Genomic DNA, 56,265 nt, shown 5'->3' with positions numbered 1-56,265 from the left:
ATCTCCGGGTCGTTCACGAGCCGCTCCAGCTCGCGCTGGTACACGGCGACGTCGTCCGGGCCGATCAGCTGGTCCATGGCGAGGAAGCCGTCGCGGTCCAGGGCCCGCAGATCAGTGGCCGAGACCGGGCCGGGCGTGTCCGCGGAACCCCAGACGACGGGGTCCTGCCGCGGGGTCGCCACCTCGGTGGCACCGCGGGTCGGGTAGAGATCGGTGACGTGCGTGGTCGTGGTCACGGTGACTCACACCTCCTCGGTGAGCAGCGGGTAGACGCCGTTCTCGTCGTGGTCCTCCCGTCCGGTCACGGGCGGGTTGAACACGCAGATGCAGTGGAAGTCCTCCTTGACCTCGAGCGTGTGCCGCTCGTGGCCGTTGAGGAGGTACATGGTGCCGGGCGTGATGTGGTACCGCTTCCCGGTCTCGCGGTCGGTCAGCTCGGCATCGCCCTTGGTGCAGACCACGGCCTCGATGTGGTTGGCGTACCACATGTCGGTCGTCGTCCCCGCGTACAGGATCGTCTCGTGCACGGAGAAGCCGACCCCCTCCTTGGCGAGGACGATGCGCTTGCTCTCCCAGGTGCCGGACGCCGATTTCACGTGGCGGTCGGTGCCTTCGATCTCCTTGAACGAACGGACGATCACGGTGTTGCGATGCCTCCTAGGTGGTGGTGTTCCCTGCCGGGTACCGGTCAGGCGGTCTCGCGGACGGCGCGGGCGAGGACGCTGAGTCCCTCGTCCAGCTCGTCCGGGGTGATGGTCAGAGCGGGCAGCAGCTTCACGACCTCGCTCTCGGGCCCGGACGTCTCGATGAGCAGCCCGAGCTCGAAGGCCCGGTGGGCGACCCGGCCGGCGCGCTCCTTGTCGTGGAACTCCAAGCCCCACACCAGGCCGCGCCCGCGGTACTCCTTGACGTCGGGCAGGTTCTCCTCGCAGATCGCGATCAAACCCTGCTCGACCTGCTCGCCGCGGGTGCGGGTCTGCTTCTCCATCGCCGAGCCGTCGGCCCAGTACGACTCCAGCGCCGCCGTCGCCGTGACGAAGGCGGGGTTGTTGCCGCGGAAGGTGCCGTTGTGCTCGCCCGGCTCCCAGATGTCCAGCTCGGGCTTGAACAGGCACAGCGACATGGGCAGGCCGTAACCGCTGATGGACTTGGACACGGTGACGATGTCCGGGGTGATGCCCGCCTCCTCGAACGAGAAGAACGCGCCGGTGCGTCCGCAGCCCATCTGGATGTCGTCGACGATGAGCAGCATGTCCTGGCGCTCGCACAGCTCGGCGAGCGCGCGCAGCCACTCGGGGCGGGCCACGTTGATGCCGCCCTCGCCCTGCACGGTCTCCACGATCACGGCCGCGGGCTTGTTCAGACCGGACCCCTGGTCCTCCAGCAGCCGCTCGAACCACAGGAAGTCCTCGACCGCGCCGTCGAAGTAGTTGTCGAACGGCATGGGTGTGCCGTGGACCAGCGGGACGCCGGCGCCGGCCCGCTTGAAGGCGTTGCCGGTGACGGCCAGCGAGCCCAGCGACATGCCGTGGAAGGCGTTGGTGAACGACACGATGGCCTCGCGGCCCTTGACCTTGCGGGCCAGCTTCAGCGCGGACTCGACGGCGTTGGTGCCGGTCGGGCCCGGGAACATGACCTTGTACGGCAGATCGCGGGGCCGCAGCACCAGGTCCTGGAAGGTCTGCAGGAAGGCCCGCTTGGCGCTGGTGGACATGTCGAGCCCGTGCGTGACGCCGTCCCGCTCCAGGTAGTCGATCAGAGCCCGTTTCAGGACGGGGTTGTTGTGCCCGTAGTTCAGTGACCCGGCACCGGCGAAGAAGTCCAGATACTCGTGGCCGTCCTCGTCGTACATGCGGCTGCCGCGCGCACGGTCGAAGACAGTGGGCCAGCCGCGGCAGTAGCTGCGCACCTCGGACTCGAGGGTCTCGAAGATGCTGAGGTCGGGCTGGGTGATGGTCACGACGAATCGCTCCTCGTTGCGTGGGGGGAGGTCAGAGGGAGAGGGGACCGATGCGGTACAGCACTTCGGGGTCGTGCGGCCCGTCCGGGAACAGTCCCGCCGGGAACAGCACCTCGCGCTCCAGCGCGGCGCCGTGGCGCTCGGCGAAGGAGGCGAACAGGCGCTCGGAGGCCGTGTTGCCCGGGGTGATGGTGGTCTCGACGCTCGTGACGCCGTGCTCGCGGTGCACGCGTGCGGCGAGCGCGTCCAGCAGGGACGCGGCGAGTCCGCGCCCGCGGTACGCGCCGTCCACGGCCACCTGCCAGACGAGCAGGGTGTGCGGACGCTCCGGCCGCACGTATCCGGTGACGAAGCCGACCGGTTCGCCGCGCTCGTCACGCGCGACGGCGGATGTGCCGGCGAAGTCCCGGCACCACAGCAGATAGCTGTACGACGAGTTCAGGTCGAGCGCCTCGGAGTCGCGGGCGATGCGCCACAGCGCGGCGCCGTCGGCTGTCGCCGGACGGTCGATGTGCAGGTCTGCTTGTGCGGCGGTCATGCAAATTGAATTTACCGAGGGAAATTGAAAAATGCATGGCTGGATGGGGTTACGTATGCCGTCGGCCTGTGTTATCACGCGGGCGTGAGTAGGGCCGCCCGTACGCAGCGAATCGCCCGTTTTGCTAGGTTAATACCGGACAAATCAACTGCGATGTGGAACGTGTCACAGCCGCGTAACCTGTGTGAGATGTGGCCGGAATAACGCATCCCGGGGTTCACGGAATCTCCGCGTTTAAGGCTCGGTAGAGCGGGCAGAAGCTTTAGGGAAACTACCCCTGATAAAGAATTCGAGAATTACCCCTGAATTCAAGCTGCGCTGATGTCGTCGACAGCTCGCAGAGCCGCCTGGACATCCACCGTCAGCCCCTTCTCCGCCAGCGCGGCCCCCAGCGCCGCGAGGCTGCCGCGGACCGCGCCCACCGTGGCGTCCTTGCCGTAGTGGTTGACCCTGATCATCTCCTTGGCCAGTGCCCCGCCCCCGGCCGCCAGCGGCAGCGCCGGCTCGGACGCCAGCGCGCGGGCCACGACCTCCGACGCCTCGACACCGGCCGGCGTCCGCAGCGTCGTCGCCACCGGAGCGGCGTCCCGGGCCTCGTGCACATACGGCTCCAGACCGCCGCCCAGCGCCACCGCGCCCGCCCGGGTCGCCAGCGCCGCCCCGCGGTGCCGCGCCATCACGGCGTCCAGGCCGTCCGCCTCGATCCGCTCCACGCACGCCTCCAGCGCCAGCATCTCCAGCTGCGCGGGCGCGTGCAGCAGCGCCCGGCGGCCGCCGTCGATCCAGCGCTCCTTCCAGTCCAGGAGCGACAGGTACGACCGGCGCGGCGCCCCGGGGTTCGCCGCCATCCGCGCCCACGCCCGCTCGCTCACCGACACCGCCGACACCCCGGCCGGACCGCCCATCGCCTTCTGCGCCCCGATCACGCACAGGTCCACGCCCCAGGTGTCCGGCAGCACCGGCTCGGCCCCGATCGACGCGACCGCGTCCAGGTAGAACAGCGCCCCGTGCTCCCGCACCACCTCGCCGATCTCCGCGACCGGGTTGGTGTTGCCGGTGGCCGCCTCCGCGTGGACCAGGGACACGAAGTCGATCTCCGGGTACTCCTCGAACGCCTCCCGGACCTGCCGCGCGGTGACCGCCGTGTGGAACGGCACCGCCAGATCGATCACCCGGGCGCCGCAGTCGCGCAGCCAGTCTCCGAAGGTCTGCCCGTACGGGCCGGTGATCACGTTCAGCGCGGTCGTGCCGGGCCCGGCCGTCCCCCGGATCGCCCCTTCCAGCGGCAGCAGCGCCTCACCCTGCATGATCACGACGTCCTGCCCGGTCCCGAGCAGCCGTGCCACACGGTCCTCCACCGCGGCGAAACGGGCGGCGCTCAGCGGGGCCAGATCCAGGAAGGGGTGGGTCACGGCGGAACTCTCTTCGCTCTCGGCGCTCCGGTTCTTCACTCCGAAGCCGACCCCACGAGCGTAATCCCGTGCCGTCCGGGCACATCTACACCCCGGGGCTCCAGCCGGGCGCACCCCGCCCGGCTCCCGACTTTCCAGGTCAGACGGTCCTCAAGCCATCGGTTTGGTTTGAGGACCTCAAACTTCTCCTTATAATCGGAACTCTCAGTTCCCCCACAGGAGGCTCCCCCCGTGAAGACGACCTTCGGGCGCCGGACCCGCGTTCTGGCCGCCACCACCGTGACGGCCGGGCTGGTGCTCGTGGCCGGCTGCTCCTCCGGCGACGGCGGCAGCGGCACCAAGACCGCGGCCGGTGGGGTGAAGCTCGTCAAGGCGGGCCAGCTCACCACCTGCACCCACCTGCCGTACCCGCCCTTCCAGTCCGAGATCGACGGCAAGGTCCAGGGCTTCGACGTCTCCCTCATCGACCTGGTCGCGGACGACCTGGGCGTGAAGCAGGCGATCCTCGACACGCCCTTCGAGAACTTCAAGACGGGCGCGTTCCTCAACTCCGGCGAGTGCGACCTCGCGGCCGCCGGCATGACGATCACCCCCGAGCGCAAGAAGAACGTCGACTTCTCGGACCCGTACTTCGAGGCCACCCAGGCCGTCCTGGTGAACAAGAAGAGCGGCATCTCCTCCTTCGCCGACCTCAAGGGCAAGAAGGTCGGCGCCCAGGCCCAGACCACCGGCGAGGACTACGCCAAGAGCAAGGGCCTCGACCCGGTCTCCTTCGAGTCCTCCGACGCCGTCCTCAACGGGCTGCGCACCGGCCAGGTCCAGGCCGTCGTCATCGACTACCCGGTCGTCCAGAGCTGGCTGAAGGACAAGGCCAACGCCAAGGCCTTCCGGGTCGCCGAGCAGATCAACACCGGCGAGCAGTACGGCTTCACGGTGAAGAAGGGCAACACCAAGCTCCTCGCGGCGGTCAACAAGGCGCTCGCCGAGGCCAAGGCCGACGGCACGTACAAGAAGCTGTACGAGAAGTGGATCGGCCCGTACGACGAGTCCGCCGCCTCTCCGTCGCCCGCCGCCTGACCCCGATGAGCGGCACAGAGGTACCCCTCCAGCCGAAGAAGAAGGGCCTGACCCGGCGGCAGAAGCGCAGTCTGTCGCGCGGCGCCCAGTACGTCGTCTTCGTCGCGGCCGTGGTCGCCTTCGCGGTCGTGGCCGACTGGGGCCGGCTGAAGAACCAGTTCGCGCAGGGGGCCATCGCCCGGGAGATGTTCCCGGACGTCATCACCCTCGCGCTGAAGAACACCGTGCTCTACACGATGTCCGGCTTCGTCGTCGGACTCGCCCTCGGCATGGTGATCGCGTTGATGCGGCTGTCGTCCGTGGGGCCCTACCGCTGGCTGGCCGGTATCTACATCGAGATCTTCCGGGGCCTGCCCGCCCTGCTGATCTTCATCTTCATCGGCGTCGCCGTGCCCCTGGCCTTCCCCGGCACGGAGATCCCCGGCGGCACGTACGGCAAGGTCGCCCTGGCGCTCGGCCTGGTCGCCGCCGCGTACATGGCCGAGACGATCCGGGCCGGCATCCAGGCGGTGCCCAAGGGACAGATGGAGGCCGCGCGCTCGCTCGGCTTCTCGCCCACCCGCGCGATGATCTCCATCATCATCCCGCAGGCGTTCCGGATCATCCTGCCGCCGCTCACCAACGAACTCGTGCTGCTGTTCAAGGACTCCTCGCTGGTGCTGTTCCTCGGGGTCACCCTGGAGGAGCGGGAGCTGTCCAAGTTCGGCCGCGACCTCGCCAGCCAGACCGCCAACTCCACACCGATCCTGGTCGCGGGCCTGTGCTACCTGCTGATCACGATCCCGCTCGGCTTCGTCGTCCGCCGCATGGAGGCCAAGGCCCAGGAGGCCGTCAAGTGAGTACCACGGCAGAGATCCAGGTCCGCGACCTGCACAAGTCCTTCGGCGACAACGAGGTGCTGCGCGGCATCGACCTGGAGATCCGGCAGGGCGAGGTCGTGTGCGTCATCGGCCCGTCCGGCTCGGGCAAGTCGACGCTGCTGCGCTGCGTGAACCTGCTGACGGAGCCCACCAAGGGCCAGGTCTTCGTCGGCGGGACCGAGCTCACCGACCCGGACGTCGACATCGACGCCGTACGCCGCCGGATCGGCATGGTCTTCCAGCAGTTCAACCTGTTCCCGCACCTCACGGTGACCGAGAACCTGACCCTGCCGCAGCGCCGGGTGCTCCGCCGGGGCAAGGAGGCCGCCGCGAAGGTCGCCGCCGAGAACCTGGCGCGGGTCGGCCTGGCCGAGAAGGCCGGCGCCTACCCCGCCTCCCTCTCCGGCGGCCAGCAGCAGCGCGTCGCCATCGCCCGCGCCCTCGCCATGGGCCCCCAGGTCATGCTCTTCGACGAGCCGACGTCCGCGCTGGACCCCGAACTCGTCGGTGATGTGCTCGCCGTCATGCGCATGCTCGCGAACGAGGGCATGACGATGATGGTCGTCACCCACGAGATGACGTTCGCGCGGGAGGTCGCCGACCGGGTCGTGTTCATGGACGGCGGCGTGATCGTCGAGGACGGCACCCCCGACCAGGTCATCGGCCATCCCCGGCACGAACGCACCCGGCACTTCCTCTCCCGGCTCCTCGACCCGGCGATGGCCGAGGTCGAGGAAGGTGTCCCGGACCAGGTGGGCAGGACCGAGTAGCCGCTCACTAAGGTGCAGGGCATGAGCGAACGCGCCGTGCTGCACCTGAGGGGCCGGGTCCTCGCCGGCCCGGACGACGTCCGGGACGAGCTGTGGGTCGTCGGCGGACGGATCACCTACGACCGTCCCGCCGGTGCCCGCGACGTGCGCACCGTCGATGGCTGGGCCCTGCCCGGCCTGGTCGACGCGCACTGCCATGTGGGGCTCGGTTCCCACGGACCCGTCGACGCGGGCACCGCCGAGAAGCAGGCCCTCACCGACCGCGACACCGGGACCCTGCTGCTGCGGGACGCCGGCTCGCCCTCCGACACCCGCTGGGTCGACGAGCGCGAGGACCTGCCGAAGATCATCCGGGCCGGCCGGCACATCGCCCGCACCCGCCGCTACATCCGCGGCTTCGCGCACGAGATCGAACCGGAGGACCTGGTCGCCTACGTCGCCCAGGAGGCCCGGCGCGGCGACGGCTGGGTCAAGCTGGTCGGCGACTGGATCGACCGGGACCTCGGCGACCTGGCGCCCACCTGGCCGCGAGAGGCCGTCGAGGCGGGCATCGCCGAGGCCCACCGGCTGGGCGCCCGGGTCACCGCGCACTGCTTCGCCGAGGACTCCCTCCAGGACCTGGTGGAGGCCGGCATCGACTGCGTCGAGCACGCCACCGGCCTCACCGACGAGCTGATCCCGCTGTTCGCCGCGCGCGGGGTGGCGATCGTGCCGACCCTGGTCAACATCGCGACCTTCCCGAAGCTGGCCGACGGCGGGGAAGCCAAGTTCCCCCGCTGGTCGGCCCATTTGCGCCGGCTGCACGAGCGCCGCTACGACACCGTCCGCAACGCCCACGACGCCGGCATCCCCGTCTTCGTCGGCACCGACGCGGGCGGCACGCTCCCGCACGGCCTGGTGGCCGCCGAGGTGGCCGAACTGGTCACCGCCGGTCTGTCCGCCGTCGACGCCCTCGCGGCGACGACCTGGGCGGCCCGCGCCTGGCTCGGCCGCCCCGGCCTGGAGGAGGGCGCCGCGGCGGACCTCGTCGTCTACGAGACGGACCCCCGCGCCGACGTCCGGGTCCTGGCGGCCCCCCGCCGCATCGTGCTGAACGGCCGCGTCGTCGGCTGACGGCACCCCGGGACATCCGGCGCCCCCGCCCGCCCCGGTGCGCGCGGGCCGGGCGGTGCGCCGTTACGGGCGCTCGCCCGGACGAGGGTACGGGGGAGACTTCGGGGAACACCCGTGCCGCGGGATTCGAAAAGGCGCACGGGAAAGTCACGTTGGAGTGAAGTGGCGGCGGAACGCTGACTGTCCACCCGGGGTGCGCGATTCTTGCCGGGTCCCGAGCACGTTTCCTCTGGGGGTCCCCACCTTGAACGGCAAGAAATTCCGCATGTCCGCACGCCGGTTCGCCACCCTCGCGACGGCCACCGCGCTGACCGCCGGCCCAGCGGTCCTGGGCGCGGCGGGCCCGGCCCAGGCGACCGGCGACGAGGGCCGGGCGAGCGCCGTCGTCCTGCGCACCGGGCTCGATGTCTCCCTGCTCGACAAGACCGTGGACGTCCCGCTCGCGGTCTCCCTCAACGAGGTGCGGGCACCGCGGAGCGCCGAGCAGACGGCGCTGACGGCGAGCCTCGACGGCGTCGACGGCGGTGAGCCCTTCAGCGTCGTCAAGGCCGAGGTCGCCAAGGCGAGCGCCACGGTCGAGGACGGCAGGGCCGAGGGCCTCACCCAGCTCGCCCACGCCAAGGTCCACGTCCCGGGCCTGCCGCTGCTGTCGCTCATCGAGGTCGGCCAGGTCACGTCCAGGGCGACCTGTGTGGCGGGGGAGAAGCCGACCGCCACGTCCAACCTGCTGGGCGACGTCACCGTCCTCGGCAAGAAGGTCAAGCTGACCGCGGGCGGTACCACGCGGGTCGAGGTGCCCGGCGTGGGCGAGGTCCGCCTCGACTACTCCAGGACGGAGCAGACCTCGCGGACGGCCGCCGCCACCGCGCTGGAGCTCACCGTGTCCGTCAACCCGCTGAAGCTCAACGTGGCCGAGGTCGAGGGCACCCTCACGCTGGCGAAGGCCACTTGTGAGACCCCGGCCGCGCCCGAGGAGGAGGCCGCGCCGGGCACCGAGCCGGCCGGCGACGTCGAGCCGCAGGGCGAGAAGGCGGACGAGGGCCTCGCCGAGACCGGCGGCAACTCCATGACGCCGTACATCGCGGGCGGGGCGCTCGCCCTGCTCCTCGCGGGCGGCGGCGCCGTCGCCCTGGCGAAGCGCGGCCGCGGCTGACGCCGGACACCCGGACGGGCCCCCGGACACCGCCCTGCCGGCGTCCGGGGGGCCCGTCCGGTGTCACGCCGAGGCCAGTACCCGGCCCAGGGCGTGCAGGAAGCCGTCCGCCGTCGCGCGGTCCCGGACCGCCAGGCGCAGCCGGCTCTCGTCGAGGCCGGGGAACGTGTCCCCGCGTCGGACGGCGTAGCCGAGGGCGCGCAGATCGCGGCGGATCTCCGCCGCGCCCGGCACGCGTACGAGAACGAAGGACGCCTCGGCCGGGCCGGTGACCCGGAGGCCGGCCGGGGCGAACCTGTGCAGTCCCGCGACCAGGTGGTCCCGGTCGGCGGCGACGCGGTCGGCCGCCTCCGCCGCCTCCGCCAGGGCGCGCGGCGACACACACGCCTCGGCGGCGGCCAGCGCCGGCGAGGACACCGGCCACAAAGGCTGAGCCCGCTCCAGCGCGGCCACGGTCTCCGGGGCGGCGAGGACATAGCCGATCCGCAGTCCCGCCAGCCCCCAGGTCTTCGTGAGGCTGCGCAGCACCACCAGGCCCGGCACGTCGGTCCGCCCCGCCAGGGCCTCCCGCTCGCCCGGCACCACGTCCATGAACGCCTCGTCCACGACCAGCGTCCGCCCCGGCCGGGCGAGCGCGGCGATCGTCGCGGCCGGGTGGAGGACCGACGTCGGATTCGTCGGATTGCCGATCACCACCAGGTCGGCGTCCTCGGGGACGGCCGCCGGGTCGAGCCGGAAGCCGTCCTCCTCCCGCAGCAGGACCCGCCCGACGGTGTGCCCGGCGTCCACCAGCGCCGCCTCCGGCTCCGTGAACTGGGGGTGCACCACGACCGGCCGGCTCACCTTCAGCGCGCGGGCCAGCAGCACGAACGCCTCCGCCGCGCCCGCCGTCAGCAGCACCCGCTCGGGCGGCAGCCCGTGCCGGGCCGCCACCGCGGCCCGCGCGGCCCGCCCGTCCGGGTAGGCCGCGAGCGAGCCCAGCGTCGCGGCGATCCGCTCCCGCAGCCAGGCCGGCGGGGTGTCCGTCCGGACGTTCACCGCGAGGTCGACCAGCGCCGACCCGTCGTCGCGGACCTCGGCGTCGCCGTGGTGCCGCAGATCGTGGCCGCCCTCAGTGCGCATGCGCGTGACCACCGTGGTGGTGCCCGTGCCCGTGCCCGTGCCCGTGATGGTGGCCGTCGTCGTCCGGGTGGAAGTGCGGCTGCTGCGGCAGACCGACCTTGTCCTCGAAGCCCGGCAGCGCGATCCGGTACACGCACGAGTCGCAGTTCATCCGCAGGTCGCCCCGCACCGCCTCCTCGTACCGCTCCCACACCAGGTCGAGCAGTTCCGGCTCCGGGCCGATGACGTCCGCCGAGCGCACCTCGGTCTCCGGGTGCGCCGCCGCCCACTCCTGCGTCTGCCGCCGCACCCGGTCCGGGAGGATCCCGGTGAACAGGAAGTACGGCAGCACGACGATCCGGCGCGCCCCGAGCCGCGCGCACCGGTCCAGCCCGCCCGGCACGTCCGGCGCGGCCAGCGACACGAACGCCGTCTCCACCCCGGCGTAGCCGCGGCCCTCCCACAGCAGCCGGGCCGCCTTGTGCACCTCGGCGTTGGCGTCCGGGTCGGTGGAGCCGCGCCCCACCAGCAGCACGGTGACGTCCGCGCGGTCGTCCGCCGTGCCCAGCGCCTCGTCGAGCCGCCGCTCCAGGACCCGCAGCAGCGACGGGTGCGGGCCCAGCGGGCGGCCGTAGGTGTAGGTGATCCCGGGGTGCCGTTCCTTCTCGCGGGCCAGCGCCGCCGGGATGTCCCCCTTGGCGTGCCCGGCCGACACCAGCATCAGCGGCACGGCGGCGAACCGCCGCACCCCCCGCGCGACGAGGTCGGAGACGGCGTCGCCCAGCGGCGGCGGGGACAGCTCGATGAAGCCGCCCGCGACGGGCAGTTCGGGGTGCCGGTCCCCCAGCTCCCGGACGAAGGCGCGGAACGCCTCGGCTCCGGCCTCGTCCCGGGTGCCGTGGCCGGCGATGAGCAGGGCGGGCGGGGAGGGGGTCACGATGTCTCCTCGGATGACGAAGGGGAGGCGGGAACGGGGTGGTACAGCAGGGCGTTGAGCGCGGCCGAGGCGACCGCCGAACCGCCCTTCTCGGACACGTTGCTGACGGCGGGCAGCCCGCTCGCGCGCAGCGCGGCCTTGGACTCGACCGCGCCGACGAACCCGACGGGCAGGCCGATGACGAGCGCGGGCCGGGCGTCGAGGGTGAGCAGTTCCTCCAGGGCGGTGGGTGCGTTGCCGATCACCCAGATCGCGCCGGGGCCGACCTGCTCGTACGCCAGTCGGACGGCGTGCGCGGACCGGGTCAGTCCGGGCCCGGACCGGGCGTCCCTGATCCGGCATACGGTCTCCCGGCGGGTGATACCGGCCGCCACCATCTCGACGTCCACGACCACGGGCGTCCCGGCGTGCAGCGCCGTGTGCCCCCGTTGCAGGGTCCGCTCGTCCAGGACGAGGTCGCCGGCGTAGTCGAGGTCGGCGGCGGAGTGCACGACCCGCTCGACGACCGCCCGGGTCAGCGGCGGCAGGTGCGAGGTGTCCAGCCGGGCGCGCATCCGCCGGTAGGACTCCACCTCGATGGGATGGACGACACGGTTCACCGCGGGACCTCCTGAGCGCTCTGCCAGCGGTAGCCGCGCGGGGTCACCATGCGGCCTGCGATCTCCCGGGAGGCGGTGTTGCCGACGGTCACGACCGTCATCATGTCGACCGTCGCCGGGTCGAGGCCGCCCAGCGTGGTGAGCCGGGCGGACTCGTCGGCCCGGGACGCGTTGCGGACGACGCCGACCGGCGTGGTCGGCACGCGGTGCTGCGCGAGGATCGCGAGCGCCTCGGGGAGCTGCCAGTTCCGGCCACGCGAGCGCGGGTTGTAGAAGGTGACCACGAGGTCCGCCTCGGCGGCGGCCTGTACCCGCCGCTCGATGACCTCCCACGGGGTGTGCAGGTCGGACAGGCTGATCGACACATGGTCGTGGCCGAGCGGGGCACCGAGGACCGCGGCCGCCGCGAGGGCCGCCGTCACCCCGGGGACACCGACCACGTCGATGTCGTCGGACGCCTCGGCCAGCGCGGGGGAGGCCATGGCGTACACGCCCGCGTCCCCGCTGCCGATGAGGGCGACGGCCCGCCCCTCCCGGGCCTCCGCGACCGCCGTACGCGCCCGCTCCTCCTCGGCGCCCAGGCCGGACTCGAGGACGCGCGTGCCGGGCCGCAGCAGGTCACGGATCTGGTCGACGTACTGGTCCAGCCCGACGAGCACCGAGGCCCGCCGCAGCTCGGCCTTCGCGCGCGGGGTCAGCAGGTCGCGGGCGCCCGGTCCGAGGCCCACGACGGCGAGCCGGCCACGGCCCGGCCGCCGGGCCACCGCGCAGGTGGCCATCGCCGGGCGGCCGTCGGCCCGTGCGGACTTTTGCTTCGGCACCAGCAGGTCGCCGCCGCCCACGAGGGCGGCGGCCTCGGCGACCGAGGGGGTGCCGACGGCGGCCAGCGGCGCGTCGGAGGGGTGGGGGACCGGGACGGAGGCCAGCCGCTGCGGGGCGTGCGTGACAAGAGGGACCCCGAGGCGGGCCGCGGCCTCCACGACGCCGGGCTCGCCGGCCTTCGCGTCGACGGTGGCCAGCTCGGCCACGGACGCGGCGGACAGCCCGGCGTCGCGCAGCGCCTCTCGCACGAGCGCCAGCACCTCGTCGGCCGGGGCGCCCCGCGAGGCCCCGACCCCGACGACCAGGGTCGGCGGACGCAGCACGACCTCGCGCTCCGCCGCCTCCACGAGCCGGTCCGTCACCCGGATCGTGTACGCCCCCTCGGCGCCGGCCGGCAGTGGCGGCAGCGGCCAGGACACCTCGGCCCGCAGCGCCACCGGCACCCCGTCGAGCAGGGCCCGGGAGACCCCGGCGACATCGCCCTCGACCGGGAGGCCGAGCGTGTCCAGACCGGGCAGGCCCACGGCGTCGGTGGCCGTCGTCACCACGGGCGCGGCTCCCAGCACCTCGCCCACCTCGTGGGCGAGTTCGTTGGCGCCGCCGCCGTGCCCGCCGGTCAGCGCCACGGCGAACCGCCCGCCCTCGTCGACGCACACCACACCGGGGTCGGCGGCCTTGTCGTCCAGCAGCGGGGCGATCAGCCGGACGACCGCGCCCGTGGCCAGGAAGCACACCAGCTGCCCGCACTCCCCGAAAGCCCGCCGCACGGCGTCCCCGACGGGCCCGTCGTACACGCGGGTGCGGTCCGGCCACGCCGCGGCCAGCCGGTCCCGCGCCGCCGCCCCCGCCGCGGTGGCGGAAATGAGGCCGATCACTGAGCAACTCCCTTGCCGTCCGAGGGGCTTCTGACGCCCCACAACAGGAAAACCGGGTTGGCGGCCGCCAGCCGGGTCACGTCCCCCGGCAGCGGCGCCAGCCGGGACGACTGCAACAGCACCCCGTCGCAGGCGAACCCGGCACCGGTGAGCGCCGCCCGCGCGGCCGGCACCCGGTCCAGCGCGGCCATGGCGACCACGACCGTCCGCCGCGCCCGCCGCGCGCACGCGGTGACGACGGCGGGCAGCTCCCGCCCCCCGCCCCCCACGAACACGGCGTCCGGGTCGTCCAGATCCGACAGGGCCGCGGGCGCCGTCCCGTGCACCACCTGGACGTCCACCCCGTGCGCGGCCGCGTTGTCCCGGATCCGCGCGACACCGTCCGGGGTCTGCTCGACGGCGGTGACGGCGGCCCCGAGCCGCGCGCACTCGACGGCCACCGACCCGGAGCCCGCGCCGACGTCCCACACCAGATCGCCGAGCCGGGGCCCGAGCCGGGCCAGCGCGAGCGCCCGCACCTCGAACTTCGTGATCATCGAATCCCGGTGCGCGAACGCGTCCTCGGACAGCGCCCAGGAGGCGGGACCCCGGTCCGCCCCGGCGACCGTGCGCGCGGCACCCGGGACACGGGAACCGTCGAGGCACAGGACGACGTTCACGGCCGCACCCCAGTCCCGGGCGGCGGCCTCGGCGGGGGTCACCCGCTCGACCCGCTCCTCCCCGGACCCCAGCGCCGAGGCGACGACGAGCGTCCGGTCCGCGTCCGCGCGGGCCAGCGCCGCGCCGAGTTCGGCGGGTCCGGCGCCGGGCCCGGTCAGCACGGCCACCTTCGGACGCGCCCGGCAGATGTGCACGGCCGTCCGCGCGTCCCGTCCGTGCGCGCTGACGACGACCGCGTCGTCCCAGGTCAGCCCGGCCCGCGCGAACGCGGACGCCACCGAGGACACCGCCGGCCGCACGTCCAGGCGCTCCGGCCCGAACCGCTCCGCCAGCACCCGCGCGATACCGAAGAACCCCGGATCACCGGAGGCCAGCACCACGACGCGCCGCTCCTCCTCGACGTACGCGGCCATGGTGTCGAGCGCCGGCGCGAGCGGACCGAGCACGACCCGCTCCGCCCCGCCGGGCAGCCGTACGGCGTCCAGGTGGCGCCGTCCGCCGACCACCAGCTCGGCACCGGCCAGCACGTCCTCGGGCGGCGGCGCCCCCGTCCCCGTACCGACCACCGTGATCATGTGCTGGCCCCCCGTTCGCGCAGCGCCCGGCGGGCCGCCGGGTCGGCCTTGCGGTACCCGTGGAAGTGGCCCGGGTGGTACAGGTGCGAGCGGGTGCCGTGGGCCTCCAGGGCCGGCCCGACCAGGAAGAGCGTGTGCTTCCAGAGCTTGTGCTCCTTGACCGTCTCCTCCAGCGTGCCGATCGTGCACGTGACGACCAGCTCCTCCGGCCAGGTCGCCTGGTAGGCGACGACGACCGGTGTGGAGGTGGGGTAGCCGCCCTCCAGCAGTTCCCGCACCAGCTGCCCGCTGCGGGCCGCCGACAGGAAGATCGCCATGGTGGTGCCGTGCTTGGCGAACTCGCGCACCTCCTCGCCGGGCGGCATGGGCGTCTTGCCGCCGCCGAGCCGGGTGAGCACCACGGACTGGGCGACCTCGGGGATCGTCAGCTCGCGCCGGGCGAGCGCCGCCACGGCGGAGAACGCCGAGACCCCCGGCACCACCTCGGTCGTGAGGCCGAGCGCGGCGCACCGGTCCAACTGCTCCTGCGTGCCGCCCCACAGGGCGGGATCGCCGGAGTGGATGCGGGCGACCCTCAGGCCCTCGTCGCGGGCCCGCTCGTAGACGGCGACGACGTCCTCCAGGGACAGGGCCGCGGAGTCCAGGACCTCGGCGTCCTCGCGCGCGTGCTGGAGGACCTCCGCCTGGACCAGGCTGGCCGCCCAGATCACCACGTCGGCCTCGGCGATGGCGCGCGCGGCACGGAACGTCAGCAGATCGGCGGCTCCGGGGCCGGCACCGACGAAGGTCACCTTGCCGGTTCGGGCATCGGCCATGGGTCGGGGTCCTCTCACAAGGGGGTGGTGGCAAAGGGGGCAGGGGGAAGGTCAGAGCTTGCCGCCGCGGCCGCCGTCGCGGCGGGCGGGCGCGATGAGCGTCGACAGATAGGGCAGCGGGGCGTCGTCGAGGTCGGCGGCCGGGCGGATCGACTCCTCCGGCATCCCCAGCGCCGATCCCCACACCGAGCCCTCCGTACGCCCGCTCTCCCGCAGCGCCTCGGCGACCTCGCGCGCCTGCCGGCCGAACTTGTAGGCGACGACCGTCCCCGGCCCGGCCAGGGCCTCCTTGAGCACCGCGGACCCGGCCGTGACGGGCACCAGGGTCAGCGGCTCGGTCCCCTCGGTCAGCACCGCGCCGGAACGCGCCGCGAGGTCCTGCATGGCGGTGATGCCTGGGACCGTCTCGACGACGGTGCCCGGCACCGCCGCGACGATCGTCTGCGCGAGATAGGTGAACGTCGAGTACACGTTGGGATCGCCGATGGTGGCGAAGGCGACGGCCGCGTGCTCGCCCAGCAGCCCGGCGACCCGCTCACCGGCCGCGTCCCAGGCGGCCTCCCGCCGCAACCGGTCCGTGCGCTCGTTCAGCGCGAACACGACCCGGACGACCTTCTCCGCGGGCACGTAGTGCAGCACGGTCGCCTCGGCCCGCCCCCGCTCCCCGCTGTCCATGACGGGGACGACGACCACGTCGGCGGCGCGCAGCGCGTTGACGCCCTTGACGGTCACCAGCTCCGGGTCGCCGGGGCCCACCCCGACTCCGATCAGTCTGCTGCTCATGACGTCCGGCACCTCTCGACGAACCGACGGGCCACACCGGGTTCGGCGGCCCAGTGCGTGTGCAGATAACTCGCGTGCACGCCCCCCTGCACGAACCCCTCGACGCGCCGCGCGGGCGTGCGCACCCCCCAGGCGGGAGCCACCCCCGCGCCCGGCTCGACGACGGTCCGGTGGAACTCGTGGGCCCGCATCCGCGTGCCCGCGGCGGCGAGCGGGCTGTCGCCGAGGGCGACGGCGTCCCGGTAGCCGAGCGTGAGCCGTTCGGTCATCCGGGCCGTGGCGTCCAGCACCCCGCACATGGGCAGCCCGTCCAGCTCACGGCTCAGGTACAGCAGTCCGGCGCACTCCGCGGCCACCGGCGCGCCGCTCGCCGCGAGGTCGGCGACGGCCTTGCGCAGCGGCGCGTTGGCGGACAGCTCGGCGGCGTACACCTCGGGGAACCCGCCCCCGATCACCAGCCCCGCCGTGCCGTCCGGCAGGCACTCGTCCCGCAGCGGATCGAAGGGGACGACCTCGGCGCCCGCCGCGGTGAGCAGTTCGGCGTGCTCCGCGTAGGAGAAGGTGAACGCGGGTCCGCCGGCCACGGCGACGACCGCCCGCCCGCCCGGCGCCGCGGCCGGGGGCTCCCAGGCGTCGCACGCCAGGTCCCCGGCACCGCGCGCCAGCGCCAGCAGGGCGTCCAGATCGCACCCCGCCGCCACCTGCGCCCCCATCGCCGCCACGGCCTCCACCGCGTCGGTGTGCCGTTCCGCGGCCGGCACCAGCCCCAGATGCCGGGACGGCGTGTCCACCCCCGCGGTCCGCCGCAGCACCCCCAGCACCGGTACGCCCGCCGAGTCCAGGGCCTCCCGCAGCAGTTCCTCGTGCCGGTCGGAGGCGACCTTGTTGAGGATCACGCCACCGATCCGCACCCGCGGGTCCCAGGACGCGAACCCGTGCACGAGCGCCGCCACCGAACGGGACTGCGCGGAGGCGTCGACGACCAGCACCACCGGTGCCCGCAGCAGCTTCGCCACCTGCGCCGTGGACGCCAGCTCGCCCTCGCCCGCGGCCCCGTCGAACAGCCCCATCACGCCCTCGACCACGGCGAGGTCGCAACCCCGCGCCCCGTGCCGGAACAGCGGACCGATCAGGTCGGGACCGCACAGGTAGGCGTCGAGGTTGCGGCCCACCCGCCCGGTGGCGAGCGCGTGGTAACCGGGGTCGATGTAGTCCGGGCCCACCTTGTGCGGGGACACGGCGAGCCCCCGCGCGGCGAACGCGGCCATCAGCCCGGTGGCGACGGTGGTCTTGCCGCTGCCCGAGGAGGGCGCGGCGACGACCAGCCGGGGGACGGACGGGCTCACCACTCGATGCCCCTCTGGCCCTTCTGGCCCACGTCCATCGGATGCTTGACCTTGGACATGTCGGTCACCAGGTCGGCGAGGCCGACCAGTTCCTCCGGCGCGTTCCGCCCGGTGATCACGACGTGCTGGGTGCCGGGCCGGGCGCGCAGCACCTCCACCACCTCGGCGGTGTCGACCCACCCCCAGTGCAGGGGATAGGCGAACTCGTCCAGCACGTACAGCTTGTACGTCTCGGCGGCGAGGTCCCGCTTGACCTGCTCCCAGCCCTCGCGGGCCTTCTCCTCGTTGTCGAGCTGCGCGTCGCGCTGCACCCAGGACCAGCCCTCGCCCATCTTGTGCCAGTCGACGGTGCCGCCCTGGCCGCTGGCGCCGAGCACCCGCAGCGCGTTCTCCTCGCCGACCTTCCACTTGGCCGACTTCACGAACTGGAACACCCCGATGGGCCACCCCTGGTTCCAGGCGCGCAGCGCCAGCCCGAAGGCCGCGGTCGACTTGCCCTTGCCGACGCCCGTGTGCACGATCACCAGCGGCCGGTTGCGCCGCTGACGTGTCGTCAGCCCGTCGTCCGGCACCACACTCGGCTGTCCCTGCGGCATTACGCGGCCCCCCTCTGCACGTCCTTCACCAGTGCGGCGATGCTGTCCGCGCGCAGTTCGTCCAACGTCACCGCCGTACCGCCCAGTTCGGCCGCGAGCCGCCCGGCGAGCCCGAGCCGCACCGGGCCCGACTCGCAGTCCACGACGACCGAGGCGACCCCGTCGGCCGCGAACAGCCGCGCCGCGCGCCCGGCCAGGGCGACCGGCTCGGGACCGCCGGTGGCCCGCCCGTCCGTCACCAGCACCACCAGCGGACGGCGCGCGGGATCGCGCAGCCGCTCCACGCGCAGCACCTCGTGGGCCCGCAGCAGCCCCGCCGCGAGCGGGGTGCGCCCGCCGGTCGGCAGCGTCTCCAGCCGGGCCGCGGCCGCGTCCACCGACGAGGTCGGCGGCAGGGCGACGTCGGCGGCCGACCCCCGGAAGGTCACCAGCCCCACCTTGTCCCGCCGCTGGTAGGCGTCCAGCAGCAGCGACAGCACCGCGCCCTTCACGGCGCCCATCCGCTGCCGCGCCGCCATCGACCCGGAGGCGTCCACCACGAACAGCACGAGGTTGCCCTCGCGGCCCTCCCGGGTGGCCTGGCGCAGATCGTCCCGGCGCAGGACCAGGCCGGGCCCGGACCGTCCGCGCGCCCGCTGGTGCGGCGCCGCGGCCTGCACGGTCGCCGCCAGGTGCAGCTTGGTGAGCGTGCCCCGGGGCCGGCGGGCCCCGGTCGTCCGCCCGTGCTCGGTCCGCGCCCGGGACCGCCGCCCGGCGGCCCCCTCACCGATCCCGGGCACGCTCAGCACCTTGGTGCGGAAGGGCTCGGAGGCCCGTGCGGGCGACTGCTCGCCGGCCCCCGAGGGCTGCGGCTGCCCGTTCTCACCGGCCTCGGGCCGGGCCGCCGCGTCACCGTCACCCTGGGGCGCGTCACCGGGGTCCGGCTGTCCGCCGCCCCCGCCCGGCCCGTCCGGCCCGTCCGGCCCGTCCGGCCCGTCCGGCCCGTCCGGACCGGGATCCGGGTCGGGATCGTCGTCCGGGCCGCCGAACTCCTCCAGCGTCTCGTCGAGCTTGTCCTCGTCCAGGCCGGGCGCGTCGAAGGGGTTGCGGCGCCTGCGGTGCGGCAGCGCGAGCAGCGCCGCCTGCCGGACGTCCTCGGCGAGCACGTCGGTGCGCCCGGCCCAGGCGGCCAGCGCGGTGGCCGTACGGGCCATCACGATGTCGGCGCGCATCCCGTCCACCTCGAACGCGGCACAGGTCGCCGCGATCTGCCGCAGCGCACCGTCGCCGAGCCGCACCGACGGCAGCAGCTCCCGTGCTGCGACGACGCGTTGCCGTACGGCCGCTTCCTCGTCCGCCCAGCGGGCCGCGAAACCGGCCGGGTCGTCGTCGTACGCGAGGCGCCGCCGGACGACCTCCACCCGCTGGTCCGGCTCACGGGACGCCGCGACCTCGACGGTCAGCCCGAACCGGTCCAGCAACTGCGGGCGCAGCTCGCCCTCTTCGGGGTTCATGGTGCCGACGAGCAGGAACCGGGCGGCGTGCCGCACCGACACGCCCTCGCGCTCCACGTACGACGCGCCCATCGCCGCCGCGTCCAGCAGCAGGTCGACCAAGTGGTCGTGGAGGAGGTTCACCTCGTCGACGTAGAGGATGCCGCGGTGGGCGTCGGCGAGCAGGCCCGGCTCGAACGCCTTGACGCCCTCGGCGAGCGCCCGCTCGATGTCCAGGGCGCCGACCAGCCGGTCCTCGGAGGCGCCGACGGGCAGCTCCACCATGCGGGCCGGCCGGGACACGCCGGCGGTCTCCTCGTGCGGCCCGTCCGGGCAGCCCGGGTCGGGAGCGGCCGGATCGCACGAGAACCGGCACCCGGCGACCACCGGCACCTCCGGCAGCAGCGCCGACAGCGCCCGTACGGCCGTCGACTTGGCCGTGCCCTTCTCGCCGCGCACCAGCACCCCGCCGACCGCCGGGGAGACGGCGTTCAGCAGCAGCGCGAGCCGCAGGTCGTCCTGGCCGACGACGGCCGTGAAAGGAAAGGGGGTCGTCACTTCTCGTCGCCCTCCAGATCGCCTTCGAGCTCCAGGTAGGTGGCTCGCAGCCGGTCCAGCGTCCCGGCGTCCGGCTCGGCCCACAGGCCGCGGTCGGCGGCCTCCAGCAGCCGCTCGGTGATGCCGCGCAGCGCCCACGGGTTGGACTTCTTCATGAAGTCCCGGTTCTCCGCGTCGAAGACGTACGCGGCGCTGAGCTTCTCGTACATCCAGTCGTCGACCACGCCGGCCGTCGCGTCGTAGCCGAAGAGGTAGTCCACGGTCGCCGCCATCTCGAAGGCGCCCTTGTAGCCGTGCCGGCGCATGGCCGCCATCCAGCGCGGGTTGACCACCCGGGCCCGGAAGACCCGGTGGGTCTCCTCGCCGAGGGTGCGGGTGCGCACCTGGTCGGGGGTGGCCGAATCGCCCACGTACGCCTCGGGGCTGCTGCCCGTCAGATGCCGCACCATCGCGACCATGCCGCCGTGGTACTGGAAGTAGTCGTCGGCGTCCACGAGGTCGTGCTCGCGGGTGTCGACGTTCTTCGCGGCGACGTTGATCCGCCGGAACGCGGTCTCCATGTCACCGCGCGCGGCCCGCCCGTCCAGCCCGCGCCCGTAGGCGTAGCCGCCCCAGACCGCGTACACCTCGGCGAGGTCGGCGTCCGAGCGCCAGTTGCGGGCGTCGATCAGCGGCAGCAGTCCCGCACCGTACGCGCCGGGCTTGGAACCGAAGACGCGGGCCGTGGCACGCCGCCGGTCGCCGTGCGCGGCCGTGTCCTCGTCGGCGTGCGCCTTCACGAAGTTGTGCTCGGCGGGCTCGTCCAGCTCCGCGACCGCGCGCACGGCGTCGTCGATGAGCCCGACGACGTGCGGGAACGCGTCCCGGAAGAACCCGGAGATCCGGACCGTGACGTCGACGCGGGGCCGTCCCAGCTCCGGCAGAGCGACCACCTCGAAGCCGGTGACCCGGCGCGAGGCGTCGTCCCACACCGGGCGGCAGCCCAGCAGCGCCAGGATCTCCGCGATGTCGTCGCCCTGGGTGCGCATGGCCGAGGTGCCCCAGACCGTCAGGCCGACGGACTTCGGGTACTCACCCGTGTCCTGGAGATACCGCTGCACCAGCGAGTCGGCGAGCGACTGGCCGACCTCCCAGCTCAGCCGGGACGGGATCGCCTTGGGGTCGACGGAGTAGAAGTTCCGGCCGGTCGGCAGCACGTTGACCAGACCGCGGGTCGGGGAGCCCGACGGGCCCGCCGGGACGTACCCGCCGTCGAGCGCCTTGAGGATGTGCCCGATCTCGTCCGTGGTGCGGGCCAGCCGCGGCACGACCTCGGTGCACGCGAACTCCAGCACCCGCAGGGCGTCCGGGAGGTCGGTGCCGAGGACCGCCCGCAGCACGCCCGGGCTCTCGCCCGCGGCCCAGTCCCGCTCCTCCAGGCCCTCGGCGATCCGCCGGCACAGCTGCTCCAGCAGGTCGATCGCGTCGGACGCCGTGCGCGCCGGGCCGTCCACCAGGTCCGCCAGCTCGGCCGGGACCTTGACCGGCGCCCCCGGCTCGGCCAGCAACTCGGCTTCCACCAGCCCGAAATGGGCGGCCAGCGAGGCCCGCAGCCCCGGCAGCGCGTTCGCCTGACCGCCCCACACCTGGGACGCGCGCAGCACCGCGAGCACCAGGTTCACCCGCGGCTCGCCGACCGGACCGCCCCCCAGGATGTGCAGCCCGTCCCGGATCTGCACGTCCTTGATCTCGCACAGATAGCCGTCGATGTGCATGACGAACTCGTCGAAGGCGTCGTCGTCCGGCTGCTCGTCGACGTGCAGGTCGTGGTGGAGCTCGGCCGCCTTCACCAGCGTCCAGATCTGCGCGCGCACCGCCGGGGCCTTGCCCGGGTCCAGGTCGGAGACGAGCGCGTACTCGTCCAGCAGCTGCTCCAGCTTGGCCAGGTCGCCGTAGGTGTCGGCGCGGGCCATCGGCGGGACCAGGTGATCGACCACCGTGGCGTGCCCGCGCCGCTTGGCCTGGGTGCCCTCCCCGGGGTCGTTCACGATGAACGGGTAGACGAGCGGCAGTTCGCCGAGGACGGCGTCCGGGGCGCAGCCGCGGCTGAGCCCGAGCCCCTTGCCGGGCAGCCACTCCATCGTGCCGTGCTTGCCCATGTGCACGATCGCGTCGGCGCCGAAGCCCCCCTCCGAAGGCGCGGCCTCCAGCCAGCGGTAGGCGGCCATGTAGTGGTGCGAGGGCGGCATGTCGGGGTCGTGGTAGATCGCGATGGGGTTCTCGCCGAAGCCGCGCGGCGGCTGGATCATCACGACGACGTTCCCGAACCCCAAGGACGCCAGCACGATGTCGTCACCGTCCACGTACAGCGAGCCCGGCGGCTCGCCCCACGCCTCGGTCATCGCGTCCCTGAGCTCCGGGTCGAGCGCGGCGAACCACGCCCGGTAGTCGGCGAGCGGCACCCGCGCGGGCGCCGACGCCAGCTGCTCCTCGGTCAGCCACTCGACGTCATGACCGCCGGCCTCGATGAGCCGGTGGATCAACTCGTCCCCGTTGTCCGGGTATTCGCTGAGCGAGTAGCCCGCCCGGGACAGCGCGTCGAGCACCCGTACCGCCGAGGCGGGCGTGTCCAGACCGACGGCGTTGCCGACACGGGAGTGCTTGGTCGGGTAGGCGGTGAAGACGAGCGCCAGCTTCTTCGCGGCGTTCGGCTTGTGCCGCAGCCGTGCGTGCCGGACGGCGATCCCGGCGACCCGCGCGGCCCGCTCCGGGTCGGCCACGTACACCGGCACGTCGTCCGGGCCCTGCTCCTTGAACGAGAACGGCACGGTGACCAGACGCCCGTCGAACTCGGGGATCGCCACCTGCATCGCCGCGTCCATCGGGGACAGGGCCGCGTCGGACTCCTCCCAGGCCGCCCGCGAGGACGTCAGGCACAGCCCCTGCAGCACGGGCACGTCCAGTTCGGCCAGCCTGCCGATGTCCCACGCCTCCTCGTCGCCGCCCGCGGACGCCTGCGAGGCATGGGTGCCGCCCGCCGCGAGGACGGTCGCGACCAGGGCGTCGGCCCGGCCCAGGATCTCGTACAGCCCGGCGTCCGCGCCGCGCAGCGAACCGCAGTACACGGGCAGCGCGTTGGCGCCCCGGGCCTCGATCGCGTCGCACAGGGTGTCCACGAACGCGGTGTTGCCGCTGAGGTGGTGGGCCCGGTAGAAGAGCACGCCCACGGCCGGCCGGCCTTCCACCCACGGACGTGAGCCGTGGACGCCGTACTCCGGCATCGGCCGCGGCTGAAGGAACCCCTCGCCCGTCAGCAGCACGGTGTCGGACAGGAACCGGGCGAGCTCGGTGAGGTTGGCCGGGCCACCCGCCACCAGGTACTTCAGCGCCTCCGCCACCACGCCGGCCGGCACCGACGACTCGGCCATCAGCTCCGCGTCCGGCACGGACTCGCCGCCGAGCAGCACCGTCGGCACCCCCGACGCCTTCAGCGCGGCGAGCCCGTCCTCCCACGCCCGCTTGCCACCCAGCAGCCGTACGACGGCGATGTCGGCGCCCTCGATCAACGCGGGCAGCTCGGAACCGACGTCCAGGCGGGTCGGGTTGCCGATCCGGTACGCGGCGTCGCCGGCGCGTGCCGCCAGCAGGTCCGTGTCGGCGGTCGACAGCAACAACACTGTGCTCATGCGGGCGCTCCCGGGGGGATGAAGGGCAGTCCTCGCGGCGCGCCCGACTCGATGAGCCGCCACAGCGCGTCCGTGTCCGCGTGTCGTTCGATGAGGTCGCCGAGCCGGTCGAGCTGCTCCTCGCGCAGCGCGGCGAACGAGGTGCCGGGCGCCGGCACGAAGCGGCGGCCCGCGGCGGCCGCCACCTCCCGCAGGAAGGCGCGCCGGAAGGCGTCCGACTCGAGCGAGCCGTGCCAGTGGGTGCCCCAGGTCTGACCGACCCGGCAGCCGTCCAGGAAGGGTTCACCCGCCAGGACCTCGGCGACCCCGTGGTGGATCTCGTAGCCCTCGACGCGCTCGCCGAGCGCTTCACCGGCGGGCCGGGTCAGGGTCTTCTCGCGGGCGAACCGCACCCGCACGGGCAGCAGGCCGAGGCCGTCGACGTGACCGGCACGGCTCTCGACGTCGTCCTCGATGTGCTCGCCGAGGAGCTGGAAGCCGCCGCAGACACCGAGGATCGGGCGGCCCTCGGCGGCCCGGCGCACCAGAGCCCGCGCGAGCCCCCGCTCCCGCAGCCACGCCAGGGCGCGGACGGTGCCCCGGGTGCCGGGCACCACCACCAGGTCGGCGTCGGCCAGTTCCTCCGGCCGGTCCACGAACCGCACGACGACGCCCGGTTCGGCGGCGAGCGCGTCGACGTCCGTGAAGTTGGACATCAGCGGCACCGCGCACACGGCGACCCGCAGCACGTCCTCGCCGACCGGGGCGGCCACCTCGGACTCGCGCACCGCCCCGCGCAGCGACACTCGCAGGCCGTCCTCCTCGTCGATGCCGAGTCCGTGCCGGAAGGGCAGGACGCCGTACGTCCGCCGTCCGGTGAGGCCGTGCAGCATGTCGAGGCCGGGTTCGAGGAGCGAGACGTCGCCGCGGAACTTGTTGACGAGGAAGCCGGCGACCAGCTCCTGGTCCTCGCGGGACAGCAGCGCCACGGTCCCGAAGAACGAGGCGAAGACACCGCCCCGGTCGATGTCGCCCACGACCAGCACGGGCAGCCCCGCGCCGCGTGCGATCCCCATGTTCACGATGTCGGTGCGCCGCAGGTTGATCTCGGCCGGGGAACCGGCCCCTTCGCAGATCACCGCGTCGTACGTGGCCCGCAGTTCGGCGAGGGAGTCCAGCACGGTGGCGAGCAGCCGCTGCTGCCGTCCGCCGTGGTAGCCGCGCGCGCTCATCTCGCCCACCGGCCTGCCCAGCAGCACCACCTGACTGCTCTGGTCCCCGCCCGGCTTCAGCAGGACGGGGTTCATCAGCGCGGTCGGCTCGACGCGGCACGCCTGGGCCTGCATGGCCTGCGCCCGCCCGATCTCCGCGCCCTCGCGGGTGACGAACGAGTTCAGCGACATGTTCTGCGCCTTGAAGGGCGCGACCTTCACGCCCTGGCGCACCAGCCACCGGCAGATCCCGGCGGTGACGACGCTCTTGCCGGCGTCGGAGGTCGTGCCGGCGACGAGCAGCCCGCCCTTCACGAGGCACGTCCTCTCGCCCCGCGCCGCCCGAGCAGGAGCCGCGCCCCGGCGCACACGCCCAGGGCGAGCACCCCCACCCGCCGCGAGAGACGCACGGCCCGCTCGATGTCGGCGACCCGGACGGCCCGTCCGGCGGCGCCGTTCAGCACGGGCCGGTGCTCCACCCGCCCGCCGTACGCCAGCGTCCCGCCGAGGCGCACCCCGAGCGCGCCCGCGAACGACGCCTCCACCGGGCCCGCGTTGGGGCTGGGATGCCGGTGGGCGTCCGCGCGCCAGGCCCGTACGGCGCCCCGGGGGTCGCCCCCGGCGACGGCGGCCAGCGCGGCGGTCAGCCGGGCACCCGGCCAGCCGGCGACGTCGTCGAGACGGGCCGAGGCCCAGCCGTAGCGGCGGTACTCGGGGGAGCGGTGCCCGACCATGGCGTCGAGGGTGTTGACGGCCCGGAACCCGGCGAGGCCCGGCACGCCGGCGACGGCTCCCCACACCAGGGCGCCGACCACGGCGTCCGAGGTGTTCTCGGCGACGGACTCCACGACCGCCCGCGCGATCCCGTCGGCGTCCAGCGCCTGCGGGTCCCGGCCGCACAGATGCGGCAGCCGCGCCCGCGCCGCCTCGACGTCGCCGGCCTCCAGGGCACGTCCGACGGCCCGGGCCTCCCGGGCGAGCGACGTGCCGCCGACGACGGCCCAGGTGACGGCGCCGGTCAGGGCGACGGAGGCGGCGGGGGAGGGGCGCACGGCACGTGCGCCCAGCGCGGCGGCCGCCACGGCGCCACCGGCGCACACGGCGGTGTGCAGCACACCCCAGGCGCGGTGGTCGCGCCACAACACTCGTTCCACGGCGCCCGCGGCACGTCCGAACGCGGCGACCGGATGCCCACGGCGTGGATCGCCGAGCAGCAGGTCACCGAGGAGTCCGGCGGCGGCGCCGTACGCGAAGACGCGTTCGGCACGCATGGGGTTCAGCCGGTGGTGGCGTCGGACAGGGGTCCGGTACTGCGTGACGAGCGGCAGGCGAGCATCGCGTGATGTCCTCACTCAGGGTGTCCACGCCCTGGTTCGACGAGACCGGCGGCGAGAGTTCCTGGCTCCCGGGGGTTACTACCCCGGTGACAGTGGCGGGACCGCGCCGGATTCGCACCGGCTTCCTCTTCTGCCGCCGTAGATGGCTCCGGAAGTCCACCATGGGTCGCGACGGCCGTCAACTTGCCTGTGACCTGCGACGGGAGAGTGTGCGCAGGCCCACACACACCGAAGGTGCGCGACGGTGTCCCGTCACGCACCTCAGGAGTCGCGCGCCGTACGTCAGGCCACGATGAGATAGATGCCGTACGCCACGGCCGCCGTGCACGCCGCGAAGCACGCGTAGGCGCCGGTGACCGCGAGCGCGGCCGAGTCGCCCTGTGCGACCGCCCGTTCGCGGCGCGAGAGGCCCGCGATGCCGAGGGTGAACAGGCCCACCAGGGCCACCGTGACGACGAGACTGACACCGAAGACGGAGCCGAGGGACGCCCAGTCGATCTTCATGCTGCTTCCTTGTGTTGCCGGGAGGGAGGACCGGAGGTCAGACGGAGGCCTTGGAGGGCTCGGGTCCGGATGCCGGTGCCGGGAGGGTGACCGCGAGGTCCTCGGTCACCGTGCCCGCGGGGGGCGGGGTCACGGCGGCCATGGCGGTGGTGACCACTCCGGCGGGCTCGTCGTAGTCGGTGACGTTGGTGTGGTCGATGACCTCGCGGCGGGAGATCTTCCAGATGGCGACGCTGGAGGCGACCAGGAAGACCGCGACGGCGGCGGTGCCCCACTTGCCGAGACCCGTCACGTACTCGGCGAGCGCGGCGACCAGCGCGGCGGCCGGCAGGGTCAGGCCCCAGGCGACGAACATCCGGGTGGCCGTGGACCAGCGGACCACGCCGCCCTTGCGGCCCAGACCGGCGCCCATCACGGAGCCGGAGACGGAGTGCGTGGTGGACAGGGAGAAGCCGAGGTGGGAAGAGGCCAGGATGACCGTCGCCGCGCTGGTCTGGGCGGCGAAGCCCTGCTGCGGCTGGAGGTCGGTCAGGCCCTTGCCCATCGTGCGGATGATCCGCCAGCCGCCCAGGTAGGTGCCGAGCGCGATGGCCAGGCCGGCGGAGAGGATGACCCAGGTGGGCGGGTCCGAGTCGGGGGCGAGGGCGCCGCCCGCGATGAGGGCGAGGGTGATGATGCCCATGGTCTTCTGGGCGTCGTTGGTGCCGTGGGCGAGGGAGACGAGGCCCGCGGAGGCGATCTGACCGGCGCGGTAGCCCTTCTTCGAGGCCTCGCCGTCGGCCTTCCTGCCGAGCGTGTAGGTGAGCCGCGTGGCCAGCAGGGCCGCGAGGCCCGCGACGATCGGGGCGGCGATGGCCGGGAGCAGGACCTTGGTGACCAGCACGTCGCCGTGGACGGCGCCGACGCCCGCCGAGGCGATGGTGGCGCCGATCAGGCCGCCCATCAGGGCGTGCGACGAGCTGGAGGGCAGGCCCACCAGCCAGGTGAGGAGGTTCCAGAGGATCGCGCCGACCAACGCGGCGAAGATGACCTCGGGACGGATGCCGGTCTCGTCGACGAGACCCTTGGAGATCGTGTTGGCGACCTCCACCGAGAGGAAGGCGCCCACAAGGTTGAGCACGGCGGACATGGCCACCGCGACCTTGGGCTTGAGCGCACCGGTCGAGATGGTCGTGGCCATCGCGTTGGCGGTGTCGTGAAAACCGTTCGTGAAATCGAACGCGAGCGCGGTTACGACCACGATCGCGAGGATCAGCGAGAAGTTTTCCATTTACCCAGGCAATCGTTCGAAGTCATTGGCTCGATGAACGTAGGTAACCCGAGTGAACGGAAGGTGAACTGGGGCGGGCCGCACGGTGTCCGGCAGGGAGGACTTCCCCTATGAACGGAAGCCCTCCGTCCGCGACGCCCCGGCCGAGCCCTTGCGGGGCGCGGCCTAACCGCCGCGGGCGAACGACCTCAGCTGCGCCAGGGACCCGTTGAAGAGATTTTGGTCACCCGGCAGGCTGCCGCCGTTGTCGTACTGCCAGAGGGTCCACGCACGCCATCCGGACGGCAGCGTTCCGGGGTTCGGGGCATCGTAGCGGGCCACCCACAGCGGGTGGTCGGTGAAGGCACGGGAGGCGCCGGTGCAGGTGTTCCACCAGTGGGTGGTGGTGTAGATCACCGGACGGCGGCCGGTCAGCCGGCGCACCTCGTCGCTGAACGCCCGGATCCAGGCGGTCATCGCCGCCTTGCGCAGCCCGTAGCACTTGTGCGTGCCGTACGGGTTGTACTCGATGTCGAGGGCGGGCGGCAGGGTCCAGCCGTCCGGCCGCCAGCCGCCGCCGTTGCGCACGAAGAACGCCGCCTGCGCGTGGCCCGAGGACCGGTCGGGCAGGGCGAAGTGGTAGGCGCCGCGCACCAGGCCGGCGGCCCGGGCGCCGTCGTACTGCCGGGCGTGGTACGGGTTGCGGTAGGTGTGCGACTCGGTCGCCTTGACGTAGACGAACCGGGCGCCCTTCGCCCGGCTGTCCGGCCAGTCGACGTCCTTCTGGTGCGACGAGACGTCATGGCCTCTCGGTGCCCCGGCCGCCACGGCCGGGGCCGGGGTACCGGTGACGGCGGTGCCGCTCAGCGCGAGCACCGCCGCGCAGGCCGCCATGAGGCGTGAGCGGTGGATGCGGTGACGGGACGGACGGGACGGTTTGCGGGCACGGGCCATGATTCCCCCCGGAATGGCGACGTGTGCGGCAAATCACCCGGAGATTATCGGAAGATCGTTGAACTCTGATCGATCTCAGGCCAAGCGGGCGGCGCAGACGGTATGTCATGCTCTGCACCCTTCCGGAGGTCGCCCCTCCGCCCTAAAGTGCCCCCACTCACCGGCGACTTCACCCACCGCGCCTGGCAGGATCGCCGCATGGCTGAGGAACGGTGGGAGCAGGGGGACGGGGACACCCCGTACCGGCGCACGGTGCGGCCCGAGGAGGCGGCGGCCTGGGAGTCCCTCGTCGCGACGGCCCGCCGGACCGTCGCCGACGGACTCGTGGTCGGCACGTCCGGGAACGTCTCGGTGCGCGTGGGGGACACGGTGCTGGTCACGCCCTCCGGCGTGCCCTACGACCGGCTCACGCCCCAGGACGTCACGGGCGTCGGCCTCGACGGCCGGCAGGTGCTGGGCACGCTGGTGCCGACCAGCGAGCTGCCCATGCACCTCGCCGTCTACGGCGCCACCGGCGCCCGGGCCGTCGTGCACACCCACGCCGTCCACGCGACGGCCGTCTCGACCCTGGTGCCCGAGCTCCCGCTGATCCACTACATGGCGGCCGCCCTCGGCGGACCCGTCCGGGTCGCCCCCTACGCGACCTACGGCACCGAGGAGTTGGCCGAGAACATGCTGCGGGCCCTCACCGGCCGCACCGCCTGCCTCCTGCGCAACCACGGCACCGTCGCCCACGGCGCCACCCTGGACCAGGCGTACGACCGCACGGCCCAACTGGAATGGATGTGCCGCGTCTGGCTCACGGCGGCCTCGGTACCGGGCCTGTCCCCGGCCCTGCTGTCCGAGGAACAGGTGGCGGAGGTGGGGGAGCGGCTGAAGGGGTACGGGCAGCGGCGCTGACGGCCCGTGGGCGGCTGCCCCGCTTCACCCCGCCCCGCCCTCCCACTGGCCACACGCCCGGTCCTTTCGGACACTGGACGGGTGCGCACTGTCCCAACGACGGCCGCAGCCGTCTCCGTGGCCCTGGCCGCCGGCGCCGCGAGCGTCGCCGCCGGGCGGCTCGCCAGCAGCGCCGCCCTGACGGCGCCCCCCGGCCGCCCGCTGCCCACCGAACCCCGGCTCACCGTGCACGCCACGGCCCCGGGGCAGATCACCCTCACCCGCGACCTGGCCTCGCTGCGCCCCGGCACGTACGGCCTCGCCGGACACGGCTCCCATGCCGTCGTCGGCCCGGTCCTCGACGACGAGCGGCACTCCGCCGACACCGTGGTCCGCCGCCTGGAGCTCGTCACCCACGGCACCCTGAAGCCCGGCGACAGCGTCTGGCTCACCCCGAACCTGTACGTCGGCAACCCGAGAGCCACCCTCGGCCTCGACCACGCCGATGTCGACATCCCCGGCGAACTCGGCCCGCTGCCCGCCTGGTTCGTGCCCGGCGCCCGGGACACCTGGGTCATCGCGGTGCACGGCCTGGGCACCACCCGCGAACACGCCATGAACCTCATGCGGCCCCTCAACGCCCGCCACGTCCCGGTGCTCGCCCTCGCCTACCGCGGCGACCTCGGCGCGCCCCGCCCGCCGGACGGCCTGAACCACTTCGGCGAGACCGAGTGGCGCGACGTCGACGCCGCGCTGCGCTACGCCGTGCGCTACGGCGCCCGGAAGGTCGTCCTGCTCGGCTGGTCCACCGGCGCCACCATGGCCCTGCGCGCCGCCGCCCGCTCCAGCCTGCGCGACCGGATCGCCGGGCTCGTCCTGGACTCCCCGGTGCTGAGCTGGGAGGCCACGGTGCGCGCCCTCGCCGCGGCCCGCCACACCCCGAGCGCCCTGCTGCCCCTCGCCGTCCGCGCCGCCCAGGGCCGCGCCAACCTGACCGCCGACCGCTCCGGCACCGACGCCCTCGACGGCGTCACGGTGCCCACCGTCGTCTTCCACGGCCCCGGCGACCGGGTGGCCCCCTGGACCCTGTCCCGCCGCCTGGCCGCCTCGCACCCCGGCCTCGTCACCCTGCACACCGTGCGGGACGCGCCCCATGCCGCCATGTGGAACGCCGACCCGGACTTCTACGAGGAGTCGCTGCGCCGCTTCATGACGCCGCTGGTCTGAGACGCCCCCTCGGGACCGGCACCCGCGGCCGGTCGCGCGCCATTCCGTTTAAGGCCGTACGGCCGGCCTGCTCCCGGTGCCGGGCACTCGTCGGACCCCCCGCGCCGGCCGTCCCCGAAGCCGCTCATGGCATTCCGTTTGGGTTTTCGGACCGTCAACCGGAAGACTGCACCCGTGACGTCCCGTATCCCGCGCGACTCCAGGCTTCGACTCGTCCGCCCGCGACCCCTGGCCGCCGCCCCCGGAGCAGTGAACCAGCGGCGCCCGCGCCGACCCGCGCCCCGGCCGCCGGAGGGCACACCGGCCCGGTCCGCGCTGGCCGGAATGGCACGCTCCCTCCTCGCCGACGCGGTCCGCGTCGCCCTCTGGGCCGACACCGCCCTGCGCCCCGGCCGTACGAACGCGAACCCCGACGGCAAAGGCACCCTCTCCGACGAGACCGCCGAACGCGCCTCCCGCGCCCTCGGCCTGACCGTCGCTCAGGTCCGCGCCGACTGGGACACCGCCCGGCTCGCCGGCCTCGTCGAGGTGCACGGCGACAGCGCCCGCCCCAGCTGGCGGCTGCGTGCCTGGGACCGCGACGACAGCGCCGTCCTGCGCGGCTGGGTCGCCCTCTTCGACGCCTGGTCGCTGGCCCACCCCGAGCCCGCCCACCTCGAGCACGCGGCCGTCGCCGACATCGTCTCGGCCCTGCCCCAGGTGCTGTCCTTCCTCCAGCTGTCCGCCGGGCCGGTCCCCGTCGAACAGCTCCTGGACCTGCTGGAGCAGCGCGTCACCGAGCTGCGCACCGAACGCTGCGAGATCCCGTACGGACCGCGGACTGAGCCGCTCCCCGACGCGAGACCCGTCGAGGACACCCCGCTCGCCCCGCTCCTCGACTGGGCCCTCACCGCGCTCGCCTCCGTCGGGGCCCTCACCTACGGCGACGGCCAGGCCACCCTGACCCCCCTCGGCAGCTGGGCGGTCTGGGTCAAGCTGGAGCAGATCTGCGTGGCCGCCCAGAGCCCCGCCGGGAACATCGAGCAGTCCGCCGAGGACATGCTGCGCGGCTGCGCCCAGCTGCGGCCCAACGCCGCCCGCGACGAGTACCGCGCCTGGCTCGCCGCCCGCCCCGTCGGCAGCGCCGTCACCGAGCTGCTGGCCGCCGCCCGCGGCGACGACGCCCTGCTGCGCGGCCTGGCCTTCGAGGCGCTGCGCGTCGTCGGCGCCCCCGCCGAACCCGACGTGCGCGCGATCGCCGACGAGCCGGCCCTGCGCCCCTACGCCCTGCTGTGGCTCGCCGAGCACGACGGCGCCGACCCCGAGGACGCCCACGAGGTGCTGACCCGGGAGGAGGCCACCTGGCTGTGGGTCGACACCGCCGCCGCCGTCGCCGACCACGGCGAGGCCCCGATGCTCGTACGGCACCTGGAGTCCGCCGTCCAGCCGACCGTGCCCGCCCTCCTGGACGAGGTGCGTGCCGTCGGCCACCCCCGCACCGTGCAGGTCCTGGTCGCCCTCGCCGCGGCGCACCCCGACCCGGCCCTCGCCAAGGCCGTGCGCCGGGCCGCCTTCCAGGTGCACACCGGGGGGAGCTGAGCCGGCCCCGCGCCGCTCAGCCGCCCGTCCCGGGGACGTAGGTGCCGAAGCTCCACACGTTGCCCTCCAGGTCCCGGGCCAGGTAGTCCCGGCCGCCGTAGTCCTGGTCCCTCGGGGGCATCAGGATCTCCGCGCCGTGCTCCACGGCCCGCCGGTGGTGTGCGTCGACGTCCTCCACGACGACGTACACCCCGGCCGGGCCCGCGCCCTCCATCACCCGGTCGAAGACGCTGCCGGTGCCCTTGGAGCCCAGCATCACCACGCCGCCGCCCTGCGTCAGTTCGGCGTGCGCGACCTTGCCGTCCTCGCCCTCGTGCACGGCCAGTCCCGTGAAACCGAAGGCCTCCGTGAGCTGGCGGACCGCCGCCTCGGCGTCCGTGTACAGCAGCGCCGGGCTGAGCCCCGGACGCCCACCGCTCGTGCCTGCCATGCCGTCACCCTTTCGTGCGCAGTGACCTCGGGCGGCCGTCGCCGCCGCCGGTGTGATGCATGACCCGCCCCGGGTCGTCCGAACCCGGAAAAACTGGTTGCACGGCCCCGTTAGACTGGCTCCATGGCCATTCTCCTCGCGCATTAGACGGCGGGACTGTCCTCAGCCGCCCATACCGCCACCTAGCCCCGCCCTGGAGTCTGACCGTGATCTCCGCCACCGGTATCGAGCTGCGCGCCGGCGCGCGCGTCCTCATCGAGTCCGCGACCTTCCGCGTCGCCAAGGGTGACCGCATCGGCCTCGTCGGCCGCAACGGCGCGGGCAAGACGACCCTCACCAAGTGCCTGGCCGGCGAGGGCATCCCGGCCGCCGGACAGATCACCCGCTCGGGCGAGGTCGGCTACCTCCCGCAGGACCCCCGCACCGGCGACCTCGACGTCCTCGCCCGCGACCGGATCCTCTCCGCGCGCGGCCTGGACGTGCTGATCCGCAAGATGCGCGACAACGAGCAGCGCATCGCCAACGGCCAGGGCTCCACCCGCGACAAGGCCCTGAGGCAGTACGAGCGCCAGGAGACGGAGTTCCTCACCAAGGGCGGCTACTCCGCCGAGGCCGAGGCCGCCACCATCGCCGCCGCGCTGAACCTGCCCGACCGGGTGCTGGGCCAGCCCCTGCACACCCTCTCCGGTGGTCAGCGCCGCCGTATCGAACTGGCCCGGATCCTGTTCTCGGACGCCGACACCCTGCTCCTCGACGAGCCGACCAACCACCTCGACGCCGATTCGATCATCTGGCTGCGGGACTACCTGAAGACCTACCGCGGCGGCTTCATCGTGATCTCCCACGACGTCGACCTGGTCGAGACGGTCGTCAACAAGGTGTTCTACCTGGACGCCAACCGCGCCCAGATCGACGTCTACAACATGGGCTGGAAGCTCTACCAGCAGCAGCGCGAGGCGGACGAGAAGCGCCGCAAGCGCGAGCGTCAGAACGCCGAGAAGAAGGCCGCGGCCCTGCACTCGCAGGCCGACAAGATGCGCGCCAAGGCCACCAAGACGGTCGCCGCGCAGAACATGGCCAAGCGCGCCGACAAGCTCCTCTCCGGCCTCGAGGCGGTGCGCCAGCAGGACAAGGTCGCCAAGCTGCGCTTCCCCGAGCCCGCACCCTGCGGCAAGACCCCGCTGATGGCGGAGGGCCTGTCGAAGTCGTACGGCTCGCTGGAGATCTTCACCGACGTCGACCTGGCCATCGACAAGGGCTCCCGCGTGGTCATCCTGGGCCTGAACGGCGCGGGCAAGACGACCCTGCTGCGCCTGCTCGCCGGGACGGAGCAGCCGGACACCGGCGCGGTCGTGCCCGGCCACGGCCTCAAGCTCGGCTACTACGCCCAGGAGCACGAGACCCTGGATCCGGAGCGCACGGTCCTGGAGAACATGCGCTCGGCGGCCCCCGACCTCGACCTCGTCGAGGTGCGCAAGACGCTCGGCTCCTTCCTGTTCTCCGGCGACGACGTCGACAAGCCGGCCGGTGTCCTCTCCGGCGGCGAGAAGACCCGGCTCGCCCTCGCCACCCTGGTCGTCTCCTCGGCGAACGTCCTGCTCCTCGACGAACCCACCAACAACCTCGACCCGGCCAGCCGCGAGGAGATCCTCGGCGCGCTGCGCACCTACAAGGGCGCGGTCGTGCTGGTCACCCACGACGAGGGCGCCGTCGAGGCGCTCCAGCCGGAGCGGATCATCCTGCTGCCGGACGGGGTCGAGGACCTGTGGGGCGCCGACTACGCGGATCTCGTCGCCCTCGCGTGACCGAATACGTGATCCACGGGCTATGGATCATTCGGCCCACGGGTGATCCACCATCTGTGTGAGATCTCCTCGTACTGAGGTGTGTAATACATCGATTTCGCGCCCTCGTCGGTTATCGGCGGGGGCGCGCGTATGCCAGGACGCTGACCTGGGAATTCACAAATGAACCCGTTCGGCTGTACGGACGCGGGCTCCCGGAATTCCCTATTCCGCATGTGGGGACGCGCTCCTGTCGTCACAACCATGTCTCACGGACCTTGCCGAATGGGTGGCCATGTAGCCCCGGAGGGGTGATCATGAGGAGACCAGAGCGCACTTCCCATGAGGAGGCACGGGTGGCCGAGACTCTGAAGAAGGGCAGCCGGGTGACCGGCGCCGCGCGCGACAAGCTCGCGGCAGACCTGAAGAAAAAGTACGACTCCGGTGCGAGCATCCGGGCACTGGCCGAGGAAACCGGCCGCTCGTATGGCTTCGTCCACCGGATGCTCAGCGAATCGGGCGTCACGCTCCGTGGGCGTGGCGGGGCGACGCGAGGCAAGAAGGCCGCATCGTCCTGATCCCGGGCGGTCCATCGGCTTCGATGGTGACCATCCGGCCGGTCCTCCCCTGAGTCCTTGAGGGGCCCGGCGGGATACCGGATCGACCGGGTGGTTACTGTGCAGTCACTTAGTGGATGCCTCCTCGGCATCCGCGGGCTGACCGCACGCATCGGAGGCACCCCATGGCTTCGCCCGCCCAGGACATCGCTCCCCTGCTCGACAAGGACCACGTCCGGCTCACCGTCGACGGCGCGATCGCGACGGTGACCCTGACGAACCCGGCCAAGCGCAACGCGCAGAGCCCCGCCATGTGGCGGGCGCTCGCCGAGGCCGGGCGGGCCCTGCCGGGCAGCGTGCGCGTCGTCGTGCTGCGCGGAGAGGGCCAGTCCTTCTCCGCCGGACTCGACCGCAAGATGTTCACGCCCGAGGGGATCGAGGGCGAACCCTCCTTCATCGACCTCGCGCGCAGCAGCGACGGCGAGCTCGACTCCGCGATCGCGGGGTTCCAGGAGGCGTTCACCTGGTGGCGGCGCAACGACCTGGTGTCCATCGCCGCCGTGCAGGGCCATGCCATCGGGGCGGGCTTCCAGCTCGCGCTCGCCTGTGACGTGCGCGTCGTCGCCGACGACGTGCAGTTCGCCATGCGCGAGACCAGCCTCGGGCTGGTGCCGGACCTGACCGGCACGCATCCGCTCGTCGGGCTCGTCGGCTACGGCCGCGCGCTGGAGATCTGTGTGACGGGCCGCTCCGTGCTGGCCGAGGAGGCCGTGGCCAGCGGGCTCGCCAACCTCGCCGTGCCCGCGGACCAGCTCGACGACGCCGTACGGGACCTGGCCGGGGCCGTCGTCGCCGCGCCGCGGGACGCCGTCGTGGAGACCAAGGCGCTGCTGCGCGGTGCCACCGACCGCACCTACGACGAGCAGCGCGGCGCCGAACGGGCCGCGCAGGCGCGCCGTCTGCGGGACCTGGCCGGCCTCGGCGAGTGAGCCGCGCGCGGATCAGCCGACGGCCGTGACCAGCACGGCCACCGTCGGCCGGTCCGCGAGGGCCCGGCCCACCCTCTCGCGCACCTCCCGGGCCACCTCCACGGCCCGGTGGTCCGCGGCGACCGCGAGTTCGACCCGTACATGCCGGTGCGGCAGAGCGGCCCCGTCCCGCCGCGTCTCGACGTGCACGGAGCGGCCCGGCCCGCCCAGCGCTCCGGTCAGCCCGGTGACCCCCGGGACCGCCAGGGCGACGGCCGTGACGCGCTCCTCGTCGGGGTTCGCGGGCCGCGCCGGGGGCACCGGCTCGGACGGCCGGGCGGGCGAGGGGCCTTCGTCACCGCCGTCCTCGTCGAACAGGGCCGTCACCCGCAGATCCACCTCGGTCACCGCCAGACCGAGCTGATCCGAGGCGGCCGACAGCGCCGCGCGCAGCCGGTCCGTCGTGGCCGGCAGCGGTTCGGCGCCGACCGCCGCGCACTCGGCCGTGATCCGCAGCGGCCCCGGCGCCACGGCGCTCGGCGGTGGCGGCACGACCGGCTCGCCGCTGCCGTCCGGATCGGCCGGCGCGATCCGCAGCGCGCCCAGCCGGACACCGCGCACCGGCTCCGCCGCGCGCCGCAGCACCGCCTCGGCCGCCCTCTCGAAGATCCACGCGCCGTCGCGCGCGCCGCCCAGCGGCAGCAGCCGTCCGAGCCCGGTCTGCTGCCGCACCGCCCGCTGCCACCGGTCCGCCGTCGTCATTCCTCCAGCCTGCCGTATCCATGGCGCGGTTCCCCGTAACCGTGCTTACGGTGGTCGAGGGACGACGACCGAAAGGGACCGACGGCCATGACCGAGATGACCGAGCAGAAGATCCAGGGGCCCGGGCGCGGTGCGACGGACACCGGTGCCCGGGGCAGGACCACCATCGCCGACGGCGTCGTGGAGAAGATCGCCGGAATGGCCGCCCGCGACGTGGAGGGTGTGCACGCGATGGGCAGCGGCCTGTCGCGGACCTTCGGCGCGATGCGGGACCGGGTCCCCGGCGGCGGGACGGCCAAGTCGGTCACCCGCGGGGTCAAGGCCGAGGTCGGCGAGAAGCAGGCCGCGCTCGACCTGGAGATCGTCGTCGAGTACGGCGTGTCCATCGCCGACGTCGCCCGCGACGTGCGCGAGAACGTGATCACCGCGGTGGAGCGGATGACGGGTCTCGAGGTCGTCGAGGTCAACATCGCGGTGAGCGACGTGAAGCTGCCGGACGAGGAGGAGGAGGAACCGGAGCGCCGCATCCAGTGATCCGCCGAGGGCCGTACGACCGGGGGCGTGAAGGCGCCGAGAAGCTGAGGAGCGCAGGATGAGCATGGCCGTGGTCGGCATGATCGCCGGCATGGCACTGGCCTTCGCCGGATACTTCGGCGGATTCGGCGCCTTTTTGCTGGTTGCGGCCCTGGGCGCCGTAGGGTTCGCCGTCGGGCGGTTCCTTGAGGGGGACGGGGAGTTCGGCGACTTCCTCCGCCACCGCGACGAACGGCGCCGGTGACGGCCGTGAGCGGTGGGGCGGCGGAGGTCCGCAGCCCCCCGGCCCAGATCGCGCCCGCGGAGAGCGGGTCCCTCCGGATCGCCGACCGGGTCGTCGCGAAGATCGCCTCGCAGTGCGCCCGGGAGGCGGTCGGGCCGCCGCCCGGGGGTGCCGAACGCCCCTACGCCGACGTCGTCGTCGCGCACGACACCGTCCGGGCCCGGGTCCACGTCGAGCTCGACCACCCCACCGACATCGGCGCGCGCTGCGCGGCCGTGCGTCGCCATGTCACCGAACGGGTAAGCGCGTTGGTGGGCATGGAGGTGACGGAGGTCGCCGTGCACGTCGAGCGGCTGCACCCGGCGTCCGTACGGGACGCGGCACAGGGGAGGACGCGATGAGCGAGTCCCGGGGACCGGAGGGCGCCACCGAGCGGCTGCCGGTCCTGGAGAAGACGACGGGCTCGGGCGACTACGGCCAGTCGTCGTCGGCGGCCGACCACCGGCCCCCGCCCCCGGCCGGCCGCGCGGGTCGCTTCTGGTCGGCCCGCCGGGTCCCCGCCGCGCTCACCGCGCTGGTGCTGATCGTCGGCGCCGGCTTCCTGCTGTACGACGTCGTCTCCGTGCGGGCCGGACGGCCCGCCATGCGGTGGCGCCGCGAACTCGCCGACCAGCTGGCCCACCGCCCCCTCGACGACACCTGGGCGCTCGTCGGCGCCGGGCTGGTCGCCGTCCTCGGCCTGTGGCTGCTCGTCCTCGCGCTCACCCCGGGCCTGCGCCGGGTCCTGCCGATGCGGCGCACCCACACCGACGTCCGCGCCGGGCTGCACCGCGACCTCGCCGCGCTGGTCCTGCGCGACCGGGCGATGAAGGTCCCGGGCGTCCAGTCGGTGCGGGTCCGCATGCGCCGTGCGAAGGCCGACGTGCGGGCCGTCTCGCACTTCCGCGACCTGGACGACGTACGCGCCGAGCTGGACGCCACGCTCGCCGAGACCGTGCGGGGGCTCGGGCTGTCCCGGCGGCCCGCCCTGTCCGTGCGCGTCCGGCGACCCGGACGGAAGGGGTGAGGGCCGTGCTCAGGGCCGTGAACCGGGTGTTCGTCGGGCTCGTCGGACTGGTGCTGCTCGTGGTCGGCGGCTCCGTGTTCGCCGTGGGGCTGGGGGCGCCCGCGCCCTCCTGGTGGATCCACGACGACCGGCACGACGTACTGCTCAGCGACGCCGAGCGGACCCGCCTGCGGGACGACGGCTGGTGGTGGCCGACCGTCATCGCCGTCCTCGTGGTGCTGGTCCTGCTCGCCCTGTGGTGGCTGACCGCGAACCTGCGCAGGCGCCCCCTCACCGAGGTCCTCGTCGACACCGGCGACGGCGAGGGCGCGCTGCTGCGGGGCCGCGCCCTGGCGGACGCCCTCGCGAACGAGACCGCCGTCCAGGAGGGCGTGCATCGTGCCCGCGTCCAGCTGGGGGGCAGACGCACCGCGCCCGAGACCCGGGTACGGCTGCTGCTGGAGCCGCACGTGGACCCCGGGACGGCGCTCGACGAGTTCACCGACGGGGCCCTGGCGCACGCCCGCACCTCGGCGGGGCTGGCCTCCCTGCCCGCGGAGGTCCGCATCAAGGGCGTCAGGCACGGTGCGGAACGGGTCAGTTGACGACCCGTTCCGCACGCCCGCTCAGAACCCGCGCCGCATCCCGCCGTCCACCGGCAGCATGACGCCCGTCAGATAGGACGCGGCCGGGGACAGCAGGAACGCCGCCGCCCGCCCGAACTCCTCCGGGCGGCCGTAGCGGCGCAGCGGGATGCGCGACTCGTTCGCCGCGCGGGTCGCCTCCGGGTCGGCGGACAGCGCGTCCAGCTCCCGCACCCGGTCGGTGTCGATCCGGGCCGGCAGCAGCCCCACCACGCGGATGCCGCGCGGCCCCAGCTCGTCCGCGAGGGACTTGGCGAAGCCGGCGAGGCCCGGCCGCAGCCCGTTGGAGATGGTCAGCCCCGGGATCGGCTCGTGCACCGAGCCCGACAGCACGAACCCGATGACCCCGCCCTCGCCCAGCTCGGCCGCCGCCACGCGCGCCAGCCGGACCGCGCCCAGGAACACCGACTCGAACGCGGCCCGCCACTGCTCGTCCGTGATGTCCGCGACGAACCCGGCCGGCGGGCCGCCGACGCTCACGAGGACGCCGTCGAAGCGGCCGAACGCCTCGCGCGCGGCGGCGACGAGCCGTCCCGGGGCCTCGGCGTCGGCGTTGTCGACGGCCACCCCGACGGCGTCCGGCCCCAGTTCGGCGGCGGCCGCGGCGACCCGCTCCTCGTCCCGGCCGGTCAGGACGACCTTCGCCCCGTCGGCCACCAGCTCCCGTGCCGTCGCGTTGCCCAGGCCGCGCGTGGCACCCGTGACGACGTACACCCGGTCCTTCAATCCAAGATCCATGGTCCCTATCCTGCCCCGCCGTCCCCGGACAGGGCGAGGGCGGTGTTCACCAGGCCGATGTGGCTGAAGGCCTGCGGGAAGTTGCCCAGCTGGTGCCCGGCGACCGGATCGTACTCCTCGGCCAGCAGGCCCACGTCGTTGGCGAGGCCCACCAGCCGGTCGAACAGCTCGCGCGCCTCCTTGGTGCGGCCCGCCATGTGCAGCGCCTCCGCCAGCCAGAACGAGCAGGCGAGGAACGTTCCCTCGTCGCCGGGCAGCCCGTCGACGGACCGCCCCTCGGTGCTGTAGCGGCGCAGCAGCCCTTCATGGCTGAGTTCGGCGCGGATCGCGTCGATCGTGCCGATGACCCGCGGGTCGTCCGGTGGCAGGAACCCGACGCGCGGGATGAGCAGCACGGCGGCGTCCAGCTCCCTGGAGCCGTAGGACTGGGTGAAGGTGTTGCGTTCGGCGTCGTAGCCCCGCTCGCACACCTCCCGGTGCACCTCGTCGCGGAAGGCACGCCAGCCCTCCAGGTCGCCGCGGAGCTGCGGGTCGTGCTCCAGGGCGCGCACCGCCCGGTCCGCGGCCACCCACACCATCACCTTGGAGTGCACGAAGTGCCGGCGGCCGCCCCGCACCTCCCACAGCCCCTCGTCGGGCTGCCGCCAGTGCGCACGCAGCCACTCCATCAGGGCCACCTGGATCGCCCACGTGTGCGGCTCGGTGGGCAGTCCCGCCTCACGGGCCAGCGCGAGTGTGTCCATGACCTCGCCGTACACGTCGAGCTGGAGCTGGTTGACCGCCTCGTTGCCGATGCGTACGGGCGCGGAGCCGCGGAAGCCGGACAGCCAGGGCACCTCGAACTCGGGCAGCCGCCGCTCACCCGCCAGGCCGTACATGATCTGCAGGTCGGCCGGGTCGCCGGCGACGGCGCGCAGCAGCCAGTCCCGCCACGCCTCGGCCTCCTCCCGGTAGCCCGCCGACAGGACCACGTTCAGGGTGAGGGTGGAGTCGCGCAGCCAGCAGTAGCGGTAGTCCCAGTTGCGCACCCCGCCCATCTCCTCGGGCAGCGAGGTGGTGGCGGCGGCGACGATCCCGCCGGTGGGCCGGTACGTGAGGGCCTTCAGCGTGATCAGGGAGCGGACCACGGCCTCCCGGTAGGGGCCGTCGTAGTGGCACTGCCGCACCCAGGCGCGCCAGTCCCGGACACTGGCCTCCAGCGCCTCGTACGGGTCGATGAGCGCAGGCCGCGGCCGGTGCGAGGGGTGCCAGGTCAGGACGAACGCGACCTTCTCCCCCTCCTCGACGGTGAACTCCGCGTGCGTGCCGAAGTTCTCGCCCCAGGTGTGCACCGGGGGTTCGCTGCGCAGCCACGTCGAGTCCGGGCCGGCTACGGCCACGCGGTGCCCGTGGGACTCGCGCACCCAGGGCGTCACGGCGCCGTAGTCGAAACGCAGCCGCAAGGTGCTGTGCACGGTGACCCGGCCGCGCAGGCCCTCGACGATGCGCACGAGGTCGGGCGCCTCGTCGCGCTGGGGCATCAGATCGGTGACCCGGATCGCGCCCTCGGCGGTCTCCCACTCGGTGTCCAGCACCAGGGTGTCCTGGCGGTAGGCGCGCCGGGTGCAGGGCCCGTCGACGCCCTTCGGGGCGATCCGCCAGTGGCCGTTGTCCTCGTCGCCGAGCAGTTTGGCGAAGCAGGCGGCCGAGTCGAAGCGGGGCAGACACAGCCAGTCGACCGAACCGTCCCTGCCGACCAGGGCTGCCGTCTGCTCGTCGCCGATCACGGCGTAGTCCTCGATGCGGGGGTGCACGCAAGTGCGGATTCCCCGGGGGTCACACCGCCAATCAGACGGGAGCCCCCGGTGTGACCGGTGCCACAACCGCCGTCAGGCCGTGGGTGCCGCCGCGACCGGCTCGGCCTCGGCCGGCTCCGACGCGCCCGCCACCCGTTCCCGGGCCTCGCGGCGGGCCAGGATGAACCAGCCCAGCGGGACGCCCGCGGCGAACAGCCACCACTGCAGGGCGTACGCGTAGTTCAGCGCGGCGTTCTCGTCGCCGGGCGGGCCGATCGGCTCCGGGCGGTCGCCCCTGGGCGCGGGCGCCGTCTGCACGACGTAGCCGCCGAGCACCCGGGCGTCCAGGCGCTGTGCCTCCTGCTCGCTGCTGATCAGCATGACCTGGCGGTCGGGCAGGCCCTTGAGGTCCTTGATGCCGCTGGCCTCGGTCGTCTCGTCCGGCATCAGCCGGCCCGAGACGGTGGTCCGGCCGCCAGGCGGCGCGGGGATCTTCGGGAAGGCCGTCTGGCTGGGGCCGTCGGCCGGGATCCAGCCGCGGTTGACCAGCAGCACCCTGCCGTCGGTCAGCACGAACGGGGTCAGGACGTGGAAGCCGACCTTGTCGTCGGAGTTGACGCGCCGCCGGACGACCACCTCGTGGTCGGCGTCGAAGCGGCCCACGGCGATCACGGTGCGGTAGCGCTGCCCGGTGGTGACGGAGTGCCCCGGTGACGTCAGCCGCTCCACCGGCACCGGCTTCGCGTCGAGGGCGGCGGCGACCAGGTCGTTGCGGGCGCTGCGCTCCTCGTAGCGGTGCATCTGCCAGAAGCCCAGCCTGATCATCGTGGGGATGAGGAGCAGGGCGACCAGCGTGAGGATCACCCACTGCCGGGACAACAGGAAGCGGTACACCCCACGACCGTACAACTCGGTCGAGGGGTGCTTTCACGCGGGTACCGGGTCACACCTTGCCGACGACGCCCGCCTTTCCCTCCGCGCGGGCGCGGTGGGCGCCGCGGTACCACTGCCCGTCGACTCGATGTGCCCTTCCGTCGAAGCCGTGCTCGTGGGCGAGACGCTGAGAGTGGCTTGAGAGAGGGGTGTCGGATCCTCCGGTCCTTACTGAGGACCCGGACGAGGTCCTTGAACTGATGGACTTGCGTCGACCACTACGCCAGTCAGGTAGGACACCTGGCCGGCTCGGTGCCGTCGGCTTGCAAGTGACTTTTCGGCGGCTGACCATGCCGCTTATGACATGTTGTGAAGTGTGCGGGAATGACTACGAGCTGGCGTTCACCGTGGAGACCAAAGACGGGGCGCGTCACGTGTTCGACTGCTTCTCCTGTGCGATCCATCGCATGGCCCCGATCTGCGAGCACTGCCGGGTGCAGATCGTCGGGCAGGGCGTCGAGGCCGACGGCCAGTTCTTCTGTGGGGCTCACTGCGCCCGCGAGGAGGGGAAGGTGGGCATTGTCGACAAGGTTGGTTCCCTGGCCTAGCAGGCGGCCCCTCCCCCCCCGGGAGGGGCCGCTTCGCCGTTTCAGGCCGTGTGGAACACCGGCTCGACCCCTTGGCGCCGCCCCAAGTGAAGTGCTTGCCGGTGGCAATGTTGATCATGGTCTCGTCGGCCAGCCACCCTAGGACCAGGCCTCTCGCGTGAGGCCGGCCCTTCTAGGTGGGTGGGGTCGAAGTTCTGTCCTGAGAGGGTCGCCCCCGCCACGGCCGGGGCGAGAGGGCGCCGGGCGAGGCGCGCGTCAATCACCCGTCCGTACGGTCACCCCTCCGTGGCCGGTTCCACGTCCTCCAGGAGTTGACCGAACGCCGCCTCGTCCACCACCGGCGTCCCGTACTGCCGGGCCTTGAGCACCTTCGAGGTGCCCGAGTCCGGGTCGTTCGTGACGAGCAGGCTGGTCAGCCGGGACAGGCTCGTCGACACGTGGAGCCCGGCCTCGGCCGCCCGGTCCTCCAGCAGATCGCGCTCGGTCGACGTGTCCCCGGAGAAGGCGACCCGCATCCCCTGCTTCAGCCGCCCGCCCTCCGCGTAGCGCCCCGGGTTCGGGTAGGGGCAGGCGGGCCGCTTGCGGGACGGGCGCCAGCTCGTCGGGCGGTAGCCGCCGGCCCCGCCCGGCTGCCGGCCGATCCGGGGCACCGCCGTGTCCCGCCACTCCGTCAGCGGCAGGCACTCCTGCAGCGGCAGCCGTACGCTGCCCGCCGCCGCGGCCCGCAGGCTCGGCCGGAACGCCTCCGCCAGCACTCGCGCGTCGTCCAGCGCGTGGTGCGCCCGCCGCTGTACGACGCCGAAGTGCGCGGCGAGCGTCGCCAGCTTGTGGTTGGGCAGGGGCAGGCCCAGCTCCTTGGACAGCGCGATGGTGCACAGCCGCTGCCGCACCGGCGCCTGCCGCTCGGCGCGCGCGTACTCCCGCGCGATCATCTGCCAGTCGAAGACGGCGTTGTGCGCGACGAGCACCCGACCGTCCAGCCGGGCCGCGAACTCCTCGGCTATGTCCGCGAAGAGAGGGGCGCCCTCCAGGGCCTCGCTCGTCAGACCGTGGATCCAGACGGGCCCCGGGTCCCGCTCCGGATTGACCAGCGTGTACCAGTGGTCCTCGACCTCGCCGAGCGCGTCCAGCCGGTAGACGGCGGCGGAGATGATGCGGTCGTCCCGGGCGAGGCCGGTGGTCTCCACGTCAACGACCGCGTATCCCTGCGGATACGCGGCCGGCCACGCAGTCGGGGAGGACGCTGTGGTCGTCGGGTCTTCGAGCATGGTCACTGAGGATACGGGCCGGGACTGACAGCCCCGGCCCTCAGGTGCCCCGCCCCGCCCGTCTGTTCGGCCCCGGCGAACAGACGGGCGCCAACCGGACGGCGGGCACGGGGTGTTGGCCCGCCCCGGCCACCCGCCGGCCGGCTCTGGAGCGTCGATACGTCCCTGATGTCCCGGGCGGTGCGATCCTCCCCCTATGACCGAACCGAAGCGCGACCAGGTCCACCGGGATGGTCTGGGGGAGCGGTTGAACTGGCTGCGCGCGGCCGTCCTCGGCGCCAACGACGGCATCGTGTCGACCGCCGGGCTCGTCGTCGGCGTGGCCGGCGCGACCGACGCCCGCCCCGCCCTGCTCACGGCGGGCCTGGCCGGACTGCTCGCCGGATCGATGTCGATGGCGGCGGGGGAGTACGTGTCGGTCTCCACCCAGCGCGACTCGGAGCGGGCCGCGCTGGCCGAGGAGCGGCGCGAGCTGAAAGAGCGTCCGCGGGCCGAACTGGAGGCGCTGGCGGACCTCCTGCGGCGCCGGGGACTGTCACGCCAGGTGGCCCGCGAGGCGGCGGTCCAGCTGACCGAACGGGACGCCCTGCGGGCACACGCGCGCGTGGCGCTCGGCATCGACCCGGACGCGCTGACCAACCCCTGGCACGCGGCGTGGGCGAGCTTCCTGGCGTTCACGGCCGGCGCGCTGCTACCGCTGCTGGCGATGGTGCTGCCCCCGGCCGACACCCGACTGGCCGTCACCGTCGCCTCCGTCCTGACCGCCCTCGCCCTGACCGGCTGGAGCAGCGCCCGCCTGGGGGCCGCCGCCCCCGCCCGGGCCGTCCTGCGCAACATGGCGGGCGGCGCCCTGGCGATGGGCGTCACCTATGCGGCGGGCAGCGCGCTGGAGGTGGCGGGGGTGTAGGCGAGGCGGGCACGGCGTGTTCGGGGTGCACGCTCTCCCCGAAGCGCGCCGACCACCGGCCGGGACGTACGGTGAGAAGCGCGCCCGCCCACCCCCGGGCGCACGACATCCCCGGGCGCCCGCCCACCCCGGGCGCACGGACGCCCCCGCGAGAAGGACCCTCGTCATGCGAGCCACCACGATCCACGCCCCCTTCGACATACGGGTCCAGGACGTGCCCGACGCCGCCGTGCGGCAGCCCACGGACGCCGTGGTCCGGGTGCTGCGCGCCTGCATCTGCGGCAGCGACCTGTGGGCCTACCGGGGCGAGTCGCCCCGCCGGCCCGGGCAGCGCATCGGCCACGAGTTCCTCGGCCTCGTCGAGGAGACCGGCTCCGAGGTGAGCGGGCTGCGGCGCGGCGACCTCGTCGTCGCCCCCTTCATGTGGTCCGACGGCGTCTGCGACTACTGCCGCGAGGGCCTGACCACCTCCTGCGTGCAGGGTGGCTTCTGGGGCTCCGTCGGCTCCGACGGAGGCCAGGGCGAGGCCGTCCGGGTGCCGTTCGCCGACGCCACCCTCGTCCGGCTGCCCGGGGACGCGGCCTCCGACGACCACCTGCTCTCCGCGCTGCTGACCCTCTCCGACGTCCTCGGCACCGGCCACCACGCCGCCCTCGGCGCGGGCGCCCGGCCGGGTGCCACGGTCGCCGTCGTCGGCGACGGCGCCGTCGGGCTCTGCGCCGTCCTCGCCGCCCGGCGGCTCGGCGCCGAACGGATCATCGCCCTCGGCCGGCACCCGGACCGCACCGACATCGCCCGCCGCTTCGGCGCCACCGACATCGTCGCCGAGCGCGGCGAGGCGGCGGTCGAGGCCGTCCGCGAACTCACCCGCGGCCAGGGCGCGCACTCCGTCGTCGAGGCCGTCGGCACTGAGCAGTCCATGCGGACGGCGGTCGGCGTCACCCGGGACGGCGGAGCCATCGGATTCGTCGGGGTGCCGCACGGCAGCGGCACCGGCCTCGACCTCGGCGTCCTGTTCGACGGCAACATCGCGCTGCGCGGCGGTGTCGCACCGGTGCGCACCTACATCCCGGAGCTGCTGCCCGACGTGCTGGACGGCACGATCGACCCGTCCCCCGTCTTCGACCGGACCGTCGGCCTGGAGGAGGTCCCGGACGGCTACCGGGCGATGGACGAGCGCACCGCCCTCAAGGTCATGATCACGCCCTGACGCCTCACCAGCGGATCGGGACCGGAAGCGCCGTCAGCAGCCCCGACAGCGCGACCACCCCGGCCAGCGCGACGACCTCGGCACGCGCGGGCGTGCACGCCGTCAGCGGATCGGCGGCCCGGCGCAGCCGGACGCGGGCCCACAGCGCCAGCCCGGCGACGACGAGCATGAGGATCACCTTCGCCAGCAGGGCCCGCCCGTACGCCGTCCCGGTCAGCTGCGTCAGGATCGTCTCCGGCGGCATCCGGCGCAGCGAACTGCACACCCCGGTGGCCGTCAGGGCGGCGAGCAGCGCCGCCGCCACGCGCGCGTACAGCCCGAGCAGGGCCGCGCCCGCCTCCCCGGCACCCCGGCCGCGCAGCGCCCGCAGGACGTACAGCAGTCCGCCCACCCACAGCGACGCGCACGTCAGATGGACCAGTGTCAGCGCGGAGCCGAGCAACGGGTCGTACTCGGTGGTCGGGTGGGCACGCAGCGCCTCGGCGACGACCAGCGCGGCCAGCGGCCACACCTGGGTGCCGGGCCGGCGCGACAGCGCGCACAGCCCGGCCACCACGAACGCGTTGACCTCCAGCAGCGCGAGCTTGCCGTCGCGCGTGGCGTAGAGCCCGCCCACGTCGAGGTCGGCGGGGCCGTGCGGCACCAGATTGCCCGTGGAGACGACCGAGGCCAGCCCGAGGGCCGCGACGAAACCCACGGCGGCGGCGTACGGCGCCCAACTGCGCGGCAGGGCCGGCGGAGCCCCCGGCACCGACCGCGCCAGCCGCCGTACGAACACCTCGCCCAGCGGGACGCACAGCGCCGCGAACAGCACCGCGCGCAGCAGCCCGATCCCGGCCGTGCCGGGCGCGGCGGCCTCCCCGGTGCCGTGCAGCGCGGCGGACGGCCCGAGCAGCGGGACGCACGCGGCGGCGGCGACCAGGGCCAGTACGGCGACGGCCCGGCCCACGCCGGGGCGGGACCCGGCCTCGCTGCCCTTGGGTGTACCGGTCGAGGACTTCGTCAACGTCACCTCAGGATCTTCACAAAGCATCGCAGAGGCGCACAAGTGCCGGAAAAGAACTGGCGGAAGAGCATTCCGCCGGTCCGTCCCAGGCCCCTCAGAGCCAGCTGGCCGGATCGGCGCCCCACGCCCCCGGAGGCCGCGCCCAGTCGCGCGGACCGCCCTCGAAGGAGACCGGCGGCAGGGCGTACCGCAGCCGGCCCAGTGCGCTGTCCCGCTCGGCGAGCCAGTCGTCCGGGGCCTCGTACACCGCGTCCCCGGCCGGGCCCGGACCGACCTCACGGGTCAGCCAGTGCGCCGTACGCGCCAGGGACAGGCTCAGAAGGGAGCCGTGCCCGTCCTCGCCCCGGTCGGTCAGCGCCCGCAGCACGGCCGCCGCCAGCAGATAGCCCGTGCCGTGGTCCAGGGCCTGCGCCGGCAGGGCGCCCGGCCGCTCGGCCGACCCCTCGGTCACCGCGATCCCGGTGGCGGCCTGCACGAGGCTGTCGAACCCGCGCCGTCCGCCCCAGGGGCCGTAGGCGCCCCAGGCCGACAGTTCCGCCACCACCAGTCCGGGCCGGCGCTCGGCCAGCGCTCGCGCCGACAGCCCGAGCCGGTCCAGGGCGCCCGGCCGGTACCCGGTGACCACCACGTCCGCCGCCGCCAGCAATGCCTCGAGGCCGCGCCGGTCCACCGCCGCGTCCAGCAGCGCCGAGCGCTTGCCGAAGCCCGTGTCGGTGTGCTGGTCGGCCAGTTCGGGAAGCCGCGGCGCGTCCACGCGCAGGACGTCGGCGCCGAGCAGCGCGAGCGTGCGGGTGGCGACCGGCCCCGCGATGACCCGCGTCAGGTCCAGGACCCGCACCCCGGTGGCCGGCAGCAGGGGAGTGCCGTCGAGCGGCGGGAGCGCACGCGCGCGTGCCGGGGCCGTCCGCTCCCGTCCGACCAGCGGGCGCCGGGCCACCTCCGCCGCCTGCTCGTGCGCCGCCCACTGCGCGGGGGTGCGCAGCGCCACCGCGAGACCGCCGGCGGCGTACACGGCGTCCTCCACCTCGCACGCGGGCCGCTCGGCGACGGCCGCGGCGACGGCGTCCGGGTCCTCCCGGGACACGCCCAGCGCGGCCTGCAGAGCGGCCCGGTGGTGCGGATAGTTCGCGTGGGTGCGCACCCAGCCGTCGGCGGCCGGCCAGAACCGGGACAGCGGCGCGAACCAGACCGGCGCGCGCCCGTCGACCAGCAGATGCCGTTCGCTGACGAACGCCGTGGCGATCGCCCCGTCGTCCAGCCGTACCGCGGGCACCCCGGCGAGACCGGCCCGCCGGGCGCCCGCCTCCGCGGCGGCCAGGGCACACGCACCCACACAGGCGCGCGCCGCCTCCCGTACGGGAAGGCGCGCGGCGAGCGCGCCCTCCCGCACCACGGCCGACACCCGTTCGAGCAGGGCGGGGTCGCCGCCCACCGCCGACCAGGCGGATTCCAGTGCGGTCATGACCGCACTATGCGCCACAAGGCTCAGTCGACGGCGTCCAGGGCGTCGACGATGCCGGCTCCGTAGAAGCCGTTGAGCCGCTTGCCGCCCTCGCACCGCGCGTCCTGCGTGCCGTCGCCGTTCTGGTCGTACGACGCCGGGCAGCCCGGGTTGTCCGCCTGGGCCTTCAGCAGGGCCGTCAGCTGGGCCGGAGTCGCCTTCGGGTAGCGGGACTTCAGCAGCGCGGCGACGCCCGCGGTGTGCGGGGAGGCCATCGACGTGCCCTGGAGGAAGCCGTAGCCGCCGTCCGGCAGCGTGGACAGGATGCGCCCGTTCTTCGACGGGGTGTCCGGCACCTGGTAGCGGCCGTCACCGCCGGGCGCGGCCACGTCCACGACGCGGTGACCGTAGGAGGAGTAGTACGACTTGAGGTTCTGCACGCCGGTCGCGCTGACCGTCACGACACCCGGCAGCTGCGTCGGGATGTCGAGGCACACCGACGGGTCGACGGTGCGCGGCCCCGGGGTCGTGTCGTTGGGGCTGGAGGTGTCCACGATGGCGTCCGAGGCCAGGTCGTGGTTGCTGTTGCCCGCCGAGGCGACGTGCAGGGTGCCCTTGCGCTGCGCGTACAGCTGGGCGCGGTTGACCGCGTCCACGATGGCCTTCTGGTCGGGGTCGGTCTGGCAGTTGTACATCCACGGGTCGACGTAGTAGCTGTTGTTCGTGATCTCCACGCCGTGGTCGGCGGCGAACACGAAGGCGCAGACGACGTTCTCCGGGTAGAACAGCCCGCTGGCCGGATCGCTCACCTTGATGCCGGCCACCTTGACGCCGGGCGCGACGCCGGCGACGCCGACACCGTTGCGGGCCGCGGCGATCTCACCGGCCACATGGGTGCCGTGGTAGTCCCCGCTCGTGTACGGCCGCCAGGCTCCCGCGCTGGTGTCCGACTTGCCGCCGACGCAGTTGGCCGACTGGGAGGCGGAGAAGTTCGGGGCGAGGTCCGGGTGGGTGTCGTCGACGCCGGTGTCGATCACGGCGACGGTCACCTTGCGGCTGCCCGGGTTGATCAGCGCGGCCTTGTCGGCGCCGATCGCCCGCAGGTCCCACTGGTCCGCCTCCAGTGGCTCCGGGGTGCCCTCCGTGCTGCCCGTGGTCGTCTTGGCGGCGCCGGCGATCTTCGCGGCCTGCTGCTTCGTCAGGGGCTCGACGGGCCCCTCGTCCGTCGTGCCGGCGGCGGTCAGCGGCGCCGTACGGGTCGCTCCCGCGGACTGCACACCGCGCACCGCCCGTATCGTGCGGGCGAATTCGGGGTTCGCCGAGTGGACGACGATGACGCCGATCCGCTCGTACGCGATGACCACGGTGCCGCCGGCCGCCTGGATCGCCTTCTTCACGGACTCGATCGTGCGGTTGTCCGTCCTGGTGTTGACGACGTACGCCAGGGAGGACGAGTCCGCGGCCTGCGCGGAGGGCTCCGCGAGCGGGGCCGCGGACGACGCCGTCGGCAGGAAGCCGAGCGTGGCGGTCAGCGAGAGGACCAGCGGGACCGCGAGGCCGAGACGGCGTCTGGACCGCAGAGGAGTCATGGGATCTCCACATCATCCGGAACGGAACGGCCCGGGACGTGGATGACGCCCGGGCAGGTACATGACGAGTGGTGCAGCCCGAAGCTATCCCCGAACTCCCTGACCAGCAATCGGGACGGGGCATCTTCGGAAAGAAGCAGCGGGAGTTGAACCGGTCCTCACGCGGCGCCGTGACCTTGGGCAGGAGGCACGAGCCCGGTCGTGCCCCCTTTTGGATCACTCGCCCTGGCCCTACCATCGCCAGCCGGTCATGTGATCCATGTCACTGCGAAAGACAGAGCCGTCATGTCCGTACCCACCCCGCCCCCGACCCCCGAGCCGCCCCCGACCCCCGAACCGTCCCCGTCCACCGCCGCACCAGCGCCCGCAACGCGAGGAGACTCCGTGGCCACCGACGCACCGCCCCCCTCGAAAGAGACACACCGGCTCCCCACGACCGAGGAGTTCAGCGAGGTGCAGGCGAGCGCGGAGTTCGCCGAACTGCGCCGCTCCCACCGCTCCTTCGCCTTTCCGCTGACCGTCGCCTTCATCGTCTGGTACCTGCTGTACGTCCTGCTGTCCAACTACGCGGGCGGCTTCATGGGCACCAAGCTGGTCGGCAACATCAACATCGCATTCGTCTTCGGAATCGCCCAGTTCGTCACCACGTTCCTCATCGCCTGGTGGTATGCGCGGCACGCGAACGCCAAGCTCGACCCCAAGGCCGAGGCCATCAAGACACGTATGGAGGGCGGCGCATGAGCCCCGCGATGACCCTCGCGGCCAACGAGGCCAGCGAGCACCGGTCGCTGATCATCACCCTGTTCGCGCTCTTCGTGGTCGCGACCCTCTTCATCACCGTCTGGGCCGGCCGCCAGACCAAGGACGCCGCCGACTTCTACGCCGGCGGCCGGTCGTTCAGCGCCTTCCAGAACGGCCTCGCCGTCTCCGGCGACTACATGTCCGCCGCGTCCTTCCTCGGCATCGCCGGCGCCATCGCGATCTTCGGCTACGACGGCTTCCTGTACTCCATCGGCTTCCTGGTCGCCTGGCTGGTCGCGCTGCTCCTGGTGGCCGAGCCGCTCAGGAACTCCGGCCGCTACACGATGGGTGACGTGCTCGCGTACCGGATGCGCCAGCGGCCCGTCCGCACCGCCGCCGGCACCTCCACGATCGTCGTGTCGATCTTCTACCTGCTGGCGCAGATGGCCGGCGCCGGCGTGCTGGTCTCCCTGCTGCTCGGCATCACCTCCGACGCGGGCAAGATCCTCATCGTCGGCCTCGTCGGCGTGCTGATGATCGTCTACGTCTCCATCGGCGGCATGAAGGGCACGACCTGGGTCCAGATGATCAAGGCCGTCCTGCTCATCGGCGGCACCATCCTGATCACCTTCCTGGTGCTGCTGAAGTTCAACTTCAACATCTCCGACCTGCTCGGCAAGGCCGCCGACAACAGCGGCAAGGGCGCCGCCTTCCTGGAGCCCGGCCTGCAGTACGGCGCGACAGGCACCTCCAAGCTGGACTTCATCTCCCTGGGCATCGCCCTGGTCCTCGGCACCGCCGGTCTGCCGCACATCCTGATCCGCTTCTACACGGTGCCCAACGCCAAGGCCGCCCGTAAGTCCGTGAACTGGGCCATCGGCATCATCGGCGTCTTCTACCTGATGACCATCGCCCTCGGCTTCGGCGCCGCCGCGCTGATCTCCCAGGACGAGATCATCGCCTCCAACCCGTCCGGCAACACGGCGGCCCCGCTGCTCGCGCTGCATCTGGGCGGCGTCGACTCGACCTGGGGCGCCATCCTGCTCGCCACCATCTCGGCGGTCGCCTTCGCGACGATCCTCGCCGTCGTCGCCGGCCTCACCCTGGCGTCGTCCTCGTCGTTCGCGCACGACATCTACGCGAACGTCATCAAGAAGGGCACCGCCACGGAGAAGGAGGAGGTCCGGGCCGCCCGCCTGGCCACCATCGGCATCGGCGCCGTCTCCATCCTGCTCGGCGCCCTCGCCCGCGACCTCAACGTCGCCGGCCTGGTCGCCCTGGCCTTCGCGGTCGCGGCCTCCGCCAACCTGCCGACGATCCTCTACAGCCTCTTCTGGAAGAGGTTCACCACCCAGGGCGCCCTGTGGTCGATCTACGGCGGCCTGATCGTCGCCGTCGGCCTGGTGCTGTTCTCACCCGTCGTCTCCGGCGACCCCAAGGCGATGTTCCCGGACGTCGACTTCGCCTGGTTCCCGCTGAAGAACCCGGGCATCATCTCCATCCCGTTCGGCTTCCTGATGGGCTGGCTCGGCACGGTCCTCTCCAAGGAGGAACCGGACGCCGGCAAGTACGCGGAACTGGAGGTCCGCTCCCTGACGGGCACGGGCGCCCACTGACCCCGTTCTCCCCGGCGGCCACGTCGCGTGATGCGCGACGTGGCCGTTCGGTGTGCCGGGGACGGGATGGGCTTGCCCACGCCCTCCCCGAACCGCCCTACGACCGATAGACGCCCCGATCCGGCCCCTCCGTCGTACATCCCTACCAGCAGCCCCGTCCCACGTCGTTCGATCGGACCCGTGTCACTGTCCGTGCGGTCACGTAGGCTCGCAGGTGACGTACGTCGAGAACTGGTCATGACCAGGAGGGGGCCCACGTGCTCATCGACACCTACGGCCGGGTGGCCACCGACCTGAGGGTCTCGCTGACCGACCGCTGCAATCTGAGGTGCACGTACTGCATGCCCGAGGAGGGCCTGCAGTGGCTCGCCAAGCCCGATCTGCTCACCGACGACGAGATCGTGCGGCTCATCGACATCGCCGTCACCTCCCTCGGCATCGAGGAGGTCCGCTTCACCGGCGGTGAGCCCCTGCTGCGGCCCGGGCTGGTCGGCATCGTCGAGCGGGTCGCCGCCCTCGACGCCCGCCCCCGGATGTCCCTGACGACGAACGGCATCGGCCTCAAGCGCACGGCCCCCGCCCTGAAGGCCGCCGGCCTGGACCGGGTCAACGTCTCCCTCGACACCCTGCGCCCCGACGTCTTCAAGACCCTCACCCGCCGCGACCGCCACAAGGACGTCCTGGAGGGCCTGTACGCCGCCCGCGAGGCCGGCCTCACCCCGGTCAAGGTCAACTCCGTGCTGATGCCGGGCCTGAACGACGACGAGGCCCCCGACCTCCTGGCCTGGGCCGTCGAGCACGACTACGAGCTGCGCTTCATCGAGCAGATGCCCCTGGACGCCCAGCACGGCTGGAAGCGCGACGGCATGGTCACCGCCGGGGACATCCTCACCTCCCTGCGCACCCGCTTCGAGCTGACCGAGGAGGGTGCGGAGAAGCGCGGCTCGGCCCCGGCGGAGCGGTGGATCGTGGACGGCGGCCCGCATGTCGTCGGTGTGATCGCCTCCGTCACCCGCCCCTTCTGCTCGGCCTGCGACCGCACCCGCCTCACCGCCGACGGCCAGGTCCGCACCTGCCTCTTCGCCCGCGAGGAGACCGATCTGCGCGCGGCCCTGCGCTCCGGGGCGCCGGACGAGGAGATCGCCCGGATCTGGCGGCTGGCGATGTGGGGCAAGAAGGCGGGCGCGGGCCTCGACGACCCGTCGTTCGTGCAGCCGGACCGGCCGATGTCCGCCATCGGGGGATAGAGCCCGGCCCGGTGAGGCGCGGCGCCGGGAGCGCGCTCAGGCCTCCCGCGCCTCCCACTCCTCCATCAGCACGACGTCCTTCAGGAACCCTCGCACCCCGAGGAACTGCGACAGATGCTCGCGATGCTCCTCGCACGCCAGCCACGTCTTGCGCCGCTCCGGCGTGTGGATCTTCGGGTTGTTCCACGCCAGGACCCAGACGGCGTCGGCACGGCAGCCCTTGGCGGAACAGACAGGGGTCTCGGGGGTCTCGTCACTCACGATTTTCGTCTCACAGATTTGCGCACAAAAAGGCGACGCCGAGCAGCCACGGGGGGAGCTGCCCGGCGTCGGTCCGTCGCTCCGACGGGGGATGCGGAGCGCCTACGAAGTATGTCACGGGTAACCCGCCGCCCGGCACCTGAACAACAGTATCGATCTGAGGTTTTACTGAGGTTGGCGCAGCCCGGACTTCCGGAGTGCAACGCTCCGGGACGTCACGCCCGGTCGCGCGGTTCGCTTTGTCCGCCGGGCCCCGCGGTGCCCGCCACATCTTCCGGAGACGGCTCCGTGAAACCGTCATTCGTCCGCGACGGATCGATCATGGGGCGCGTCGGCGTGGCCACGAAGGTCGACGGGAGCGACGGCGCGTTCTCCCGCCCCGCGTTGGCGATCACCACGGCGATGTACGGCAGGACCAGGCCGAGCACCAACGCCACGACGGCGACGTGCCGTTCGACGTTCCACAGCGTGGCCGCCAGGATCACCGACAGGGTGCGGATCGACATGGAGATGACATAGCGTCGTTGGCGACCGCGTACGTCCTCCTGAAGACCGGTCCGCGCTCCGGTGATCCGGAACACCTCGACGTTGCCGCCCGCACGCAGCTTCCGCATCAGATTCCACCATCCGCCCGCATCGGACCCTCCCCCTGCTCCCACCCGTCCACCGCCGGTCGGGGGGCCGGACCGGGACAAGTCCCACCGTACGCCTCACCTGCGCCGCCTACGAGACCGGGTCTCCCGGTGCCGACCGCACGGCCTCCGTCCTCACACGTACGGCCGTGCCCGGCATGCGGCGTACCCCGACCGGTCCAAGACTGGCCGTACCGCTCCACCCGAGCCGTACAAGGAGGCAGTCATGGGCTGGTTGTGGGCGATCATCGTGGGATTCGTGCTGGGCCTGCTGGCCAAGGCGCTGATCCCGGGCAAGCAGCACAGCCCGCTCTGGCTGACCACGATCTTCGGCATCCTCGGCGCGATCGTCGGCAACGCCGTGGCCAGGGCGTTCGGTGTCGAGGCGACCCGCGGCATCGACTGGATCCGGCACCTCTTCCAGATCGTCGCCGCCGTGATCATCGTGTACGTGGGCGACATGCTCTACATGGCGACGCTGGGCAAACGCAAGGAACGGGCCTAGGGCGTGTTTCGAAAGTAGCGTCGTCCGCCCGAAGGGCGGGGTCCGCGGCGTCTGGTGCGGTGCATCGCAAGGCGGGGGGTCGTCCGCGTACTGGGCGTACGCGGACGATCCCGACAACGCGGCGAGGCGCCGTACCAGGCGTCGCGGACCAGACGGGCCTTTCGAAACACGCCCTAGTAGGACTCCGTTAGGTCTGTCTCACGATCTTGGCCTTGAAGGTGACCTGCTGGGCAGGGCTTGGTGGCAGGTGGTGCAGATGCCGGTCCAGCACCTCAGGACGTCCTGGAGGGCGTCGA

At 73.3% G+C, this 56,265-nt stretch carries 55 protein-coding genes and 1 riboswitch (1 of these 56 only partly in view); of the genes, 23 read left to right on the top strand and 32 right to left on the bottom strand.

What is annotated here, in order from left to right; genetic code table 11:
• The 5 genes from thpD to ACFRAC_RS27825 form a co-directional block, all read right to left on the bottom strand.
• A protein-coding gene (gene thpD / locus ACFRAC_RS27845) for an ectoine hydroxylase (protein ID WP_382932337.1) crosses the window boundary here: on the bottom strand, positions 1-236 show its beginning. It extends 661 nt beyond the left edge of the window; the window shows 236 of its 897 coding nt (coding positions 1-236); the start codon lies at positions 234-236; its stop codon lies beyond the left edge, outside the window.
• 6 nt (positions 237-242) lie between these two features.
• Positions 243-641: an ectoine synthase gene (locus tag ACFRAC_RS27840; protein WP_382932331.1), complete on the bottom strand. Its 399-nt coding sequence runs from the start codon at positions 639-641 to the stop codon at positions 243-245.
• A gap of 47 nt (positions 642-688) precedes the next feature.
• Positions 689-1,960 (bottom strand): diaminobutyrate--2-oxoglutarate transaminase, encoded by a 1,272-nt coding sequence (gene ectB / locus ACFRAC_RS27835; RefSeq protein WP_382932325.1) that lies wholly within the window; start codon positions 1,958-1,960, stop codon positions 689-691.
• Positions 1,961-1,991: 31 nt separating this feature from the next.
• On the bottom strand, positions 1,992-2,498 hold the full coding sequence (gene ectA / locus ACFRAC_RS27830) for a diaminobutyrate acetyltransferase (RefSeq protein WP_382932320.1): 507 nt from the start codon (positions 2,496-2,498) through the stop codon (positions 1,992-1,994).
• A 308-nt stretch (positions 2,499-2,806) separates the two neighbouring features.
• A complete protein-coding gene (locus ACFRAC_RS27825; RefSeq protein ID WP_382932315.1) occupies positions 2,807-3,910 on the bottom strand; it encodes a pyridoxal-phosphate-dependent aminotransferase family protein in 1,104 nt (367 codons plus the stop codon).
• 231 nt (positions 3,911-4,141) lie between these two features.
• Between ACFRAC_RS27825 and ACFRAC_RS27820 the strand changes: the two genes are divergently transcribed.
• The 5 genes from ACFRAC_RS27820 (at position 4,142) to ACFRAC_RS27800 (ending at position 8,883) form a co-directional block, all read left to right on the top strand.
• Entirely contained in the window at positions 4,142-4,987 is an 846-nt protein-coding gene (locus tag ACFRAC_RS27820; RefSeq protein ID WP_382932312.1) for a basic amino acid ABC transporter substrate-binding protein, read from the top strand.
• A gap of 5 nt (positions 4,988-4,992) precedes the next feature.
• The gene (locus ACFRAC_RS27815) at positions 4,993-5,826 is read left to right on the top strand and encodes an amino acid ABC transporter permease (protein WP_382932308.1); all 834 of its coding nucleotides are present in this window, start codon (positions 4,993-4,995) and stop codon (positions 5,824-5,826) included.
• Positions 5,823-6,617, top strand: a complete 795-nt coding sequence (locus ACFRAC_RS27810) for an amino acid ABC transporter ATP-binding protein (protein ID WP_382932300.1) — start codon at positions 5,823-5,825, stop codon at positions 6,615-6,617. The genes ACFRAC_RS27815 and ACFRAC_RS27810 overlap by 4 nt, the downstream gene beginning before the upstream one ends.
• 21 nt (positions 6,618-6,638) lie before the next feature.
• Entirely contained in the window at positions 6,639-7,730 is a 1,092-nt protein-coding gene (locus ACFRAC_RS27805) for an amidohydrolase family protein (protein ID WP_382932290.1), read from the top strand.
• Positions 7,731-7,974: 244 nt separating this feature from the next.
• Positions 7,975-8,883: an SCO1860 family LAETG-anchored protein gene (locus ACFRAC_RS27800; RefSeq protein ID WP_382932280.1), complete on the top strand. Its 909-nt coding sequence runs from the start codon at positions 7,975-7,977 to the stop codon at positions 8,881-8,883.
• A gap of 63 nt (positions 8,884-8,946) precedes the next feature.
• Here ACFRAC_RS27800 and cobC read toward each other — a convergent pair whose 3' ends face one another.
• From cobC to ACFRAC_RS27720, 16 genes are all read right to left on the bottom strand, one after another.
• The gene (gene cobC / locus ACFRAC_RS27795; protein WP_382932274.1) at positions 8,947-10,005 is read right to left on the bottom strand and encodes an Rv2231c family pyridoxal phosphate-dependent protein CobC; all 1,059 of its coding nucleotides are present in this window, start codon (positions 10,003-10,005) and stop codon (positions 8,947-8,949) included.
• Positions 9,995-10,921, bottom strand: a complete 927-nt coding sequence (locus ACFRAC_RS27790) for a sirohydrochlorin chelatase (protein WP_382932265.1) — start codon at positions 10,919-10,921, stop codon at positions 9,995-9,997. The genes cobC and ACFRAC_RS27790 overlap by 11 nt, the downstream gene beginning before the upstream one ends.
• Complete coding sequence (locus tag ACFRAC_RS27785; protein WP_382932261.1) at positions 10,918-11,520, bottom strand: precorrin-8X methylmutase; 603 nt, start codon at positions 11,518-11,520, stop codon at positions 10,918-10,920. Before ACFRAC_RS27785 ends, ACFRAC_RS27790 begins: the two co-directional genes overlap by 4 nt.
• The gene (gene cobJ / locus ACFRAC_RS27780; protein WP_382932257.1) at positions 11,517-13,217 is read right to left on the bottom strand and encodes a precorrin-3B C(17)-methyltransferase; all 1,701 of its coding nucleotides are present in this window, start codon (positions 13,215-13,217) and stop codon (positions 11,517-11,519) included. Before cobJ ends, ACFRAC_RS27785 begins: the two co-directional genes overlap by 4 nt.
• The gene (gene cbiE / locus ACFRAC_RS27775) at positions 13,214-14,452 is read right to left on the bottom strand and encodes a precorrin-6y C5,15-methyltransferase (decarboxylating) subunit CbiE (RefSeq protein ID WP_382932253.1); all 1,239 of its coding nucleotides are present in this window, start codon (positions 14,450-14,452) and stop codon (positions 13,214-13,216) included. Before cbiE ends, cobJ begins: the two co-directional genes overlap by 4 nt.
• Positions 14,449-15,267, bottom strand: coding sequence for a precorrin-4 C(11)-methyltransferase (gene cobM / locus ACFRAC_RS27770; protein WP_382932244.1), 819 nt, complete (start codon positions 15,265-15,267; stop codon positions 14,449-14,451). Before cobM ends, cbiE begins: the two co-directional genes overlap by 4 nt.
• Positions 15,268-15,318: 51 nt before the next feature.
• Positions 15,319-16,050, bottom strand: a complete 732-nt coding sequence (gene cobI, locus ACFRAC_RS27765) for a precorrin-2 C(20)-methyltransferase (RefSeq protein ID WP_382932234.1) — start codon at positions 16,048-16,050, stop codon at positions 15,319-15,321.
• On the bottom strand, positions 16,047-17,396 hold the full coding sequence (locus tag ACFRAC_RS27760) for a cobyrinate a,c-diamide synthase (protein ID WP_382932228.1): 1,350 nt from the start codon (positions 17,394-17,396) through the stop codon (positions 16,047-16,049). The genes cobI and ACFRAC_RS27760 overlap by 4 nt, the downstream gene beginning before the upstream one ends.
• A complete protein-coding gene (gene cobO, locus ACFRAC_RS27755; protein WP_361343373.1) occupies positions 17,393-17,992 on the bottom strand; it encodes a cob(I)yrinic acid a,c-diamide adenosyltransferase in 600 nt (199 codons plus the stop codon). Before cobO ends, ACFRAC_RS27760 begins: the two co-directional genes overlap by 4 nt.
• The gene (locus ACFRAC_RS27750) at positions 17,992-20,022 is read right to left on the bottom strand and encodes a putative cobaltochelatase (RefSeq protein ID WP_382932220.1); all 2,031 of its coding nucleotides are present in this window, start codon (positions 20,020-20,022) and stop codon (positions 17,992-17,994) included. The genes cobO and ACFRAC_RS27750 overlap by 1 nt, the downstream gene beginning before the upstream one ends.
• The gene (gene cobN, locus ACFRAC_RS27745; RefSeq protein WP_382932215.1) at positions 20,019-23,687 is read right to left on the bottom strand and encodes a cobaltochelatase subunit CobN; all 3,669 of its coding nucleotides are present in this window, start codon (positions 23,685-23,687) and stop codon (positions 20,019-20,021) included. The genes ACFRAC_RS27750 and cobN overlap by 4 nt, the downstream gene beginning before the upstream one ends.
• The gene (locus tag ACFRAC_RS27740; protein ID WP_382932208.1) at positions 23,684-25,192 is read right to left on the bottom strand and encodes a cobyric acid synthase; all 1,509 of its coding nucleotides are present in this window, start codon (positions 25,190-25,192) and stop codon (positions 23,684-23,686) included. The genes cobN and ACFRAC_RS27740 overlap by 4 nt, the downstream gene beginning before the upstream one ends.
• Complete coding sequence (locus tag ACFRAC_RS27735; protein WP_382932202.1) at positions 25,189-26,148, bottom strand: cobalamin biosynthesis protein; 960 nt, start codon at positions 26,146-26,148, stop codon at positions 25,189-25,191. Before ACFRAC_RS27735 ends, ACFRAC_RS27740 begins: the two co-directional genes overlap by 4 nt.
• 98 nt (positions 26,149-26,246) lie before the next feature.
• Positions 26,247-26,390: riboswitch (cobalamin riboswitch) on the bottom strand.
• A gap of 106 nt (positions 26,391-26,496) precedes the next feature.
• Complete coding sequence (locus ACFRAC_RS27730; protein WP_361343387.1) at positions 26,497-26,718, bottom strand: hypothetical protein; 222 nt, start codon at positions 26,716-26,718, stop codon at positions 26,497-26,499.
• Positions 26,719-26,755: 37 nt separating this feature from the next.
• A complete protein-coding gene (locus ACFRAC_RS27725) occupies positions 26,756-27,988 on the bottom strand; it encodes an anion permease (RefSeq protein ID WP_382932193.1) in 1,233 nt (410 codons plus the stop codon).
• A 165-nt stretch (positions 27,989-28,153) separates the two neighbouring features.
• On the bottom strand, positions 28,154-28,921 hold the full coding sequence (locus ACFRAC_RS27720) for a lysozyme (protein WP_382932185.1): 768 nt from the start codon (positions 28,919-28,921) through the stop codon (positions 28,154-28,156).
• A 198-nt stretch (positions 28,922-29,119) separates the two neighbouring features.
• Between ACFRAC_RS27720 and ACFRAC_RS27715 the strand changes: the two genes are divergently transcribed.
• The 3 genes from ACFRAC_RS27715 to ACFRAC_RS27705 all read left to right on the top strand — a co-directional run bounded on the left by ACFRAC_RS27715 (position 29,120) and on the right by ACFRAC_RS27705 (position 32,605).
• Entirely contained in the window at positions 29,120-29,821 is a 702-nt protein-coding gene (locus tag ACFRAC_RS27715; RefSeq protein WP_382932183.1) for a class II aldolase/adducin family protein, read from the top strand.
• 81 nt (positions 29,822-29,902) lie between these two features.
• Positions 29,903-31,027, top strand: coding sequence for an alpha/beta hydrolase (locus tag ACFRAC_RS27710; RefSeq protein WP_382932178.1), 1,125 nt, complete (start codon positions 29,903-29,905; stop codon positions 31,025-31,027).
• 174 nt (positions 31,028-31,201) lie between these two features.
• Positions 31,202-32,605 (top strand): hypothetical protein, encoded by a 1,404-nt coding sequence (locus ACFRAC_RS27705; RefSeq protein ID WP_382932172.1) that lies wholly within the window; start codon positions 31,202-31,204, stop codon positions 32,603-32,605.
• Between the two features lie 16 nt (positions 32,606-32,621).
• Here ACFRAC_RS27705 and ACFRAC_RS27700 read toward each other — a convergent pair whose 3' ends face one another.
• The gene (locus ACFRAC_RS27700) at positions 32,622-33,035 is read right to left on the bottom strand and encodes a VOC family protein (protein WP_382932168.1); all 414 of its coding nucleotides are present in this window, start codon (positions 33,033-33,035) and stop codon (positions 32,622-32,624) included.
• Between the two features lie 206 nt (positions 33,036-33,241).
• Here ACFRAC_RS27700 and ACFRAC_RS27695 point away from each other — a divergent pair, with 206 nt between their 5' ends.
• The 3 genes from ACFRAC_RS27695 (at position 33,242) to ACFRAC_RS27685 (ending at position 36,365) form a co-directional block, all read left to right on the top strand.
• Entirely contained in the window at positions 33,242-34,840 is a 1,599-nt protein-coding gene (locus tag ACFRAC_RS27695) for an ABC-F family ATP-binding cassette domain-containing protein (RefSeq protein WP_382932162.1), read from the top strand.
• A 335-nt stretch (positions 34,841-35,175) separates the two neighbouring features.
• On the top strand, positions 35,176-35,397 hold the full coding sequence (locus ACFRAC_RS27690; RefSeq protein WP_004002281.1) for a helix-turn-helix domain-containing protein: 222 nt from the start codon (positions 35,176-35,178) through the stop codon (positions 35,395-35,397).
• A 164-nt stretch (positions 35,398-35,561) separates the two neighbouring features.
• Complete coding sequence (locus ACFRAC_RS27685) at positions 35,562-36,365, top strand: enoyl-CoA hydratase/isomerase family protein (protein WP_382932154.1); 804 nt, start codon at positions 35,562-35,564, stop codon at positions 36,363-36,365.
• Between the two features lie 12 nt (positions 36,366-36,377).
• Here ACFRAC_RS27685 and ACFRAC_RS27680 read toward each other — a convergent pair whose 3' ends face one another.
• Complete coding sequence (locus tag ACFRAC_RS27680) at positions 36,378-37,106, bottom strand: nucleopolyhedrovirus P10 family protein (protein WP_382932148.1); 729 nt, start codon at positions 37,104-37,106, stop codon at positions 36,378-36,380.
• An 87-nt stretch (positions 37,107-37,193) separates the two neighbouring features.
• On the opposite strand from ACFRAC_RS27680, the gene ACFRAC_RS27675 reads away from it, so the two are divergent.
• The 5 genes from ACFRAC_RS27675 to amaP are packed head-to-tail and all read left to right on the top strand — an operon-like array spanning position 37,194 to position 39,513.
• On the top strand, positions 37,194-37,640 hold the full coding sequence (locus tag ACFRAC_RS27675) for an Asp23/Gls24 family envelope stress response protein (protein WP_382932142.1): 447 nt from the start codon (positions 37,194-37,196) through the stop codon (positions 37,638-37,640).
• A 58-nt stretch (positions 37,641-37,698) separates the two neighbouring features.
• Entirely contained in the window at positions 37,699-37,884 is a 186-nt protein-coding gene (locus tag ACFRAC_RS27670) for a hypothetical protein (RefSeq protein ID WP_361343415.1), read from the top strand.
• Positions 37,881-38,264 carry an Asp23/Gls24 family envelope stress response protein gene (locus ACFRAC_RS27665; protein WP_382932133.1) on the top strand — a complete coding sequence of 128 codons (384 nt, stop codon included), beginning with the start codon at positions 37,881-37,883 and terminating at the stop codon, positions 38,262-38,264. Before ACFRAC_RS27670 ends, ACFRAC_RS27665 begins: the two co-directional genes overlap by 4 nt.
• Positions 38,261-38,929: a DUF6286 domain-containing protein gene (locus tag ACFRAC_RS27660; RefSeq protein ID WP_382932130.1), complete on the top strand. Its 669-nt coding sequence runs from the start codon at positions 38,261-38,263 to the stop codon at positions 38,927-38,929. Before ACFRAC_RS27665 ends, ACFRAC_RS27660 begins: the two co-directional genes overlap by 4 nt.
• Complete coding sequence (gene amaP, locus ACFRAC_RS27655; RefSeq protein ID WP_382932125.1) at positions 38,926-39,513, top strand: alkaline shock response membrane anchor protein AmaP; 588 nt, start codon at positions 38,926-38,928, stop codon at positions 39,511-39,513. Before ACFRAC_RS27660 ends, amaP begins: the two co-directional genes overlap by 4 nt.
• A 21-nt stretch (positions 39,514-39,534) precedes the next feature.
• On the opposite strand, the gene ACFRAC_RS27650 is transcribed toward amaP, so the two are convergent.
• The 3 genes from ACFRAC_RS27650 to ACFRAC_RS27640 all read right to left on the bottom strand — a co-directional run bounded on the left by ACFRAC_RS27650 (position 39,535) and on the right by ACFRAC_RS27640 (position 42,959).
• Complete coding sequence (locus ACFRAC_RS27650) at positions 39,535-40,290, bottom strand: SDR family oxidoreductase (RefSeq protein WP_382932122.1); 756 nt, start codon at positions 40,288-40,290, stop codon at positions 39,535-39,537.
• Positions 40,291-40,295: 5 nt separating this feature from the next.
• Complete coding sequence (locus ACFRAC_RS27645; RefSeq protein ID WP_382932118.1) at positions 40,296-42,083, bottom strand: glycoside hydrolase family 15 protein; 1,788 nt, start codon at positions 42,081-42,083, stop codon at positions 40,296-40,298.
• Between the two features lie 75 nt (positions 42,084-42,158).
• Positions 42,159-42,959 (bottom strand): SURF1 family protein, encoded by an 801-nt coding sequence (locus ACFRAC_RS27640; protein WP_382932115.1) that lies wholly within the window; start codon positions 42,957-42,959, stop codon positions 42,159-42,161.
• 338 nt (positions 42,960-43,297) lie between these two features.
• Here ACFRAC_RS27640 and ACFRAC_RS27635 point away from each other — a divergent pair, with 338 nt between their 5' ends.
• Entirely contained in the window at positions 43,298-43,546 is a 249-nt protein-coding gene (locus ACFRAC_RS27635; RefSeq protein WP_382932112.1) for a hypothetical protein, read from the top strand.
• 275 nt (positions 43,547-43,821) lie between these two features.
• Here the strand turns inward: ACFRAC_RS27635 and ACFRAC_RS27630 are convergent, their stop codons facing one another.
• Complete coding sequence (locus ACFRAC_RS27630) at positions 43,822-44,814, bottom strand: DEDDh family exonuclease (protein ID WP_382932107.1); 993 nt, start codon at positions 44,812-44,814, stop codon at positions 43,822-43,824.
• Positions 44,815-45,010: 196 nt separating this feature from the next.
• On the opposite strand from ACFRAC_RS27630, the gene ACFRAC_RS27625 reads away from it, so the two are divergent.
• Both ACFRAC_RS27625 and ACFRAC_RS27620 read left to right on the top strand, forming a co-directional pair.
• On the top strand, positions 45,011-45,721 hold the full coding sequence (locus tag ACFRAC_RS27625) for a VIT family protein (protein ID WP_382932102.1): 711 nt from the start codon (positions 45,011-45,013) through the stop codon (positions 45,719-45,721).
• Between the two features lie 166 nt (positions 45,722-45,887).
• Positions 45,888-46,931 carry a zinc-dependent alcohol dehydrogenase family protein gene (locus ACFRAC_RS27620; RefSeq protein ID WP_382932097.1) on the top strand — a complete coding sequence of 348 codons (1,044 nt, stop codon included), beginning with the start codon at positions 45,888-45,890 and terminating at the stop codon, positions 46,929-46,931.
• Positions 46,932-46,935: 4 nt separating this feature from the next.
• Here ACFRAC_RS27620 and ACFRAC_RS27615 read toward each other — a convergent pair whose 3' ends face one another.
• The 3 genes from ACFRAC_RS27615 to ACFRAC_RS27605 all read right to left on the bottom strand — a co-directional run bounded on the left by ACFRAC_RS27615 (position 46,936) and on the right by ACFRAC_RS27605 (position 50,967).
• Complete coding sequence (locus ACFRAC_RS27615) at positions 46,936-47,964, bottom strand: CopD family protein (RefSeq protein ID WP_382932094.1); 1,029 nt, start codon at positions 47,962-47,964, stop codon at positions 46,936-46,938.
• Between the two features lie 67 nt (positions 47,965-48,031).
• Positions 48,032-49,399 (bottom strand): CoA transferase, encoded by a 1,368-nt coding sequence (locus ACFRAC_RS27610; RefSeq protein ID WP_382932090.1) that lies wholly within the window; start codon positions 49,397-49,399, stop codon positions 48,032-48,034.
• 23 nt (positions 49,400-49,422) lie between these two features.
• Positions 49,423-50,967: a S8 family serine peptidase gene (locus ACFRAC_RS27605; RefSeq protein ID WP_382932088.1), complete on the bottom strand. Its 1,545-nt coding sequence runs from the start codon at positions 50,965-50,967 to the stop codon at positions 49,423-49,425.
• A gap of 384 nt (positions 50,968-51,351) precedes the next feature.
• Here ACFRAC_RS27605 and ACFRAC_RS27600 point away from each other — a divergent pair, with 384 nt between their 5' ends.
• From ACFRAC_RS27600 to moaA, 3 genes are all read left to right on the top strand, one after another.
• The gene (locus ACFRAC_RS27600; protein WP_382932085.1) at positions 51,352-51,708 is read left to right on the top strand and encodes a DUF485 domain-containing protein; all 357 of its coding nucleotides are present in this window, start codon (positions 51,352-51,354) and stop codon (positions 51,706-51,708) included.
• Positions 51,705-53,324, top strand: coding sequence for a cation acetate symporter (locus ACFRAC_RS27595; protein WP_382932081.1), 1,620 nt, complete (start codon positions 51,705-51,707; stop codon positions 53,322-53,324). The genes ACFRAC_RS27600 and ACFRAC_RS27595 overlap by 4 nt, the downstream gene beginning before the upstream one ends.
• Positions 53,325-53,581: 257 nt before the next feature.
• Complete coding sequence (gene moaA / locus ACFRAC_RS27590) at positions 53,582-54,571, top strand: GTP 3',8-cyclase MoaA (protein WP_382932076.1); 990 nt, start codon at positions 53,582-53,584, stop codon at positions 54,569-54,571.
• 36 nt (positions 54,572-54,607) lie between these two features.
• On the opposite strand, the gene ACFRAC_RS27585 is transcribed toward moaA, so the two are convergent.
• Together ACFRAC_RS27585 and ACFRAC_RS27580 are read right to left on the bottom strand one after the other, a co-directional pair.
• On the bottom strand, positions 54,608-54,832 hold the full coding sequence (locus ACFRAC_RS27585) for a hypothetical protein (RefSeq protein ID WP_382932070.1): 225 nt from the start codon (positions 54,830-54,832) through the stop codon (positions 54,608-54,610).
• Positions 54,833-55,047: 215 nt separating this feature from the next.
• Positions 55,048-55,446, bottom strand: coding sequence for a DUF3099 domain-containing protein (locus tag ACFRAC_RS27580; RefSeq protein ID WP_382932066.1), 399 nt, complete (start codon positions 55,444-55,446; stop codon positions 55,048-55,050).
• Between the two features lie 244 nt (positions 55,447-55,690).
• On the opposite strand from ACFRAC_RS27580, the gene ACFRAC_RS27575 reads away from it, so the two are divergent.
• Entirely contained in the window at positions 55,691-55,969 is a 279-nt protein-coding gene (locus ACFRAC_RS27575) for a GlsB/YeaQ/YmgE family stress response membrane protein (RefSeq protein WP_382932063.1), read from the top strand.
• Positions 55,970-56,265: the final 296 nt, after the last annotated feature.

The organism is Streptomyces sp. NPDC056628 (genome assembly GCF_042792555.1).
In the GTDB taxonomy this organism is placed as follows: Bacteria; Actinomycetota; Actinomycetes; order Streptomycetales; family Streptomycetaceae; genus Streptomyces.
Note: the sequence above shows the minus strand (reverse complement) of the source record. Positions and strands in the feature narration are given on the sequence as shown.

Coding starts and splice junctions, on each gene's coding strand:
- ACFRAC_RS27625 (WP_382932102.1), top strand. CDS start 45,011: ATGACCGAACCGAAGCGCGACCAGGTCCACCGGGATGGTCTGGGGGAG.
- cbiE (WP_382932253.1), bottom strand. CDS start 14,452: ATGATCACGGTGGTCGGTACGGGGACGGGGGCGCCGCCGCCCGAGGAC.
- ACFRAC_RS27635 (WP_382932112.1), top strand. CDS start 43,298: ATGACATGTTGTGAAGTGTGCGGGAATGACTACGAGCTGGCGTTCACC.
- ACFRAC_RS27730 (WP_361343387.1), bottom strand. CDS start 26,718: ATGAAGATCGACTGGGCGTCCCTCGGCTCCGTCTTCGGTGTCAGTCTC.
- cobI (WP_382932234.1), bottom strand. CDS start 16,050: ATGAGCAGCAGACTGATCGGAGTCGGGGTGGGCCCCGGCGACCCGGAG.
- cobM (WP_382932244.1), bottom strand. CDS start 15,267: ATGGCCGATGCCCGAACCGGCAAGGTGACCTTCGTCGGTGCCGGCCCC.
- ectA (WP_382932320.1), bottom strand. CDS start 2,498: ATGACCGCCGCACAAGCAGACCTGCACATCGACCGTCCGGCGACAGCC.
- ACFRAC_RS27575 (WP_382932063.1), top strand. CDS start 55,691: ATGGGCTGGTTGTGGGCGATCATCGTGGGATTCGTGCTGGGCCTGCTG.
- ACFRAC_RS27615 (WP_382932094.1), bottom strand. CDS start 47,964: ATGCTTTGTGAAGATCCTGAGGTGACGTTGACGAAGTCCTCGACCGGT.
- ACFRAC_RS27700 (WP_382932168.1), bottom strand. CDS start 33,035: ATGGCAGGCACGAGCGGTGGGCGTCCGGGGCTCAGCCCGGCGCTGCTG.
- cobC (WP_382932274.1), bottom strand. CDS start 10,005: ATGCGCACTGAGGGCGGCCACGATCTGCGGCACCACGGCGACGCCGAG.
- ACFRAC_RS27685 (WP_382932154.1), top strand. CDS start 35,562: ATGGCTTCGCCCGCCCAGGACATCGCTCCCCTGCTCGACAAGGACCAC.
- ACFRAC_RS27620 (WP_382932097.1), top strand. CDS start 45,888: ATGCGAGCCACCACGATCCACGCCCCCTTCGACATACGGGTCCAGGAC.
- ACFRAC_RS27805 (WP_382932290.1), top strand. CDS start 6,639: ATGAGCGAACGCGCCGTGCTGCACCTGAGGGGCCGGGTCCTCGCCGGC.
- ACFRAC_RS27715 (WP_382932183.1), top strand. CDS start 29,120: ATGGCTGAGGAACGGTGGGAGCAGGGGGACGGGGACACCCCGTACCGG.
- ACFRAC_RS27720 (WP_382932185.1), bottom strand. CDS start 28,921: ATGGCCCGTGCCCGCAAACCGTCCCGTCCGTCCCGTCACCGCATCCAC.
- ACFRAC_RS27680 (WP_382932148.1), bottom strand. CDS start 37,106: ATGACGACGGCGGACCGGTGGCAGCGGGCGGTGCGGCAGCAGACCGGG.
- ACFRAC_RS27610 (WP_382932090.1), bottom strand. CDS start 49,399: ATGACCGCACTGGAATCCGCCTGGTCGGCGGTGGGCGGCGACCCCGCC.
- ACFRAC_RS27650 (WP_382932122.1), bottom strand. CDS start 40,290: ATGGATCTTGGATTGAAGGACCGGGTGTACGTCGTCACGGGTGCCACG.
- cobO (WP_361343373.1), bottom strand. CDS start 17,992: ATGCCGCAGGGACAGCCGAGTGTGGTGCCGGACGACGGGCTGACGACA.
- ACFRAC_RS27595 (WP_382932081.1), top strand. CDS start 51,705: ATGAGCCCCGCGATGACCCTCGCGGCCAACGAGGCCAGCGAGCACCGG.
- ACFRAC_RS27735 (WP_382932202.1), bottom strand. CDS start 26,148: ATGCGTGCCGAACGCGTCTTCGCGTACGGCGCCGCCGCCGGACTCCTC.
- ACFRAC_RS27675 (WP_382932142.1), top strand. CDS start 37,194: ATGACCGAGATGACCGAGCAGAAGATCCAGGGGCCCGGGCGCGGTGCG.
- ACFRAC_RS27580 (WP_382932066.1), bottom strand. CDS start 55,446: ATGCGGAAGCTGCGTGCGGGCGGCAACGTCGAGGTGTTCCGGATCACC.
- ACFRAC_RS27670 (WP_361343415.1), top strand. CDS start 37,699: ATGAGCATGGCCGTGGTCGGCATGATCGCCGGCATGGCACTGGCCTTC.
- ACFRAC_RS27605 (WP_382932088.1), bottom strand. CDS start 50,967: ATGACTCCTCTGCGGTCCAGACGCCGTCTCGGCCTCGCGGTCCCGCTG.
- ACFRAC_RS27630 (WP_382932107.1), bottom strand. CDS start 44,814: ATGCTCGAAGACCCGACGACCACAGCGTCCTCCCCGACTGCGTGGCCG.
- ACFRAC_RS27815 (WP_382932308.1), top strand. CDS start 4,993: ATGAGCGGCACAGAGGTACCCCTCCAGCCGAAGAAGAAGGGCCTGACC.
- ACFRAC_RS27725 (WP_382932193.1), bottom strand. CDS start 27,988: ATGGAAAACTTCTCGCTGATCCTCGCGATCGTGGTCGTAACCGCGCTC.
- cobN (WP_382932215.1), bottom strand. CDS start 23,687: ATGAGCACAGTGTTGTTGCTGTCGACCGCCGACACGGACCTGCTGGCG.
- ACFRAC_RS27660 (WP_382932130.1), top strand. CDS start 38,261: ATGAGCGAGTCCCGGGGACCGGAGGGCGCCACCGAGCGGCTGCCGGTC.